The sequence below is a fragment of the Vibrio nereis NBRC 15637 genome, from assembly GCF_001591105.1.
Taxonomy (GTDB): Bacteria; Pseudomonadota; Gammaproteobacteria; order Enterobacterales; family Vibrionaceae; genus Vibrio; species Vibrio nereis.
In genome coordinates this window covers 113,941-170,547 of the sequence record NZ_BCUD01000002.1, presented here as the reverse complement: position 1 = coordinate 170,547, position 56,607 = coordinate 113,941, and the positions used below count along the sequence as shown (strand labels likewise).

The window sequence follows — 56,607 nt, the reverse complement described above, 5'->3', positions numbered from 1 at the left end:
GGCTCATATTGTTACATTCATTCTGAATATTTTGCGAGTTCCTTTGGACTCGCTTTTTTTTGCCTAAAATTCAGTACTCTAGCCCTAAAGAGTGGTTCGTAAGTACCATGATCATTCTTCCGTGATTTGTAACAAATACGTTCAGTGCAGCGATCTGTGGCCTTGATCATTGTTCTGGGGTTCATTCCACGAATGGGCGGCCATAAAGTTCACATGGGCTTCGATCAACTGGTGCGATTTGGTTTGCCATGCGGTGTGAGTTTGCTGATTACAAAACTCAAGGCTTAACACTGCTAAATGCTGTAAGCGTTTCATACACCAGTCTTTGAGTGTCAGTTCACTTCTGGGCTCACACACCACTTGCTGCAGCTTGCTGTACGCCAGTTGCAGAAATTGATACGCTTTTTCAGGATCTTGGTAGCGTGAATAGAGGTAGATACGTAGGCAACCATCAAGCCAACAGGCGATGGCTTTGCTTTGTAGATCAGTGATCTCTGGTCCCCAAACGGATTCAGGAGCATTGAGGATCAATAATTCCATCGTACTCGCTTGATCATGCTTTCGGTTTTCGTAACAGATCTCTATCTCTGCTACCCACGTATCTAGTCGCATCATGCTGCCTTAATCCATTGTTTTACAAAATGGTTCGGACCCACTTGTTCATAACCTTCGGTGACAACGGCGCTGTCAGCACGAATTTGTTCGGCGTCCTGTAAGTAGTTTGGTTCACTTTCCACTAGTTTGCCAAATGGCAGATCCGGATCGGGCACCGCAGAGATGAGCAATCGCGTGTAGGGGTGTTGCGGATCCGTTAAGATCGCGTGGGTGTCACCCCACTCAACGATCTGCCCTTTGTACATTACGGCTGTTTCTTCTGCGATGTAATGCGCAGTAGCAAGATCGTGGGTAATGTACAAAAAGCCAATCCCCAGCTCTTTTTTCATCCGCTGCATCAGGTTCAGTACGCCCAAGCGGATAGAGACATCCAGCATTGAGGTCGGTTCGTCGGCGAGGATCACTTCAGCCCCGACAGCAAGCGCCCGAGCCAGGTTTACCCTTTGACGTTGCCCACCACTTAACTCATGGGGGAATTTACCTAACGTATCTGGCGCAAGCTCAACCAAATCGATCAACTCTCTTAGGCGGGATGGGATGTCTTGCTTACTGGAGACTTGCTTATGAATTTTCAAAGGGCGAGTCAGGTGGTGCGCGATAGTATGGGTTGGGTTTAGAGACCCAAAGGGATCTTGAAACACCATCTGCACTTTACTGCGGTAATCTTGCAGATCGGAGCGGCTTTTGATGTGGTCGATGTTGTGGCCGTTAAACAAAATTTCCCCTGATGTCGCAGGGTAGACCTTAGTGATCAGTCGTGCGCAGGTGCTTTTGCCACAGCCTGATTCTCCTACCAAAGCTAGGGTACGCCCTTTGTACAAATCAAAGCTGACCCCTTGCAATGCCTTAAATCGCTCCTCTGCGGCAAATCCGCCGCCAATCGTGAACTCTTTGACCACATTGTTGAGTGAAATAATCGGATTACTCATAATGCTGCTCCTTGTGCGCGGTGTTTTCCTTCGTGAATGTTCGGGAAGGATGCCCAAAGCTTTTGTGTGTAGGCATGTTGGGGCGTGTTGCGAATGCTCTTAGACTGGTTGACTTCGACAATCTCACCGTGCCTCATTATGGCAATTCGGTCACACAGTTGGCTCATTAGCGCCAAGTCGTGGGTGATAAATAAGATCGAAAAACCAAACTCTTCACGCAGTTGGTAAATTTGCTGCAGAATTTCTCGCTGAACTACCACATCCAACGCGGTGGTGGGTTCATCCATAATGATCAGTTTCGGGTTGAGAGATAGGGCTATCGCGATCACCAAACGTTGTCGCATACCGCCACTAAACTGGTGCGGATATTCTGTGATGCGGTCGCGAGGGATATTGACCAGATCCAAGAGTTTCTCGGCCTTCTGTTTCGCAATTTCATCACTCAAACCTTGATGATGTCTCAACACGTCTGAAAACTGCTCTAGGACGGTCAATACAGGGTTTAACGAATTCATGGCACTTTGAAATACCATCGCAATCTCACTCCACCGAATGCTATTGATCTCCTGATCGGACAATTTTAATAGATCGTTCCCTTCGAACAGTATCTGCCCTCCAGAAATGAAAGCGGGTGGCTTGTGAAGACGATTAATCGCAAATGCGATGGTACTTTTTCCGCATCCCGATTCACCAGCTAGGCCAAATATCTCCCCTTTGCCTATGTCAAAACTCACCGAGTTTACCGCTCTGAAATCACCATTATCGGTAATGTAATCAACGCAGAGCTCTCTGATTTGAATGATGGGATTGGGGTGAAAGGCATGTTCAACATCTTGATGACTCATAATCTCACTTAACTCACAAACTAAAAGATAATGATTATCATTAACTCTTGTTTCGCGTGTGAAAAGAAGTGTGAGTAAAAATGGTGAACTGACTCGAAAACTATTCTGTCTGGTATGAAATTTTAGCAGAGTGTAAAGGAGGTGTAATTACGGCTGATGCTGCAAAAATGCGAGACGGATCGGGTTCGAAAATGCAGGGACAATTCTCTAAATGTACTGTTAGATTTTTGCCTTAGCAAAACCTATTTATAGGAAAATAGTTAAGAGTTTCTAATCTATTAGCAGTATCACATTCTAGAGCTAAAATTCTTAACAAGGGTATCGTGCTTTTGCTACAGATTAGCTGTCCCTTGCATGGTTTGTTCGGAGGTTACAATGTCCATTAATTCTATTGACCATGATGAAATGACTAAAATTGCAGAAACGTGGGACTTCACGGAAGAAGTAGAGTCACAAAAGCCTGACAGAAGCGTTAAATCATCGGAAGCTCGTCGTCGTATTGAAGCAATGAGAGAGATCCGCGAAAGTGGTTTAACGATTGAAGAGGCCAAGGAACTAGGTCTTATTCACTAGTTCAGTGCTCACTATTGCAAATACGTAAGGGTGGTGAAGGAAGTTAGCCACCCTTTGTTTTTCAGTATTTTTTGATCTGATCCAATCCTCAAGCTCCGATTCCCTCTCAACTTTCTGCTCTGGTGTGTTATATTTCCACTCCATATTTTTACAGAGACAGAGCTGTCCTATGTCGATTAACCTTTCAAACCTTCCTCCAGAAGAGAAGAACAAGGTTGAACTAGATAAACAAGCGTCATTTTTGGTGTGGAAGCTTCGTGAAGCGAAAGCGGGCCCTGATGAAATTACTCAGGAAGCGGAGAAAATCAGAGATGAAAACGAAAGGTCGTTCTTCTTAGAATCTGTGGCTAAATACAAGCGAGTAATGGGCGTAGTTTGAGCACCCATTTCTTTGCAAAGGGTGAAAAATTGAAAAGATGACGCTTTTTGCTAAAATCCTTCGCGTTAAATTGAATTAGAGAGAACATCCCGATGGGAAGAAGTTTTGAAGTGCGCAAAGCCTCAATGGCGAAAACAGCGGGCGCAAAAATTAAAGTTTATTCCAAATACGGTAAAGAAATTTACATGTGCGCGAAAAATGGCGGTGCAGACCCAGACATGAACTTGTCTCTTAAGCACCTGATCGCGAAAGCGAAAAAAGACCAAGTTCCAGCACACGTTATCGACAAAGCGATTGATAAAGCCAACGGCGGCGGCGGTGAAGATTACGCTCCTGCGCGTTACGAAGGCTTTGGCCCTGGCGGTACAAGTGTTATCGTTGACTGCTTAACAGATAACGGTAACCGTACTTTCCAAGATGTTCGCCAGTGTTTTGTAAAATCAGGCGCGAAAATTGGTGTTGAAGGTTCTGTGTCTCACATGTTCGATCACCAAGCGGTATTCCAGTTCAAAGGCGATGACGACGAAGTCATCCTAGAAACGCTAATGATGGAAGACGTGGATGTGACTGACGTTGAGCTTGAAGACGGCGTGATCACTGTATTTGCACCGCACACTGAATTCTTTAAAACAAAGACAGCGCTAAACGGTGCTTTCCCAGATTTGACTATTGATGTCGAAGAGATCACCTTCGTTCCTCAGACTCACACGCCAGTCGCGGGTGAAGATGCTGAGAAATTCCAGAAATTCCTGGATATGCTTGATGATTGTGATGACGTTCAGCAGGTTTACCATAACGCTGAGCTATAATGCGCAACGGAAACTGCAAAAAACCGAGCCTAGCTCGGTTTTTTTATATCTAAATATAGCCGTTGTAAGTATTTCTTGTGATCTAAATAAGCAACCATTTTAATATCTGTCTATTTTGGTCATACTGGGAGTAGACAGTTTACACTGTAAAACTGTTCAATTTTTAACTTACCCAACACTAATGACATAGGATGTTCAAATGGAAAAAGTGGTGATTGTCACTGGTGGTAGCCGCGGTATTGGCGCTGCGACATCAAAACTGCTCGCTCACCAAGGTTACGCAGTTTGTGTGAATTACTTAAACAATAAAGAATGCGCCGAGCAAGTAGTGAGTGACATTAGAACAGCGGGTGGGGATGCCTTCGCCTTCCAAGCCGATATGACGATGGAAGATCAAGTTCAAGCGATGTTCATTGCAACGCGTCAGCGGTATGGCACGGTGACTCACTTAGTTAACAACGTCGGTATTTTGTTCAGCCAGTCTACGCTCAGCGACATCTCGGTAGAGCGATTTAAACAAGTTCTCGACACCAACGTCATCAGTTGCTTTGTCTGCTGTAAAACTTACATTAATCAATTGGGTGAAGAGACGAAAGGAGCGATTGTGAATGTTTCTTCGGCCGCATCACGCACGGGTGCACCGTTTGAATATGTCGACTATGCGGCTTCAAAAGGCGCCATGGATTCGCTCACTAAAGGGCTATCGTTGGAATTGGCGGAAAGAGGGATTCGCGTCAATGGTGTCAGACCGGGATGCATCTATACTGAAATGCACGCCGACGGTGGTGAGCCAAGGCGCGTTGATAGGTTGGCTCCGAAAATCCCGCTTAAGCGAGGTGGGACAGCGGAAGAAGTGGCAGAATCTATAGCTTGGCTACTTTCAGAGAAGGCTTCGTTTGTGACTGGAAGCTTTATTGATATTGCTGGTGGGAATTAGCCGAAAATGCCTTGCTGCGCACCTAGAGAGCGCTGTAAGGCCTGTTGTAGAAGCATGCGTCATTGTGGGTTAAACTTAACCACGTTATTTAAAGCAGGGGTATTTATGTCCAATCCATCTTCTGATTCAACAGCGCAAAAGAAAAAAATATTTTCGCCAAAACCTGAAAACTACAAAGTTAGTCTAAAATATGAGGGCATGTTGCTGAAGGAAGAGAATGAGCATCGCTCGATAGCTGAGTTAAAAAGGAAGTATGCGAGATAAATATGGCGCTTATCATGATAGATACTGTTACCCAGATAGCGATGTTCTGATTAATCTGCTGAATCTGAAAGACGGTGATGAACTTGCCGAGGCTGAAATAGCGTTTACGGCAGAGCGCTATCGCACTTATCAAAGTAAACTGACATCCATCGAAGAATTTACCTTTTCCCATCTAAAATTCCTCCATTTTTACCTTTTTCAGGACTTATTCCGCTGGGCGGGCCAACTACGTGAAGTCGATATTTCCAAGGGTGAAACGCGCTTTTGTACCGTTCCCCGTATCGAAATTGAAGGCGAGAAATTATTCAAACTGATTCCGGCACTAAGTCAGATTGACGAGCAGGAAAAGCTCATTGAAGAAGTTGCGTCACTGTTTTGTGAAATCAATTTGCTCCACCCCTTCAGAGAGGGGAACGGGCGAGTACAGCGTTTTTTCTTTGAGGAGATGCTGTTCGTGCTTGGCTACGATCTTACTTGGCCAGAATTGACCAAAGAGCAGTGGGTTGAGGCAAATATCGCTGGTGTTTATTTAGACCTGGAGCCTTTGAAAACGATTTTCCGTAGGGCGATTACCAAGTTATAGTCGTCAGATGTAAAAACGCCAAGGCAGTTAACCCTGGCGTCGGAGAGTTTAAATACGACTTCTGTTAAGCGTTATTGCTGATTATTGTGGATTTGGCTCTGTTTTGTTTTATCGCGACAAGCACTTGCGGTAGCAACGACATTAAAATCATCCCCGCCATGAGTGTGTATTGCATCAGCGTAAAGTTTTCACCCAGCAAGATCAGTCCTGAAACAATGCCTGCCACGGGGTTGGCAATACCACCAAAAGTAAAATCCACTACCGTCATACGTTGCAGTAACCAAACATACAAACCATAACCCAATGCGGTATTTAGCACCGCGACCCAGCTTAACCCGAGCAGATTGCGGATAGAGAAGTGTTGCAGCGCATCCGCGTATTTTACAGGTTCAATGAAAGCGTGAAAGCTAGCCACAACCGATAAAATCACGCCGCCTAAAATCAGCTGCCATGTCAGGATCTTCCACCAATGCATCCGCGTTCCAAGTGATTTGGTGATGGCGCTGCCAACGACAATGCATGAGATGGCAGCCAGCATTGCCATTAATCCGATTGGGTTAAGGCTGATTGAGCTTGGATCAAATAACATCCACGCCAGCAGTATCAATGCACCTCCACATATGCCTTGAATAAAGCTCGGCCGATGCTTGTTTTTTATCCAGTGAAAGAGCATCGCAAACACAGGAACAGACACCATGCCTACTCCAGAGATAGCCGACGGCAACGTCAGTGCCATAACAAAAATGAGGGCAAAGAAGGTGGCGATATTAATCGCGCCTAGAGTCAACAGTACTTTCCATTCTCCTTTGCTAGGCAGCGTTGGTTTGATCATTAGCAGCAATAGTCCCGCTGGTAATGCTCTTAAGGCTCCGAGCAGCAATGGCGGCCAATCTGTCAGGGTAAATTGAGTCACCGCGTACGTTGTCCCCCAAAAGAATGACGGGATCATGGCAAGCAATATGTTCATGTCATTTATCTTTACGTTGAGATAAGTAGCTCAAAAGGTACGCGCTATAAGATGAGTTGTAAAGTATCTTTATGTTAAGATACTTAGAATGACCGTTTATCCCGGAGAGCTTTTATGGACGCAATTGAGCGCTTAACTCAGCAGTGGGCGGAAGAGAAACCTGAGCTAGATACTGAGCCTATGGCCATCATGGGACGTATTTTGCGGATTGCAAAGTACATGGAAACCGAAGTGGCCAAATTGCACAAACGTTACGATCTAAAACTGGGCGAGTTTGATGTGTTAGCCACGTTAAGACGTAGTGGATCACCTTATTGCTTAACGCCCTCAGAATTGATGGGATCGATGTTATTAACGTCAGGCGCGATGACGAATCGTTTAGACAAATTAGAATCGAAAGGGCTGATCGCACGCGCGCACAGCAAAGAAGATCGGCGCAGTGTTAGCGTGCAGCTTACACCGAAAGGCATCGATTTGATCGACGAGTTGATGCAGGTGCATGTGGATTTACAGCACGAATTGATCAAGGGGATGGATGATCCAGCTAAACAACAGTTGAATCAGGCATTAAAGCTTTGCCTAGCGGAGTTTGAACAGCCACCAGCCACAAACGAAAAGGAACTCTAATGAAGGTTGTTATTGCCCCTGATTCGTACAAAGAAAGCCTAACGGCGATGGAAGTGGCCTCTGCGATAGAGCGCGGCTTCAAGCAGGTTATGCCGGATGCGTGTTATGTGAAGCTGCCAATGGCAGATGGTGGGGAAGGGACCGTCCAAGCGTTAGTAGAGGCGACGGGCGGAAAGGTTGTGTCTGCCTCTGTTATGGACCCTTTAGGCCGTGCCACAGACGGGTTTTATGGTTTGCTGGGAGATGATGAGACAGCCGTGATCGAAATGGCGGCCGCTTCTGGTCTTCATTTGGTTGATGAAGGTGAGCGTAATCCACTCATCACCACGACGTACGGCACCGGACAGCTTATCAAGGCTGCGCTGGATGCGGGCTCAACCCATATCATCATTGGCATTGGCGGAAGCGCGACCAACGACGGCGGGCTAGGGATGGTTCAGGCGTTGGGCGCGAAGTGCCTTGATAAGCAAGGCGTTGAACTGCCGTTTGGCGGTGGAGCGCTAAGTGAACTTGCCTCAATCGATCTCAGTAATTTAGATCCGAGATTACGCCATGTGACGCTAGAAATCGCGTGCGATGTCGATAATCCGCTGTGTGGGCCTAAAGGCGCCTCACAGGTGTTTGGTCCGCAGAAAGGCGCGACACTCGACATGGTTGAAACCCTCGATGCCAATTTAGCGTACTACGCCGATGTGATTGAAAAAACCACTGGCCGCAAGGTTGTTGATTTACCGGGTGCGGGTGCTGCTGGTGGATTAGGCGCCGCATTCCTCGGGCTATTTGATGTTACGCTGAGGCCGGGGATTGAGATCGTGATCGATGCCGTTAATCTTCACGATGCAGTCAAAGATGCAGACTTAGTGATCACCGGCGAAGGAAAAATCGACAGCCAGACCATACATGGAAAAACACCCGTTGGCGTGGCTAGAGTCGCGAAGCAGCATCAAGTGCCGGTTATTGCGATTGCGGGCTGTGTTTCCGCAGATCACAAGGTGGTTCATCAACATGGTATCGATGCGGTTTTTAGTGTGGTTCCCGGTGCGGTAGACCTGGCTACTGCGCTACAAGATGCAAAGCGCAATGTGGAAATAGCATCACGCAATGTTGCTGCGGTATTTTCTTTGCGTCGTCATGGATAACGTTCTGCTTTTAACTGGCGTTGAAGGTGAAAAATGACACTGTAAATGGCGTGAGTATCGCCCCAGAATGTTGTAAACATAGTTTACCGTACGCGAACACGGTTTATGCACCACTTTGGTAAGGTTGGGTGTAATATTAAAAGACATTTCTATTCGATGAGATATCACCATGCAGCATATTTCTAATACTCAGCTACTTACGTTTATGGTTTCAGAGCAACAAAAAACTGGACTCGCGGTTGAAAACCCGGCAACGGGTGAATTGTTGGGTTATGCCCCTGTTTTATCGGCTGAAGAGATCAGCATTGCTATAGAGCGAGCTCATGCAGCGCAGAAAGAGTGGGCGTTGCTACCCGCAAAATCACGCTCGCAGTTATTGCAAAAGTGGTATCAACTACTGATTGAAAATCAGAGCGACTTGGCAAGATTGATGACGCTTGAGCAAGGTAAACCGCTCGCAGAGGCCAAAGGCGAAGTACTTTACGGCGCCAGCTTTGTTGAATGGTTTGCCGAAGAGGGCAAACGCACATATGGTGAATCGATTCCTGCGCCATCTAATGACAAGCGAATTGTGACCATCAAGCAGCCTGTCGGCGTCGCCTGCGCGATCACGCCGTGGAACTTCCCAATTGCGATGATCACGCGAAAAGCCGCGCCTGCGCTGGCAGCTGGCTGCAGTTTTATTGTTAAACCCGCAGAGTTAACGCCTCTGTGCGCCTTTGCCGTGGTGGAGTTGGCATACCAAGCCGGTATTCCACGTGATGTGTTGCAAGTCGTGCTAGGCCATGATGCGGCTAAAGTCGGGGCGATCTTCACTTCGCATCCAATGATTCGCAAGCTCTCGTTTACGGGCTCTACCCGCGTAGGCCGCATTTTGATGGAGCAGAGTGCGCACGACATCAAACGCACGTCTATGGAGCTGGGCGGTAACGCGCCATTTATTGTGTTTGACGATGCGGATATTGATGCCGCAGTAAAAGGCGCTGTTGCGTCTAAATTCCGCAATGCAGGGCAGACTTGTGTGTGTGCTAACCGTTTTTACGTGCACAGCAACGTGTATGATGAGTTTATCGAAAAGTTCGCGCAAGAAGTACAAAAGCTCAAGCTGGGGAACGGCTTGGAGAAAGGCATCAATGTTGGTCCGGTCATCAGCGACACCGCCAAACGTAATATCCTCGCGTTGGTAGAGGTAGCGATAGAGCAAGGGGCAGAGCCTGCAACGCCGCAAGTGGAACATGACGGTTTGTTTGTTGAACCGATTGTGCTGAAAAATGTAACCCATGACATGGAGATTGTTTCTCAGGAAATATTTGGTCCTGTTGCCCCTGTTATCGCATTTGATAGCGACGAAGCGTTAATCGCGATGGCAAACGACACCATTTATGGTCTCGCGTCGTATTTCTATAGTCAGAACATCCGCCGAGTGTGGAAAGTTGCAGAAGCGTTGGAATACGGCATGGTCGGGATCAATGAAGGCATTATTTCGACGGAAGTGGCTCCATTTGGCGGTGTGAAGCAGTCCGGCATTGGCCGTGAAGGAGCGAAACAAGGCATCGATGAATATATGAATATTAAATATCTCTGCTTCGGTGGCCTTTAATTAAACGCATAAAGCCCGGTTGGTTATCGCCGGGCTTTATTTTTCGCTATGGTTATTTAAATCTCGATGAGGACTAAGACTCAATCGGAACCACCAAAATATCGACAGGTGATTTATTGATAAGGTGTTGAGAGTAGGAAATGATGCGACTCCAAAAATCCTGGTGATGACCACAAATCAAAAGATCCACGCCATTACCTGCAATCACTTCATGCAGCTTCTCACTGAGTTCTCCGGTACCAACAATGATCTTCTTCACTGGGTAATCTGTGTTGGCGTCAAATTCCCTCAGTTGTTCCATCGTATGTTCATTGATGGGCCTCAGGTCGGGGTTGGCCTTGATATCTACCAGATCCGGATAAATCTCCCCATGAGTTCCGTCGATGTGAATAAAAGAAATTTCTGACCCAAGCTGGTTCGCTAGAAAAATTGCTCGATCAATTAGGACTTTGCTTTGTTCTGAAATCTCAATAGCGACCATGATGTGTTTGTATTGCATATTCAACCCCTATCTGAAATAGATAAAATAAGCATAGTCTTATTCATGGAAAAAGGGTGTTGGATTGATCGCGAATTACCACAATTTTTCATGTTCATCTTGTTGAGTATCTGAGTTTTTTTTCCTTTTTCATGTTTGCCGCAATACCACAAACTTGCCTCCTGATCTCTTGAGTCGAACAGACGCTTCCACCAAGGTTTTGTTAGGCTGACTTTTACTTCGTCTATTTTCTTATTATGTGAGAATCAGTTATCTAAATTGTTTATATATTCTTACTAATTGAGAATAAAATTTGTCGAATAATTGTTCTAACGATACAACATGAGCAGAACTTGATGAAACAGAGCAACGGACAAGTCAACGAAAAGGTATTGCAGCTTCTAATGCAAGTGGCGGTCAATGATGATCCGGTGAGCGCCAAACAGCTGAGCGAGCAAGTCGGTACACCCATCAGCAGTCTTTATCGACATCTGAAATTGCTGAAAGAGTGGAATCTAATTGAGGAAAGTCCAAGTGACAAAACCTTGATCATAGGTCCGGCAGCCTTGATGTTGATGCGCAGTTACAAAAACAGCCAGCACGATCTGGACGCAGTCGATTTGGTATTAAATCGACTGCAAAAACAGACGGGAGAAATGTCGGCTTATATGGTGCCAGTTGGTTACCGCGCGCTATGTGTGAGCAGGAAAGAGAGCATGCAGGCGCTTCGTTGCAGTTACGTCCAGGGTCAGAGTCAACCCCTGCTGCGAGGCGCCTCATCCAAAGTGATGTTGGCGTATATGCCGACTCAGCGGTGTGAAAAAATCCTGCGCTATTTTGGGGAAGGGGAAAATCTCGAAAAATGGCAGCAGGAGCTGGAACAGATCCGTCAACAGGGGTATTCGGTCAGCACGTCTGAAATTGACCCCGGCGTTTCGGGGATCAGCGCTCCGGTGATGAAAGGCACCAAGTTAGTTGGCGCAGTCTCAGTGATGGCGCCTGTACATCGAGTTCAACTTAACCAACAAAAAATCATTTTACACGTTCTACAGGCAGCAAGGGCTTTGCCCCCAGAAAGGTAACGGCGATGTTTGGGCTATTTCGACGCAATAAAGCACATGAAACCAGCAAGATTTCATCTCATCAACTCACTTTGATCAGTGTAAGTGAAGCACTTAAATCAATGAAGCGGGTGGATTTTGAAATGGCCGATCAAAGTTTAGAAGAGGTTTACGAGTGGCTGTCTCTACACGATAAGTATTGCTGGTTTAATGGCGGCCACTACAACCTGAATGAGCAGCCAATAGGCCAATATCAACTTCAGTTGAGCAGTTACCTTGGGGCCAAGTCCCTCCCTGTGGTATTGACGAATAATACAGAAACCTTGCTTTATAGTTTGCCCTTACTGGCTTCGCCAAGAAAAGAGTTGGGGATTGTGCACATCGGCAGACAGTTTGAATTAAAAGCCTGTTTAGAGCCTGACAAAGGATCGGCGTTTCATTTTGCGCTGTCACGCTACAGTGAATGTCGTTTGTTCTGCCTTGGTATTGATGGCACACAGCTAGACGAGAAAACAGCAGAGTATGCGGAAGACTTAGGTTGTGACTGGCTGACGCTGGAAGAGTGTGGTTTTGGTCATAGACTCTCGATTAAGCAGCAAGTTGCAAGTTACCTGTCGCATTGTGACGACATTGCGCTGAATATCGATCTGGATTGCCTTTACCCGTTGTCGCGAATAGAAACGGGCAGCGCGGTTGACTTGCAGGTGATGCACCGTATTGTTCGGCAGTTACTGCTGTCAGGAAAAGTACGTCAGATTCAGCTGGTAGGCTACAAAGATAAACATCTTTACTCAAAGCAGACATTGGGGTTGCTGCGTGAACTGGCTCAGGTGTATCCGATCAGTCATAGAGCCGCATGACGGCAATTACGGGTAATTTTGTCGGTGCTAGAAATGCGAAAGCTGGCATTAAAGCCAGCTTAGTTTTGGGTTGCACATTACGATGATTTATTTGCGCTTTTACTTGAATCTTTCCAGTACTGAATACGAACGCGATGTAATTGTGCTTTTCTCATTTTCTTCATGATATTCCCTCATAAGAACAAACTAGCTCGTCACTGAGCTCAATACGAATACAGTTCCTCATGAACAAGATTCAATGTAGCCAGCAATTTTGGTTCTGGCTAGGTTTTAGATCACATTTTTTTGCATAAGTTACTTACATTGCTGAGCAAAATTGAAGTGCTGCGCACTTTCATGAGTTTGTCATGTAAAGCCATGAAATCTGAAATCCTTAATTAATCTTTGTTAAACAATAGTTTAATAAATCTGTCACCTTGGTTACCTACTATCTGCTCGCTATATTTATAAATATTACTCAGCAAGGAGTCAGCAATGTGGAACCGTGATCAACAAGATTCACAGTTTAGCCAAATGATCGAAGCGAGATTATCTCGCCGTTCTTTTTTAGTCGGGACTGCCGCGGTAAGTGCAGGTGCTTTTCTTTCTTTAAATCCAATTGCGAAAGCCTTTGCAGCAGATAAAAAAAGCGCATTGTTAAACTTTGAGTCCATTCCGGTTTCAACATCCGATGAGATCGTGGTACCAAAAGGTTATAAAGCCAAGCCGTTGCTATCGTGGGGCGATCCTATTTTCCCAGGAGCGCCAGACTTTGATCAAAGTGGCAAACAAGACTCCAACGCTCAACAACGTCAGTTCGGTGACAATACCGATGGGATGAGCCTGTTCCCGATCAGTGAAGATCGCGCAGTGATCGCCGTAAATAACGAATACACTAACTACGAATACCTGTTTGATCATGGCGGCAACGCGATGACAGCAGACGATGTACTCAAAGCGCAAGCTGCGCACGGTGTGACGGTGTTTGAAATCGTCAAATCGGGCGGTGAATGGAAGCTAGATAAAGATGGTCAGCGTAACCGCCGCATCACGGCAAGTACAGAGATGATGCTAACAGGCCCAGCGGCAGGCCACGCGTTAATGAAGACGGAGCTAGACCCATCAGGCATGAAACCGTTGGGCACCTTCAACAACTGTGCAAACGGTCAAACACCTTGGGGGACTTACCTAACGTGTGAAGAGAACTTCCACGGTTACTTCGGCACCCGCGAAGACGGTGTGACCATTTCAGATGAACACCAACGCTATGGCGTAAAAGCGGTTCCAAGCAAGTACCAATGGCACGATACCGATGAGCGCTTTGATATTGCGAAACATCCAAACGAGCCACACCGCTTTGGTTGGGTGGTCGAAATTGACCCACATAACCCAGATGCGACACCGCTAAAACGCACGGCGTTAGGCCGTTTTAAGCACGAGAATGCGGCAGTGGTGGTCAATGATGACGGCCATGTGGTTGTTTACCTGGGTGATGATGAGCGCGGTGAGCACTTATACAAATTTGTATCTAAGAACAAATACCAAGCTGGCAACGACAAGGCTAACCGAGATCTGCTAGAAGAAGGCACTTTATATGTCGCTAAGTTCGACATGGAAGATAAAGATCTGAAAGGAAAAGGCGAGTGGATCGAGCTGACTTACGGTAAAAATGGCTTAACCAAAGAAAACGGCTTTAACGATCAAGCTGAAGTGATGATCTTTGCTCGTCAAGCGGCGACACAAGTGGGTGCAACCACGATGGATCGCCCAGAGTGGGTTGCGGTTCACCCTGATAATAAACATGTATTCTGTACATTGACCAACAATAAGCATCGTGGTGTGAAAGATAATCAACCAGTTGGTGGCCCGAACCCACGTGCACAAAACAACTACGGTCAGATTGTTCGCTGGCTACCACATGGTGGTGACCACACCAACAACAGCTTTGAGTGGGATCTTTACCTGATTGCGGGTAACCCAGTTGTTCATAAAGGCACGGCTTATGCGGGCAGTGAAAACATCACCGCAGAGAACATGTTTAACAGCCCAGACGGTATTGGTTTTGATAAAGCTGGCCGTTTGTGGATTCAAACCGATGGCAAGTACTCGAACAAAGGTGACTTCGAAGGTCAGGGCAATAACCAAATGTTGTGTGGTGACCCAATGACAGGTGAAGTACGTCGATTCTTAACCGGTCCGATTGCGTGTGAGATCACCGGCCTTACTTTCTCTGCGGACTACAAAACCATGTTTGTGGGTGTTCAGCATCCGGGTGAAGGTGGTGCGCCATCGCACTTCCCGGATGGTGGCAATACTAAGCCACGTTCTACCATTGTTGCGATTACTCGTGAAGATGGTGGTGTGATTGGTGCGTAACCAATAGCAGCGAGGATATTGTATTCAGGGGCCTCTGTGCCCCTTTTTTTCATTCTATAGCCCCTAGCCTGTATAATTATGCATTTAAAGGCATAAACTTTGTGAGCTGGTATCTATTTACCACTAAATGTAGTTGTTTATTACGTACGGTATAACTATATTCAAATAGTACCTCAATAATCTTAAGGTGTAGAGACCGAACAAACTTAGCAAGTTAATACAAATAAACTGAGCGCAATAGAGACACAGCACTTATCGATTTTTCGTTAAGAGTGAATCCAAAACGTAAAAGAATAAAGTATTGCAAACCGGCCTTTGACTTCAAATGAAGCTGCATCTTGGGTTAGCCAGGTACTGGTGTTGTTAACCACAGGAGGAGGTTAGGTTATGGTTATGATGATCATATTCGCGTTAGCTATTGCAGTGTTTCTCTGCTGTTGGAGTGCGCAGCACGGTTTACCCGTCTTAGGGATGAAGCTGGATGAAACGGATCAGTTATTACTCGCCGAAGTGCTCGGGGAAGAAGTACTCGAAGCTTGAGTGTGCACAGAACGCAAACATGACAAAAGGAGCGAAATCGCTCCTTTTGTTGTTTTTAGCCATGTTTACAATGTAAATATGGCGTCTAAAACTTAGCAAAGTGTTAGAAAATCGATAAGCACAGAATGCCTGACAGGGCGCAAATTCTAGTGCCATACTCTGAACAATACTGTTATCATCTATCGAAAATAGTCGGGGAGCCAATAGGCTGAGATCGCACCGCGAGACCCGTAGAACCTGATTCAGTTAGCACTGACGTAGGGAACTATTCGCACTGGCATCCATCCTTTCTAAGGCTCAGTGCGCTCAATTCAAATGGAATCGCATTGACGTTCCACTTTTTGGTTGAGTCAGTTCTTATACGTCTTGTAGTAGGAGCGACCATGCCACATTCACAAGACATCACACCCATCGTATTAACCATTGCTGGCTCAGACAGCGGCGGCGGTGCAGGCATTCAAGCTGATATTAAAGCTATCTCGGCAACTGGCAGCTATGCGTGTTCTGTCATTACGGCCATTACTTCACAAAATACGTTAGGCGTGTCAGCCATTCACCCGATTCCACTTGCGCACATTGAAAGTCAACTCGATGCGGTATTCAGCGATCTTAACGTTGTCGCGGTTAAAATTGGCATGCTTGCTGACGAGGCAATCATTACCCTAGTTGCCCGTAAAATACAGCAATATGCGCCTAAGTTTTTAGTAATAGATCCAGTGATGGTGGCGTCCAGTGGTGATCTGTTACTTGCGCAAGACGCGATAAGTACCCTAAAGAAAGAGCTAATCCCAATGGCTGATTTATTGACGCCGAACCTTCCTGAAGGCGCGGCACTTGTCGGTAAAGCTGTTCCTCAAAATGAAGATGACATGGGGGGCATGATAGAGGATTTGCGTGCGTTGGGCGCAAAAGCCGTATTGCTGAAAGGCGGGCATTTGGAGCACGACGTAAACAGTAACGATCTTCTCATTCAGCAGCAAAGTAGCGAGTTGTTAAGAGCGAAACGCTACAATACGCCGAACACGCATGGAACAGGGTGTACTCTCTCGTCTGCAATTGCTTCTTATCTTGCGCAAGGGAACAGACTGCACAAAGCCGTTTATCTTGGCAAACAGTACATATCACAAGCGATTTCGTACTCGGATGAGTTAGAAGTAGGTCAAGGACATGGCCCGGTACATCACTTTTTTCCCGGCCATGTAAACGTGCGCTAACGAATGGTTGAGAATATGTCGGCACTTTTGCCCATTGCTAGCTGGTAGACAGTATCGCCTCCGTTGATTTGTGTTTCTTATCAGCGGAGTGTAAACCATAGGACGTATTACAAATCACGCATTAGCGTTTCGTACTCTTCATTGGCTTCAACAATCAAAGTGCTAAGCTCATTGGCATCTTTGTCATCCAACTCCAGCATCCACTGAGCTTGCTCGTTTTTACAGCGCAAGCATGTTTTACCTGCGAGTTTTTGAAACTCAATATCACACAACTCGGCTTGATGGTGTTTATTGAGCTCGACAATTTCTACATCCAAAACCCCTGTGGGGTTCACTTCAATATTGGCGTGACAGTGTTTTGTGTCCTTAAGCTCATAGTGCCTTTGTACTAAGATCATGTGCCTCTCCTTGCCCTGCATTGCCTTCGTCTGGTTTAAGTGTAGGACAGGGTCAAGCAAGTGAATTATTAAATTATTACTAAACTTGACTCAGGTTAAGCTAGCCGTAATTTTAACTTTGTAACCGCGCTATACCTAATGCGAGCCGCCCGTTTTTTGCGTATGAAAATTTGGTCTGGAGCCCGTTATTATGCGCAGTTCGTGGTCTGACAGTCATTTAAGTTGTTACCAGTCAAAAAATCTTACGTTGGTAACGTTGCAATGTGCGAATACTTCCATTATTTTGGAAATATTGCCAATACAGGAATTACTGATGGAACTGGAAATCGTCGCTAAAGCATTAAAAGAGTTGGGGCATCCGACTCGACTAGCTATTTACAAAACCATAGTGAAGGCTGGTTATAAAGGCGTGGCAGTGGGGGTTATTCAGGAAAAGCTTAATGTACCTGGTTCCACCTTATCACATCACATATCTAGCCTTGCATCCGCGGGTTTGCTTAGCCAACGTCGAGAAGGGCGCACACTTTACTGTGTCGCAGAATACCAATGCCTAGACCGAGTAATTGGATTTTTGAAAGCAGAATGCTGCTGTGAGGATGAAGAATACGCGCAAACGTCGTGTCAGGGCATAGCCTCGTCTCAAAAGCAGCAACATAAATAGATTTTGCGTATATACAGAAACGATAAAGGCGGTGGATGCGATCCACCGCCTTTTTGTTTTTACCTGAGTTAACGGAATAGCCAATGATAGATTGGTGTTTTCTCCGTGCCTTTCATCAGCAGGAACGTGAGAAGAACTGTACCAAAGAAGACCACCAAATCTTTCCCCGCCCCGTAAAGGCCGTTAAAGCCAGCAAAATTCATCATCAAAATACTGATCGGTAAATGTGCGACATAGATAGGCAGTACGTATTTCGAGAGCGAAGTAAGCCAAGAGCCAGCCCCCAAATCTGGTTTAGCGAGTAGCCACAAAAATAGGCCACTGCCCCACAAGAAGGTACCAAACACGTAGTCGTTCTCGTTGAACCCTTGTCCATAGCCGTAAAGGAAAAACACCTCGGCGAAATGGCATGCCATGCCGAAGATTGCAATCGTGAGTGCTTGTAAACTGCTGAGGCGAATAGCTCGCTGACGGATGGTAAAACCGATAGCGAACAACAGCGTACTAAAGAACGGCCCGTTGCGGGTAAAGAAAGGAGACCATAAGTCGGTCACAACGTGATAGCTTCCCGCAAGTGCGCCATACACATACAGAACCACCCCCAGCGGTAGCAGTAGATGCAACGCTTTAAACTTGGCCAGCAAAGCGCAGATCGCGACTGCGAGCAACAGAGCTGGAATAAACCAAAGATGGACCAAACCACCCTCTAGCAGCGAGTTGACGGGAGTCTCAGCTAAGTAGCCCCAGTAGTACTGGCGCTCTGCGAGATAACCGTGTTCAAACAGGGCTTGAAAGTTAAAAGGCATCAATAGACAGATGATGCTCCAGACGACAAACACGCGAATCAGCGGCAGGCTGTAGCTACGTAAAGTCGCAATGGGGTGAGCCGTGATTTTGGGTTGAATCAGATAGCCAGCGACAAGAAAGAACAGAGGTACGGCAAACCGCGTCGCTTGGTTAAAAAGATAACCAAACCAAGGTACTTCTTCGTGCTGCCAGTAGGACAAAAATAGCCCGCAGTGCATAGCCACAATAGCAAATATTGCGATCACTCGGCCGAACTCGATACTTTGTATCATTTTGGTTTCCATAACGACACTCAACATAGTCAAAATTTCGCCAGGTATATCAAGATCGGGGGCGCGATGGTTCGCCATGGTTCAACTTGTTGCACTATAAGAATGAATGCTGGAAAAATTTGCGAGTGAAATCAACAAGCTAAATACTTGGTTTTCATTGATACACATCTAATTAAACGTGAAATATTGCAAAAAAGTACGAACGTGCTAAAACTAAAAGTTAGAACTTAAGAGAGTGTCTGATGAGCAAAGGAAAAAATACCAAAGAAAATATTCTGAGCAAGGCATTTGAATTGGCCAGTGAAAATGGTTTAGAGAGCTTAACGATCGGTGAACTCGCTAAGCGTTGTGGAATGTCGAAAAGTGGCTTATTTGCCCATTTCAACTCCAAAGATAATTTGCAGGTAGAAGTACTTAATTATGCGAATCAAACCTTCACTCAGCGAGTGATCAGCCCTGCTAGAGATCTAGCTACAATCACCGTGGAAGCCAAGCTTAATGCGCTGCTCGATAACTGGTTGGGCTGGAATCATTCTTTTCAGGGGAGTTGTATGTTTTTGGACGCTTGGAAAGAAGCGGGTGTGGAACCAACGCCAACTCAGCAGGCACTGAAAAAAACTATCTCGACTTGGATCGAGTACTTACGCATCCAGATCGCTAAAGGTGTTGAAACAAAAGAGTTTCGGGCGGATTTGGATCCCAAGCAAGCTGTGTTTGAGTTGTATGGCTTGTACTTAAGTGCCCATTTGTTTTACTCCCTTCATGGAAAGGAAGCAAGCTACGAGCATTTTTGGTACGGGGTAAACAAGCTTATTAGAAGCTGGAAGTAATATTTACATAAGCTGAGCATGGCCTCAGCTTATTGTTTAAATAAAAATAGTACGACCGTTCGATTTTAAAGCGTGCGGCCAAAGGAAGATAATTATGAGTGACAAGATTTACTTTAATACATCCAACAAATTCAACCTTAAAAAGAGCCTGATCAATATCAGTACGAGGTTGCATCATACGTTGACCCCCAAGCACGCAGAAAAAACGGCGCGAGACCTGCTGTTAACCCCCGCCAGAGCGAAACCGAAAAACGCTGAGCCGAATGGCCTAATAAAAGGCGAAGTGTTATCGAAAGAAGGTGTTTTGAAAACCTATCAACTTGGCAGTGGCCCTGTGTGGGTACTCACTCATGGTTGGTCTGGCAGTGCAAGCCAGTTTTATCCTCTGATGGAACATATTGCGAGCAAAGGGTTTACGGCTCTGGCGTATGATCACCCTGCTCATGGCCAAAGTGAGGGAGTGTATGGTCACATACCCGCGTTTGTGCTGGGGCTCGAGGCCATTTTAGACAGTGTCGACGACGTCGCCGGTCTTGTTGGTCACAGCATGGGAACTGCCTCTGCGGTTGAATGCCACCATCAAAAGCTGGTGGGCAAACCTATGTTGCTGATCGCGCCAGTATTGGATTACCTGGATAACCTATTTGGCAGCGTGGCTCGCTCGGGTTATTCAATGCGATTGTTTAACGCCGTTGTGGAGAAAGTGGAAGAGCAGTATCACTACCCGCTTCAATCGATTGATCCTTTTAATAAACTGAAACTCCGTGAAGGAGAGACTATTATTGTCCATGACCAAGACGATAAATTTACTCGTTTTTCGGTGTCGGAAAAAGCCGCGCAGGAGATGGAAAATGTCAGCTTGGTTGCAACGCAAGGGCAAGGTCATGGACGGGTGATGAAGTGCCAGCAAGTAATGGATAGTTTTGATAGGTTGGTGATTAACTAATCACTTTTTATATACCTTAGTGAGAGTTCTATTCATGTTGTTAACAACCATATCCATGAACTTGATACGGTTAACAAATTCGCAATGAAAAAATATTTCTCTATGAGGTTGTGTGGGATCATTTGCTATGCCACAAGGCCCTCTTAAGGAAATATAATAATGAATAGAAATGATAGTGTCCCTCTACCTACTAATACCCGAGAATGGTTTTTGAACCGCAACAGTATGATTATTTTAGCTGATGTCATTCTGTTTGCGGTACTGTACTTTACGTTACCGTTTGAGCCTGAAGTTGTACTAGGCTTAAGCATGTTAGCGTTTGTTGCCATCCTTTGGTTAACGGAAGCCCTGCATGTCACTGTAACCGCGATCATCGTGCCAATCATGGCCGTCTTATTTGGCGTGTTTAACACTCAAACCGCGTTGAATAACTTCGCGAACTCCATCATCTTCCTCTTCCTTGGTGGTTTTGCACTTGCTGCGGCAATGCATCGCCAAGGGTTAGACAAAGTGATCGCCGATAAAGTGCTCATTTTGGCAAAAGGGAAAATGAGTGTCGCCGTATTTATGCTATTTGGCGTAACGGCTGGCCTCTCAATGTGGATCAGTAACACCGCAACCACCGCGATGATGCTGCCGCTTGTACTTGGCGTGTTGAGCAAAGTGAACTCGGAAAGCGGCCATAAAACCTATGTGTTCGTTTTACTGGGTATTGCCTACAGTGCCAGTATTGGTGGTATTGCAACTGTGGTGGGTAGCCCACCTAACGCCATTGCTGCTGCTGAAGTTGGCTTAACCTTCATCGACTGGATGAGCTTTGGCTTACCGACAGCGCTTATCATGTTACCTATCATGATTGCGGTGCTTTACTTCGTACTTAAGCCTGAATTAGACGGTAAATTCGAGCTGAACCATGAACCTGTTCATTGGGATAAAGGCAAGGTGGTAACACTTGCCATTTTCTCTGCGACGGTTTTCTGTTGGATTTTCAGTAAGCCTATCAATGCGATGCTGGGTGGGTACGCTAAGTTCGATACCATTGTGGCATTAAGCGCAATTGTCGCGGTGAGCTTTGCACGAGTGGTTCACTGGAAAGATATCGAAAAAACAGCGGATTGGGGCGTATTGCTTCTGTTTGGTGGTGGTATTTGTCTGAGTAACGTACTTAAAGCCACGGGAACCAGCGTATTCTTAGCCAACGAGCTAAGCAGTATGATTTCTCACCTTGGCATTTTCTTCATCATTGCTGTGATTGCGGTCTTTGTCGTCTTCTTAACAGAGTTCGCAAGTAATACAGCCAGCGCTGCGCTTCTGATCCCGGTATTTGCAAGCGTCGCAGAAGCCTTTGGTATGTCGCCTATGGTTCTCTCAGTACTGATTGCCGTTGCAGCGTCGTGTGCATTCATGTTGCCAGTAGCAACGCCACCGAACGCGATTGTGTTTGGCTCTGGACACGTACAACAAAGTGAAATGATGCGAGTGGGCATCGTGTTAAACATTGTTTGTATTGCTGTTCTAACGTTTATCGCAATGACGTTTTGGGCGTAAATACTTAACATTTGAATAGTGAAATGAGGGAGCCATAAGTGGCTCCCTTTTCTGTATTTGGGGTAGGTATGTTTGCCCATATTTACATGTAAATATGAGGGATTTTTGATCTTCTTCACTTTGAAAAATGGCGAAATAATTAACCGATGACGATACTTATAGAGTGATGTGATAAGGAGAGCGCACAATGAGAAACGAACTTGATCCAACCAAAGTGCTGCAAGCTTATGAGACTGTGATGGAAAAAGGCACACCAACAGAACATGGTAAAATTTATGAGGGGGTTGAAGCTTTTTCTGATTACGATGGCTACAACGTCTATATGCGTGGTAACGGTGTGGAGCTAAAGGTCGGCTTTCACAACACTTATCACCTTGAGTACGACCAAGAGCACTTACGTGATAGCTTTTTGAAAAAAGTCGCGCTACTTGCCAAGTAAGCTCATAGCTTGACAGCCTGAACGGTTCCTTAGCGTTAAAAATTCTTAGATCCTAAAACAAAGCCCCTTTGCTTTCGCTCAGGGGCTTTGAGGCAAGATCAGTCTTCTTCAACCAATACTGCGTCTTCAGAAAAATCTTCAGATGCATCTGGCTTAGTTCGGCCGTTCAAAGTATGGAAGCGCTTACGTCCGCGTGCTAATTGAATGTACTTCAGCCAAACTCTTTCCAATTTAGTTTTGGCTTTACCTGGGTTTTCGATCACTTTTATGAAGTGCTTCTCTTCCGAGTTTTCTGGCATTAGTTCACCAGTTTCTAAGCCCTGCATAGTGTCGCCATAAAGCGTTAGGAGTTCTTCTTCTGCCAGCGTAAAATCACCAGACTTCGCAAAGCCTCTTGGAAATTTACTGTTGTCGTAAAAACGTTTTTTGCCGTGACGGAATTGAGTGTCAGACATTTTAGTAGCCTCTATAAACCTACATTAAGTAATTACCCTGAACGGTACAAAGCGAAAATTAGGCTTAAATTTAATAAAAGAAAAACAAAATCTTTTTATCGTGGCCATTAAACTTTTTTATCAAATCTAGGTAACAGATTGTTTAATCGGTGGTAAGTAATCTTGCTAGGTTTGTTACCCTTGGCAGATTGCACCCAGAGGAAAGTCAATGGACGTAAAAGTCTTTAGAACGTTTTTAGAACTGGCTAACGTTCGCCACTTCGGTCGAGCGGCCGAAAACCTTTACATCACACAAGCGGCGGTCAGTGCCAGAATCAAACAGCTTGAAAGCTATTTTGATACTCAGCTTTTTATTCGAGATAGAAACAACATTAAGCTTACCTCGGCAGGCGAGCGTTTGATTGGCTATGCAGAAGTTATGGTATCGACGCTGCAGCAAGCAAAACTCGAGCTTTCGCTAGAGAGTGGTAAAGCGCTGCAACTGACCTTAGGCGGCACTCCAAACGTTTGGGATGCGTACCTGCAAAACTGTTTAAGCCTAGTGACCGATGAGTTTGAAGGTTACGGCTTTATCGCGGAGATCTTAAGCCGTGAATCACTCAACAGAAATCTGCAAGAACGCACGTTGGACATGGCGTTTGCTTTTGACCCAATCAAAGCCGACGAGCTGAATTGTAAAAAAGTTGCGGAAGTGGTGTTGATCTTGGTGTCGACTCAAGAAAACGATTTAGAGAGTGTGTTCGCAGATAAATACGTCTACGTGGACTGGGGAACCAAATTCTCCTCTGAGCATGCAGAGCGACATCCTAAAATCCCTGCGCCATACTTGAGAACCTCGACCGCACGTATCGCGATGGATTTCATTCTAGAAAAAGGTGGAAGTGCTTACTTACCTGCATCGCTTGTCGAACCGTTCTTAGCCACTGGGCAGTTACACAAAGTGAAAGGTGTCGATGATTGGTGTCGCCCTATTTACCTTAGCTACCGCAAAGCGAGCACTTCGATAGATGCGATTACCCAGTTGGAAGAGTTAGTCAAACATATTGATCCGGTCACTGCCTACAGTTTGCAGCAAATGGCAGACTTACCAGTGGATGAGTAAGCGAACGCTATCCATAAAAAAACCTCGATACGTCGAGGTTTTTTTATCATTACGAATGAGTTGTCTTTGTCTCTGTCTAGACAATGGCAACCAAATGCTACTTATACCAATGCAGAGAGCTGCTCGCGCGCTTGGTCACGTGATGCTGCCGCGGGTTCATCGCCCATGCTTAGGGCTTCAGCGTAAACAAACTCAACGTCCGTAATACCAATAAAGCCAAGCATAGTCGTCAGGTAGCTTTCGATAGAGTTACGCGGTGAATCTTTATGTAAACCACCACGAGTCGTGACGATGATGACTTTCTTGTTTTCAATCAGGCCGATTGGACCGTTTTCTGTGTAAGAGAATGTCACGCCAGCACGCGCGATTAAGTCAAACCAGTTTTTCAGCTGAGTAGGCACCATGAAGTTATACATCGGTGCACCGATGATCACTTGGTCTGCGGTTTTTAGCTCTTCAATCATTTGGTTTGAAAGGTCTAATATCGCTTTGTGTTCATCTGAAAGTTCATCCGCTGAGCCGCGTAGTGCCGTTGCCACATCCATATCTAAAACGGGTACTGGGTTTGCCGCAAGGTCACGCTCAATGATGCCTGTTTTGCCTTCAAGTACGTGATTGATCAGTTGGTTCGATTGTGAATGTTCACCTAGGATGCTTGATTTTAGTACAAGTGTTGTTGCCATGACTCATCTCTCTTACGTTGCTAGGCTCAATCATCATGAACCTGCTTGTTTATGTTGTGGTGATTGTATGGTGAGAGAGAGACAGACTGAATGGGAGTATTTTGAGCAACGAATTCGAAAAATTTGAACATGATTAAGATTAAAAAAGCCAATTGAGCACTGACGAAGCTCAATTGGCTTTTGTTTTCGGCCTTACAGACTCATTAAGCTTTCTATTGAGTCTTCAATCGATAAGTTATGATAACTTTGGACTTTACTACCATCAAAGGCGTCAATCTTAATGTTTGAAATGTTGCTGACACCGTATTGATCAATGAGTCCAAGGCTTTGTTCAACATTATCAAACGTGATTGAATTTTTATTTTTAAGCACAATTGTGCAAGTGCACAGGTTCATAGCCAACGTCCTTTTTTATTATGTTGTATGAGCCTCATAATTTAGATGAGTTTTCACCTTTAGCCAACTCAATTCAGTGCCGAAAATGGCTAGTGTTTGAGCCAAACTGATTTAAACTTGCCTTAAGTCATCGAAATTGCAGGGAAATACACTTGGTTGAATTATCACCTCTGACATTGAAAGAGTTTAAAAGTGCGCGAATGGCAAGAGATGCTCGCTTTGATGGTCGCTTTTATATTGCGGTGAAAACCACGGGCATATTTTGTCGTCCCATTTGCCCTGCAAACTTACCCAAAGAAGAAAATGTCGAATACTTCTTAGATAAAGCGCAGGCGTTGCAAGCAGGCTACCGCCCATGTTTACGCTGCCGGCCAGACAGTGCACCGAGTTCGTGGGCTTGGAAAGGGGTAGAGACCACTTTTTTGAGAGCGCTAAAGCTGATAGAGCAAGGGGAGTTGCAATACTGTCGTTTGTCGGAGTTAGCCAGCCGATTAGGGATCAGCGATCGCTACCTCAGGCAGCTATTTCAAACCCATTTAGGGATGTCGCCAAAGCAGTACGCGTTATACCACCAACTGATGTTTGCAAAACAGCTACTCCATTCCAGCACGATGTCGATCACTGAGGTTGCGTTTGCCAGTGGTTTTCAGAGCGTCAGACGGTTTAACGATGCATTTAAACAGGTGATTAAGCTGACGCCGACACAAGTGCGTAAAGACGCGCATAGCCAAGTGGAAACCAACTATATTGATCTCGCTTTTAAAGGCCCGCTTGACTGGCAACACATGCTGGATTTTTATCGACTCAGGGCAATAGATGGCATTGAGTTGGTGGATGAGACCAGTTACCAGCGTTCGTTTATTCTGGAGCAAAGCAAGGGGTGGTTTAAGGTTTATCCGGTTAAAGCTGGGGTTATGAGAGTTGAGTTTCAGCTCGATGATACGCGTCAGTTAAAAGCTCTGGTGAACCAGCTAAGACGAATGTTCGATTTGGACACCGATATTGTGCATATTGAACAACAGCTGCAGCAACTTGACGCGAAGTTCGTTCAGCGTACTGGTATTCGTATCCCTGGTGTGTGGAATACGTGGGAGGCAGGTGTGCGGGCCATTTTAGGTCAGCAGGTATCTATTAAAGCGGCGATAGGACAACTGAACTTGCTGGTGAAAACCTTACAGCCAAATAGTGTCACTCATTTCCCTCTGCCTCATGAAGTCTGTCAATCGGACTTAAGCTTTCTGCGTATGCCGCAAAGTCGCAAAGATACTTTGGCCCGTTTTGCTCGCTTTTTAGTGGATAACCCTGATTCGTTGCCGGAGCAGTGGTTAGAACTGAAAGGGATTGGTCCTTGGACGGTTAATTACGCACGACTGCGAGGGGCGTCTGAGCCAAACTGTTTTCTGGAAGGTGATCTGGTGGTGAAAAAAGCCGTCGCTCAATTTCCGTCTATTCATACTCAAAGCGTTTCTCCATGGGGGAGTTACGCTACTTTTCACTGCTGGAGCCATGCATGAAGACTTACTACATCATCATTGATACCCCGCTTGGAAATATGACGATTCAAGCCAATGATCAAGGTTTACTCGGGGCATGGTTTGAAACACAGACGACGCAGCCAGACAGCTTAGGCCAACTCGCTGAACATCAGCCTATCTTGTTACATGCAGCCCAACAGCTACAAGAGTACTTTAGCGGGACAAGACAGGACTTTTCACTGCCTTTAGCGGCGCAAGGAACCACTTTCCAGATGCAAGTATGGCAAGCGCTTACTACCATTCCTTACGGCGAAACTTGGAGCTATCAAGATCTGGCTAATGCGATTGGCAACCCTAAAGCCGTTAGAGCGGTAGGTTTGGCGAATGGCAAAAACCCTATATCTGTGATTGTACCTTGCCATCGCGTGATCGGTAAAAATGGTAAATTGACCGGGTATGCGGGTGGTGTTGAAAGAAAAGAGAAGTTGCTGCGTCTTGAACGAGCGATATAAGCGACCAGAGAGGCGACGAGCGCCTCTCTGTTAAGCTAGGTTACCCAAATAACTGAGCATTGAGTAACATATGGACAGCAATACTCATGATGTAGCCAAGGGCAATAACAGGCATCCATTTTAAATGGCCGAAGAAGGTGTACTTACCGTGGGCAGCCCCCATAAGCGCGACGCCCGCGGCAGAACCAATGGAAAGCAAACTACCGCCAACCCCTGCCGTTAAAGTAACCAGCAGCCAGTTCCCCATTGACATCACTGGCTCCATGGTGAGCACGGCAAACATCACAGGAATGTTATCGACAATGGCTGACAAAACCCCAACCATCACGTTGGCCCACATAGGATCCCATTGGGAGTACATCACTTCTGAAATAACACTCAAATAACCCAGTAAACTCAGCCCTCCTACACACATCACGACGCCGTAGAAAAACAGTAAGGTGTCCCACTCGGCGTGGGAAACGCGTTTGAAAACATCAAAAGCAACCACAGAACCAAGGCGCTTCAATGCTTGTTCATCACGATTGGCAATAGCCTTGGTGGCTTTCTTATGCAATGACGCTTTAAGGGTTTTACGTAGGAAAAAGCCAAAAAATTGTAGGTATGCCAGCCCCATCATCATCCCCATCACAGGAGGGAAGTGAAGTACCGCGTGGAATGCAACGGCAGTAGCAATAGTCAAAATAAACAGTGCCACAATTCGACGCGCGCCTCGCTTCAACTCAACGTGCTGGTGGACCACATTCGGCTTCATTCTCGGCACGAACAGCGACATGATAAACGCCGGAACTAGGTAATTGACGACGGATGGCAAGAATAGCGGTTGAAACTCAGAGAAGGAGACATGACCCGCCTGCCAAACCATCAAGGTGGTGATATCACCAAACGGACTAAATGCGCCGCCCGCGTTCGCGGCAATAACAATATTGATACAAGCAAGGTTGATGAACTTTTGATTGTCTCCCGCGACCTTCATGATCACCGCACACATCAGTAGCGCGGTGGTTAAGTTATCTGCGATCGGAGAGATAAAGAAGGCGAGGAGGCCCGTTAACCAAAACAGTGTCTTAAAGTTAAACCCTTTGCTGACCATCCAAGCTTGCAGTGCATCAAACAGCCGCCGCTCTTCCATCGCACTTATGTAGGTCATCGCAACCAATAGGAACAACAATAGTTCAGCGTACTCGAGTAAGTTGTGTTCCAGAGCTGCTTGAGCAACTTCTATTTGACCGTGTTGCGAGTAAACATAACCGATCATGGCCCAAATTAGCCCCGCAGCCAGTAGCACAGGTTTGGACTTTTTAAGTTGTAGATACTCTTCGAGCATAACAAGGGTGTAAGCGCCACCAAAAATAAGTAGGGCGGCATAGCCAATCGTGGATTGAGTCAGTGGAAGCGCTTCATGAACTCCACTGGCAGCGAAACTAGGTAAAGGAAGCAACAGCAAGGTAAAGATGGCAAACCACTGCATTGGCATACTTACACTCCTTAAAAGAAGGTTCTTGTTATGATGAATTCATTCTAGTCAGGATTAAGCAAGGGATGTGTGAGGTAGATTGGATATGATTGAAATGTAGCCATTTTATTGTTGTTTGTTATAAATTGTGGTGGTTGTAAGCCCAGTCGAATAACTGGGCTATTAAAATCAAAAGTTGAATTAAAAATTGACGTTTACACGGTTTGAGCAGGTATCTCCATCTTGATTGCAAACCCAATAAATGTATGACGCGCCGCCTTTTTGATTGATGTCGTCTAAGTATCTTGTGCTTTCTACCGATTGCAGGATTTCTGAATCACGGTACACGTCCACGGTGCCGGTAGAACCTTTCCATTCTAGTAATGCTTTTTGTAGCCCCTTCTCTTTGTAACCATAAGCACTAAGTTCAATAGTGCTAGAAGGTGGAGGTGTTGATGTGTCTGAGTCGATGCTCACGCCAAAGTACTTCAGCACGGTGTCAATTGGTGTGGCTATGGTGTAGGACGAAGAGCCGGCAAAGAGCAATCCCACCGGAGAATTATCCATAGCGACGATCAAAGAGCCAGAGTCTCCACCCGCACTAAACGTTCCCGGAGTTATCACAAATTGGTCCACGAATGTGGCCGATTTAGTACAAATGAGCACGCCTTCATAACAGACACTGATGGTGGCATTGACCGAATCTACCACGCCTTGGGTAAACCCAGTGGTACGGCCATATTTTTTCACCTCTTGAGTCACGAAAGGGGAAACGGTGACACTATTAGGTGTTCCATAGCCTCCTTCTGGTGTGGAAGTGGTGAGGTCATTTTCAGTTGTTAGTGAAAGTGCCGCATCCATTTGGTTTGCTGTACCGCCAAAAACTATCTCGGCAAACTTAGTTAGGTGTGCAAAGGTGTCATTAGGTTCAGATCCACCATCTAAAGGACCAGGTTGCAAGATAGGATCGCCGATTACCGAGTCGTTTGAGTTAGCAAATACGTGATTATTACTCAATGCATACACGTTATCGCCGTCCGTTACTCGTGCGCCAATTGTGCCTGCGGTAATGTCGGGGTGGCCACTGGAAACACCAATGGGTACCGGGCGCATAAACCTGGCTTTAGGATCAATGACGGTTTCTGTGTTTTCTTCGTCACCCGAGCATTCAGGTGGTCGTTCAGACGGTGGTCCCCCGCACAAAGGTTTAGCTAAAGAATAGAAACGACCTGTAAAGACTGGTTTTACGGGTACTTGCTCTAGTACTTTAGGAATATTTTTGGCCATTGGCGTTTCAGTGAATACCACGATGACGCCTTTTCCATTTTGATCGAATGATAACCCGTGTCCTACAACCCCTTCAGATTGCATTAGGCTATCACCATATTTTTCTTGAACTTCTTGGGCGATGACAAGCCCGGGTGGTATATCAAATGGTGAAGCAGCAAGTGCTGTAAACGATAAGGTGACGCTGGTAACGAATGTGATCAACGTTTTTAACCAAAGCCTGTTCTGCATAATAAATCTCCCCCAAAAGTGCTATTAACTTTATTGTTAATTGTGGGTGAGATAGCAAAATCTGCACGCTAAATTTCGTCAAAAAATCGTGGCGCGTCGATACGGTATTGATATTAAGAGGAAATTGGTCAAAAGATTATTGGCGCTTAAATAAAAAGCCCTCGATATGAGTCGAGGGCTTTAACAGAATTGAATGGGCGCTTAAGCTTTCGCTTGGCTTAAATGCACTTCTTCCTCTTGCTCGCCAGCTTGCGGATCATTGAAACGCTCTTCGTTAAGCGCGCCTTCAGATTTCGCCACAATCACCGTGACTGCGCTGTCACCTGTGATGTTCACTGCCGTACGAATCATATCAAGCAGACGGTCAACACCCATGATCAGAGCAATACCTTCAAGCGGCAGACCTACTTGGTTGAGTACCATCGCCAGCATTACTAGACCAACACCCGGAACGCCCGCGGTACCGATTGACGCTAGTGTCGCCGTCATGATCACCATTAGGTAATCACCCATGGTCAGGTCAATGTTGAACGCCTGCGCGATAAACGCCGTTGCCACACCCTGCATGATTGCGGTGCCGTCCATGTTTACAGTTGCACCCAGCGGCACGGTAAACGAAGACACGCGGTTTTCTACACCCATGCGGTTCTTCACGGTTTCCATCGTTACAGGGATGGTTGCGTTGGAAGAAGCGGTAGAGAAAGCAAACATCACAGCGTCTTCCATTTTCTTCAGGAAGGTGATTGGGCTAAGGCCAGTCAGCCCTTTAAGCATCACACTGTAGGTGACAAGGCCGTGGATAAGCAAGGTACCGGCGAGAACAAGGAAGTACTCTGCCAGGTTAATGATTGCGCTTAAACCCAGTCCCGTAAACAGCTTCGCCATCAAGAAGAACACACCATAAGGTGCTAGATTCATCAAAATAGCCACCAACTTCATGATCACTTCGTTAAGATCAGAGAAGAAAGAAGCAATACGCTCACCCGGTTTACCCGCAGCACTGATCGCAATGCCGAACAACACGGCAAACACAATCACCTGAAGGGTTTTGCCTTCGGCCATCGCGCTGATCGGGTTGGTTGGGAACATATTGATGATCACCTGACCAAGTGACGGTGCTTCTGCTGATTTAAATGAGCTCGCAGCCGTGAGATCGGCTCCTGCACCTGGCTGGAAAAGGTGTCCCATCGTCAGTGCTAGCGTGATTGCAACCGCAGTCGTGGTGATGTAAAACGCCAGTGTTTTACCTCCCATGCGCCCTAGGGTAGACAAGTCTTTTAGCGAGCTTGTACCACAAACAAGGGAAACAAATACGAGAGGGACGACGAGCATTTTTAAGCTGGCAACAAAGATTTGCCCACCAACTTCAAATAGTCCATTAACAATGTATGTGTCGACAAATCCGTTGTCGGCAAAGAGGGTGCGAATTGCAAACCCCGTCAAGATACCCGCTACCATGCCCAGAATTACGCGACTGGTTAGCGACATCGGTTTCTTGGTATTCATTAGAACACTCCTTATAGTTATGCACCTTGAGTTCACTTCAAGGGGGGAAGGAGGGTAGCAGGCGTTTTTAATAATAAAAAAGCAAATAAGATGTTTAGGTGTGTAGATGTGAGTTTTGTCACTATAAAATCCTGTTATTTAACATTTATTAAACCAGTATGGTGAATGGTTTTTTCCGTTTCGATTTGTTTTTAACACCGAATCCTTGCCTTATTAAACATTCTAAATTTCCCATTACGTGAGAGATCACATGCATACTCGGATGAGCTTATACTCTAAAGTGCATATATAGTCACAGACTGTTCATTCCTAACCGTTTTTAGCCATTCACCGTGCTACAAGGATTGTGTTTGTTGAGTCTCATTGTTGGGAGGGCGTGTTACTCCTTTTTCGATTATTCTGCTTAAATTCCAGACAGAAACGAAGATTCAAATCATAAGGAGATAAACCATGATCAAAACAACAACGTCAGTCGTAGAAGGCAAACCTGTTCAAGACTATCTGGGTGTTGTGGTTGGCGAAGCGATACTCGGTGCCAACATTTTCAAAGATATGTTCGGTGCTATCCGCGATGTGGTTGGTGGACGTTCTGGCGCATACGAGCGAGAAATGGGTAACGCGAGACAAATCGCTTTTTCAGAAATGGAAGAACAAGCGCGTGCTCTTGGCGCAGACGGCATTGTCGGCATCGATATCGATTATGAAGTGATTGGTAGCGGCGGCAGTATGATGATGGTGAGTGTCAGTGGTACTGCGGTGAAATTTAAGGTCTAATACGCGCACTACCAGAATGAAGGAATGAGTGAATGAAAATTTGGGTTGATGCTGACGCGTGTCCCGTCGTAATTCGAGAGGTGTTGTTTCGTGCTTCGGAGCGTACTGGCGTAGAAGTGACCTTAGTGGCGAATCAGTTTATTCGAACTCCGGCATCACCTAAAGTGACCATGCTGCAAGTGCAACAAGGCTTTGACGTGGCAGACAATGAAATCGTTAAGCGTTGTGAGGCTGGCGATATGGTCATCACCAGTGATATTCCACTGGCGGACGAAGTGATCACCAAAGGCGCGCATGCCCTTAGCTCACGCGGTGAACTCTTCACTAAAGAGAATATAAAATCGCGTTTGAACATCCGTGATTTTATGGAAACCATGCGTAGCAGTGGTATTCAAACTGGTGGCCCAGCGCCATTAAATCAAGCCGACAGGCAGCAATTTGCTAATAATCTAGATAAGTGGTTAGTACAGTGGAAACGCGCTCAGTAGCCCAGTAATGACTGAACCCAGCCAATAATCAGCCCCAGCGCGGGCGCAAATAAACACAGGATCGCGACGACAGCCAGTATCGCGATCCTTTTCCATGATTTCGCGGCCTCTTGCGCGAAACGCACTTCCATCCAAGAATCCGAACCGACCAGCATGGCATCTTCTTGTTTGGTGTTGGTTTTTTGCTTTTCGTATTGTTGCATCAAAGGTCCAAAACACGTTCTTTGAAGTCAAACTACATCAAACCGTTCACGCAAAGTGGTGACTCACTCACACTTGAGAATCACCTTGTTCGATCAGTTGCTTTTTGCGATCGCGATAATACGTTTAATCAGCTCGTCAGGCTTCATATTCGGATTGCGGTAAAAACGGAATATTTCCGAGTTTATCGCTTGCTGAGCAACCGGATTGACCGCCATCGAATCAATCATACTCGGCACAGCAAGGTTATGTTTAACGCCGTAGTGAAAGTCTTGATATGACTGGACCTGACACGGATTAAAATCGCTGATGTCGATATCGGTGCGTACCGGAATCGAGCCTTTTACCTTATTGAACTTAGCTTGAAACTCGACGTCTGCCAACGCGCTTGCGGTTTGCAGAGCCGCCTCGGAAGAAAACGACTTGCTCGACATAAACACCAAACTGTCCATGTTGTAGAGGAATACACCATCGCTGTCAGGCGTTGGGTAACAGCCGACCTCTTGCGGAACTGAGACTTGATTGGCGAGCAGCTCACCCAAAATCCAATCACCGCCGATTTGAAACAGCGCCTGACCGTCGGCTAGTGCTTGGGTCGCCGTATCCCACTTACTGTCGGGTAATTGGTTGTCGATCAACAAACTCAGGCGGCGAAATTGCTTCAACGCTTGGCGCAGTGTATCGCTGTCGATGCTGTCTCGCTCAAGCTTAACCATTGCATTGGTGTAGAACTCAACGCCGCCAGTGGAGATCACTAAGTTCTCGAAAAGTTGGGCGACTTGCCACGGCTGCTCACCGACCGCGATCGGTACGATACCGTTTTGCTGAGCAAGCTCCATGGCAGCGAACATCTCTTGCCAGTTTTTCGGCGCGGACAGATTCAGTTGTTTAAGCAGCTTGTGGTTGACCCATAACCAGTTCAAACGGTGCAGCGTAAGTGGCAGGGCGATATAGCCGTTTTGTGTTTTATTGATTTCGATAGACAGCGGGTAGAGCACCTCGTCCCAGCGCTGCTCATCCGCTACCGCGTTGACGTTGTGCAAAATACCGATGGCATCCCACGCTTTAATACTTGGCCCTTCGATTTGCGCGAAGCTCGGTGGATTGCCCGCCAGCGCGCGAGCTTGCAGTACCGTCATCGCGCTGTCACCACCACCGCCTAACACCGGGCTTTGTAGCAGTTCAATATCGTGCCGTTTTAGCTGAGCTTTAAGTGTTTGCAGCGCTTGCTGCTCGCCGTCAGAAGTCCACCAATGTAAAAACTCTACCCCTTGTGGCGATTCAGCGTGAGCGACGCAAGGGGCGAGCAACAGTGGGAACAAGAATGCCAGTTTGTTCATAGTCAGTCTCTCGGGAAAGTCAGTGTGGCGCAGAGGCCGCCAAACTGAGAATGGCTCAGCAACAAGTTGCCGCCATGAGCCTTTGCAATACTCTGTGAAATGGTTAACCCCAGCCCACTGCCTTCTTTATCGTTGCTAGCGCGAAAATATGGCTGGCAGAGCTTTTCAAGTAATAAATCGTCAACACCGTCACCGTGATCTTCAATTTCAATCTGGATCGACTCTGGGCTTTCACTCAGCGTAATGTCCGCTTGATGGCCGTATTTGAGCGCGTTATCGACCAGATTCTGAATGCAGCGTTTAATCGCTAACGGTTTACCAGCAAAGTGGGTGCGGATTTCACCGTGGATGCGAATTGTGTCCGGCGCATCGGCGATATTGGCGGAAATGTGCTGAATCAGTTGGGTGAAATTGATCGGCTCGATTTCCTCGTGGATATCTGTCTCTTTAATGCATTGCAATGCTCCTTTGACCATCAAATCTAGGTCGTTACTCAGGCGGATAAAGCGTTCTCGGTCGGCGTCGTCATCCAGCATTTCCGCCCGCAGTTTTAGGCAGGCTATCGGCGTTTTCAGATCGTGGGAGATGGCGCTGAACAGCATTTCGCGGTCTTTAATGTGGCTGTCGATGCGTCGATTCATTTTGTTAAACGCACGTACCGCCGCTTTCAGTTCGTTACTGCCTCGCTCAGAGACTTCGGGCACGTCTAATCGACTCGACATCAGGGTCGCGGCTTTTGCCAGCTCGCGAATCGGTTGAATTTCTTTGCGAACGATAAACCAGGTACACAGCAACAGCATTAGCGCGGACAGCAATAGCGTCAGCCATTGGCGCAGCTCAAAATAGTTAGTCTCTAGGTTGATGTAAGGCGCGGGTAGCACCGCCGCGAGATAAAACCATTCGTTCTGCGCGACTTCGACCTGCATCACCAGAATGGGTGGATTGAGGTCACCAAACGAAAGCGAATAATGCGCCCACAATAGTGGCAGTTCATCGATAGGTAGCTCGTTGTTGAACACTTTGAGTTTGTCGCGCTGGGTGAACTCCACCTCGATATTAGGAATGCCGCTCAGCTCGCTTTCTAATACCTCGCGAACTTGGTTGATGACCAACGTTTTGCGTTCGCTCTCCGGCAGCGGGTCGACCTCAATCTGGTGATTGTTGAGTGAGACGAAAAAGCGCGTGCCACCCATGTTGCGCAGTTGATTGAGCACTAAGTGGCGATATTCAGGAGGGAGGGTTTGAAAGAAAGCGATGGTGGAAGAAGCGCTCAGTGCTAAGCTTTTGACTGTGGTGGTCAGGCCCTCTTTATCGCGTTCGCTGGCGTGTTGATACCAGATAATCCCGGATAATACCTGCGCCAGAATGATCACCAGCAACAGGAACACACTGGTGCGAACGACCAGTGATCCCGTCCAGCGTTTAATTCTCATAATGCACGTCCGTGGTCAGCATGTAGCCTTTGTTGCGCACCGTTAGGATCAGCGAGCGGTCTTTATCTTCAAGGTGATGACGCAAGCGGCTGATCTGCACGTCGATGCCGCGTTCAAACGGGTCGGCATCGCGTCCCCAGATCTCGCGCGCAATGTCATCGCGCGACAATATTGATTGTGCGTGGTTGACGAACAAACCGAGCAGCGACAAATCCGCGCCACTCAGTTGCTTAACCTCGCGGCTAGCAACGTGGGTCAGTTGCCGGGTTACGGTATCTAACAACCAATCGTCAAAACGCACTTTACGCGTCAGTTTGCTATTGGCGGTCGTTTGGCTGCGTCTCAGAATCGTTTTGATGCGCGCGAGCAGTTCACGCGGACTGAATGATTTGGTGATGTAGTCGTCAGCGCCCATTTCTAGCCCTGCGACTCGATCGGCTTCTTCGGTGACGGCGGTCAGCATGATGATCGGAACATCGGAGTTTTTGCGCAGTTTCTGGCACAGGGTAAAGCCGTCTTCTCCGGGCATCATAATATCGAGGATGATCAAATCAGGATGGTGATCGTTGAGCAGTTGCCACATCACGCTACCGTTTTCTGCACAAAGTACATCAAACCCGGCTCGACCAAGATAATCCGACAGCGCTTCACGAAGGTCGAGGTTATCATCGACGACCAGTATCTGCTTGTTTTCCATCCTTCTCTCTCCCACCTCTCGTTGGTTAATATGATGCATTTTTAAGCGCGCACCTACAATCGAGCTGACAGCAATTCTCACTTCTTAGTACGAAAGATTTGTAAGTAGCCTCTTACAAACTGGTTGCCTTTTGTAACCTTAAGCATTGCCTTGCTCGCTATGATCATCCTGACCTTACGTGAAACAACATGACCTGACGGAATCAGGTCCTACAACACTGGCATTCGTCAGGAGGAAACCATGTTTGCAAGTATATTTGGACAACTACAAAAAATAGGGCGGTCATTGATGCTGCCTGTGGCGGTGTTACCTGTGGCCGGCTTGATGCTGGGTATTGGTAACGCGGGTTTTGCGTTTATTCCGGAGGCAGTCAACAAAGTGATGCTCGCCGCCGGTGAAGGCGTGTTCGGCAACATGCAGTTGATGTTTGCGGTCGGTGTGGCGCTCGGGCTATCAAAAGGCAATGACGGTGCCGCTGCGCTCGCTGGCTTAGTTGGCCTAATTATTATGAACGCATCGCTCGGTATCGTGACTGGCCTGCGCGGCCTAGAAACTGACGCCACCATCATGGGCGTTGAGACGCTGCAAACCGGGGTGTTTGGCGGCATCTTTATCGGTGCGGTCGCGGCAATCATGTACAACCGCTTCTACAACATTAAACTGCCGGAGTACTTGGGCTTTTTCGCGGGTAAGCGATTTGTGCCCATTGTCACTGGTTTATCGGCGATCGCCGTGGGTGCGATTCTCGCGTTTGCATGGCCACCTGTCGGACAACTTCTTGATGCATTCTCTCATTGGGCAGCGTACCAAAACCCTGTACTCGCGTGGGCGGTTTACGGCGCGGGCGAACGTTCATTGCTCCCTGTTGGTTTGCACCACATCTGGAATGCGCCGTTCTTCTTCGAAGTCGGCAGTTACATAGACCCAGAAACAGGTAAAGAGTTTACCGGTGAGCTCACTCGCTTCTTCGCGGGCGATAAAACCGCGGGTTATCTGTCTGGTGGCTTTATGTACTCCATGTGGGCGCTACCAGCAGCGGCATTGGCAATCTACCACTGCGCCTCTCCAGAGCGTAAGAAAATCGTCGGCGGTTTGATGCTATCCGCTGCTTTTACCTCTTGGTTAACTGGTATCACAGAGCCAATCGAATTTACCTTCCTATTCGTCGCGCCAGTGCTGTACGTGATCCATATTTTCCTCACCGGTATTGCGTTTGCGATCACCGCGTTTTTGGAAATCAAACACAGTACCGACTTTGCTCACGGCGCGATCCAGTTCTTCCTTTACTACCCAATGTCGAGCAACGCATGGCTGTTCATCATCATTGGTCCAATCTGGGCGATGCTGTACTACGGCTTGTTCCGCTTCCTCATCGTGAAGCTGGATCTCAAAACGCCGGGCCGTGAAACCGACATTGCAGAAGTGAAGATTGCCGGACAACCTGATGAAATTGCGGTGGATGTAGTGGCTGCATTGGGCGGTAAAGCCAATATCAAGTCAGTCGATGCGTGTATCACCCGTCTGCGTGTCTCGGTGAAAGACATTGCTAACGTTGATGTTGCTAAGCTAAAAGCACTTGGCGCGCGAGATGTGTTAGTGATTGGCGACAGTTTACAAGCGATTTTCGGCACGCAGTCTGACTCAATTAAGTCAGAGGTGCACAGCGTACTCGCCACCTCCTGATCTTACCTTCCCCCAATCTAGGTAAGATTTGCCAACCTCCCAGTGAGGTTGGCTTTTTCGTTGTTGTAAGGATAAAAAATGCGGCTGAGGTAGCCGCATCATGATAACTCGAATTTATTGACCTTCGGAGCGATTGCTTACAGTCAACTTATCCCAGTCGATAGTAAACCGAACTTGCGCCTGAGTATGGTGTGTTTCTGTACCGTAGTCGTACCAAGTACACGCATTGCGAGAGAAACCTTCCTCTACCTCTTTCATTCCTGCACGAGCGATCATGTCTGTTTTTGTTTCGCTGCCGCGATCAAGCTCAGGCGTGAATACGTACTGGAATTTTGGTTTAAAGCCATAAATCAGTCGAGGTAAGTTTTCTTCCGGCAATAGGTTTTCGTTGTAGCAGTCGGTGTAGTGGTACACGCCCGCCCATTTTCCGTAGTATTGGTAGTCATTGGTATAAATTTGGCTCAGGGATGTGGTCCATTTTACCCCCGTACCGCGTTCGAACGCTGCCTTTGGCTTAGCCGCAGTTACATAGTCTTGGCTCGCGTAGCGTGATGTGTAAGCGACGCCGAGTTGGCTGGTCAGCGAACCAGAAAAGCTTGGTGCGGAACCGGGTGTTACTGTGGCACTGAGCCCGATAGACGGCGCAACAGTCGTGGTTGAAACCGAAACATCGTTAGCTTCATTCTGTGGCGAGTAGTCTTCACTAAAAATTGGCGCACCACCCGCTTGGTAAATACTGTAATCAAAAGTCACCGGATAGTTTTGCGTAAAACGAGCGAGCAAAGGCGCGTCGTAAGTCTGCCTTACGCCAGCTTCACCTGGAACGTATCCGTTACCTAATGTGATAATGCGCGCAGCCTTTTTACCGTTATTCGAATTATGAAATAGCTCGACCAACAACTTCATTTGTACTCGGCTGCCAATGAAAGCAGGTTGATACGGCTTGTATTCACTTTGCAGTACGACTTCGTAGCTCTTTTTTACGTATCCGTCTAAAGCAATATCATCAATGAGAACGCTTTCAACAACATCATTCGCTGAGACGGAGGCAGCGGCAGAAATACCCATGATTACGGGTAGCAACATCTTATTTTTCATTATATTATCCACTTGTATGGGAACAGTCCCAAGAATTAGCCGTTAGACTATAGCGCAACAGTGAGGATTAAACAGGTCACACCAGATCATAAAGGGTCGGGCTTGTCTCTGTCGCTTATAAAGCAGCCAGTATTTGCGACTCATTGTCGGCAGAAAATCGCGCAGTAAGGATACTGCTCTGCTCGTTGACTGCGTGGTCGTTTTGTAACGGTTCAACGTAGATCGCTTGCATCACTTTTCCTTTGGCTAAGGTAATAAATCGATATCGCTCGCCCGCTTCATGGCTGACTACTTTGTCGCTACGTGTTGAAAGTCGCGATTTCAAATAGCTTGCGAGCTCACCGGTGCTGAGAGTCGACTCGATATGGTACAAATAACCTTCTGCAATTTTTTGTCTTGCCCAATAATCTAGCGAGTCGAAGGTTAACGCTGCTCTTGACGCAAATGTCGCTCGGCTTTGATGTTTACAAACCGACAGTGCAACGGGGGTGTGTTTGAATTCAGGCTGCCCAGAATGGCTGTCTGTGTGCGGGGCGATTAGGTTACACGGCTTACTGTTTTTCGCCGTTGCGTTGTTCCAATGGATAGGCAAAAACAGCTGGTTCGGTTGGATTTGTTCGCTGATCTCTGCCCGTGCCAAACACTCTCCCTGTGCATTATGGAGTTTGACTAGTTGATGTGCCTTGACGCCGCGTTCTTTAGCCGTCGTCGGATGAATTTGCACATAAGGTTCAGGTTTGTGCTCTGCCAGACGAGCAGACAATCCGGTGCGCGACATGGTGTGCCACTGGTCGCGAGTGCGGCCGCTGTTAAGCAGTAGAGGGAAGTTATCGTTACATGTGGTGTGCGGCTCACGGTGGTGGACCGCAACAAAGTTGGCCTTTCGGTTCGCGGTATAGAATTCCCCGTTACTGAATAATCTCTGGTTGGTTATTTCTGTTTGAAGCTGAGTCACAGGCCATTGCTGCGGAGTTAGTAGGTTGTAACCCTGTTCATCTAGTTGGGTTAAGCCCGAAAGGGTGAAATCGCGCTCTCCGTTGTTATTCCCTAACGTCGATAACTGAGCGTACTCAGCAAATATTTGCCCTTCGTGACGATAGCGAAAAGCGTCGTGATATCCCATCTTGCGGGCAACTTGGCTGATGATCCACCAATCGGGTTTAGCCATCCCCGGGCTTGGCATGATTCTACGTTGGCGTGATATCCGCCTTTCGGAGTTCGTCACCGTGCCGGACTTCTCACTCCAACCTTGCGCTGGAAGTAACAGGTCAGCCATACGCGCCGTCTCGGTATCTGCAATGCAATCGGAAACTACAACAAACGGGCAAGCTTCTAGGGCTGCTTTGACTTTGGCTGAATCAGGCAGGCTGACCATGGGGTTCGTCGCCATGATCCATACCGCTTTGATTTTTCCTTCTGCCATCGCATCAAACAAATCAACCGCTTTTAAACCCGGCTTGGTAGCCAGTCTGTCCGTCTGCCAAAACTCACGGATCAGCGCATGGTGTTCTGAATTGTCAAACTCCATATGGGAGGCAAGGGTGTTCGCCAGTGCGCCGACTTCGCGCCCACCCATTGCATTGGGTTGACCTGTAACAGAAAAGGGGCCGCTGCCCACTTGGCCGATTTTACCTGTCGCGAGATGGCAGTTGAGAATGCTGTTCACTTTGTCTGAGCCAATGCTAGATTGGTTAACGCCTTGCGAGTAAACGGTGATCACTTTGTCTGAGCTAGCGAAGTCTTGGTAAAAGCGGTTTAGCTGTTTACGCGTTAAGCCTGTGGCTGACTCTAAAAGATCGTCGTCTGACTCTGCCGCCGATAACGCGTGGTTGATTTGATTGGTGCTTGATTGGATGAAGTCATGGTCGAGGTGGTCGTTTTTATTCAAGAAGTGGAGCAGGCCATTAAACAACGCCACATCGGAGCCAGAATTCAGCGCTAGGTGATAGTCTGCAATGGTGCTGTTTTCTGTTTCTCGTGGGTCAATCACGACGATTTTTACATCGGGATTGATCTGTTTAGCAGTGCGTAAACGCTGGAACAGTACAGGGTGACACCATGCGAGGTTGGACCCGACCAGAACGACCATGTCGGCGTGTTCTAAGTCTTCATAACAGATTGGCACGGTATCAGAACCAAATGCGCGCTTGTGACCGACTACCGACGATGCCATGCATAAGCGAGAGTTGCTGTCGATGTTACTCGCGCCGATAAAGCCCTTCATCAACTTATTGGCTACGTAATAGTCTTCAGTGAGCAACTGACCAGACACATAAAATGCGACGGAATCTGGCCCATAACGTTCAATCGCATGAGAAAACTTATCCGCAACTAACTGTGTTGCGCTATCCCAATCGAGCACGTTGTCACCGCTTTGTGACTTCTCGATTGGAGTTAATAAGCGTCCATCGTGGATAACGGTATCACCCAAAGCAATGCCTTTGGTGCACAACTTACCGTAGTTAGATGGGTGGCTTTTGTCTCCTCTGATTTCAAGATCACCGCTTAATTTAGGACGAGCTTCAACACCACAACCCACTCCACAATAGGCGCAAGTCGTTTTAATCCATCCATCGTTCACTAATGACATATTGCTCGCTCCTTAGAATTACCGTTAAAACAATTGAGTTTGTATTAAGTGGTTGAAGCAACATGTAAGCCAAGTGCTTATCTTTTGAGTTTTGTTATTTAAAGGTATTTAAAAACAAGCGTTTAAAATTAAATATACCTCTAAAGTGGTAGGTGTTTTTTGATAGTAAATAGAGGGATTTGCATGTGTTTTTGCACTGAATTGATCTTGTTTGCACCATAAGTGCTCATATTTTGGTGTTTTATTGTTTTTTGCTCTGTTCCTTTTGTGTGGTGATAGTGATGATTTTGTTTTTAATTTATTGAATTTAAAGCATATAAAAAATAACCCTTTCTTGTTTTATAGGCGTGGCACTCTAGTTGCTTAGACGGTTTTATGAACATTCTTTGCATCGCAGGAAACACGCTATGAAGACAAAGTTAATCCAACCGGGTGTCGTCACATTAGTCGGAGCGGGTCCCGGAGACCCAGACCTACTAACGGTGAAAGCGGCTAGAGCTATTCAGCAAGCCACGCTGATTGTTTTCGACAATTTAGTGAGTGAAGAGATCAGGGCGTTATTTCCAGACACCGCAATCCAACTCTATGTCGGCAAAGCCAAAGGCAACCACTGCCTCACTCAGGACGAAATCAATCAATTGCTTATCGACTATGCGAAGTCAGGTGTGGATGTTTGCCGTGTCAAAGGAGGCGACGCGTTTGTCTTTGGTCGTGGTGGGGAAGAGATGTTGCTGCTGGCTAAGAAAGGCATCCAAGTCGAGGTGATTCCGGGTATCACCGCCGCGTCAGGTTGTTCTACATACGCCAATATTCCTCTGACTCATCGTGGCCTAGCGCAGGGCTGCACTTTTATCACCGCGCACGCCGATAAAGAACTAACCGCAAACTGGTCAGCGCTTGCGACCCTCAATCAAACCCTAGTGATTTACATGGGGCTGAGCAAGACCGAGATGATCAGTGATGCGCTGATTCACCACGGTATGGATAGTAATACACCTGTCGCGTTTATCGAAAATGGCTGTACCCACAAACAACGGGTTTTCACTGGCAGGTTGACTGAACTGACGCAATTGAAAAATCAAAACCAAATTCAGTCTCCCGCGTTGATTGTGATTGGTGAGGTCGTGACGGTCGCCAATCAAATGCATTGGCTAGAACAACTGAGTGAACGTTCAAGCAGTACGGATGCTGCGCAGCAACAGATGAAGCTCTCTGCCTAGTCGGTTGTGACCAACTAGCAAGCTTCGAAAATTTTTACGAATAGGGAACAAAAGCATGAGCAAACAAAGAGTCGTCGTTGTGGGTAACGGGATGGTTGGCCATAAGTTTATTGAGGCATTAATTCAAAGCGGGCGTGAAGATATCGAGGTGATCACTTTCTCTGAAGAGTCTCGTCTGGCTTACGACCGCGTGCAGCTAACCTCTTACTTTAGCGGCAAAACCGCAGACGATTTAGCCCTGACAGACGAAGCGTACTATCAGCAGAATGGCGTTAAGTACGTGGTGAACGAGAAAGTCGTTGAACTGGACACCGAAGGGAAAAACGTCATTACCACAAGCGGGCGTATTGAAGCGTATGACCAATTAGTCTTGGCAACTGGCTCGTACCCATTTGTGCCACCCATCCCAGGCAACGACCAAGAGCACTGCTTTGTTTATCGCACGATTGAAGATTTGGATGCGATTGAGCTATCAAGCAAACAGAGTCAACGCGGCGTCGTTATTGGCGGTGGATTATTAGGCTTAGAGGCCGCCAATGCGATTAAGAACCTCGGGTTAGAAACCCATGTGGTTGAATTTGCGCCGCGCCTGATGGCAGTGCAGCTCGAAGAGGGTGGCGGTGCACTACTGCGCCGTAAAATTGAAGACATGGGGGTTGCGGTTCATACCGAAAAGGCGACCACAGAAATCGTCGCTGGCGAAAGTGCTCGCTATCGAATGAACTTTGCCGATGGCTCTCATTTAGAAACCGATATGGTTGTTTTCTCTGCGGGAATTCGACCGCAGGATGAATTAGCGCGCAGCAGTAATATAGAGATTGGTGAGCGCGGCGGTATCGTCATCAACAATTATTGCCAGACCAGTCAACCTGATGTGTACGCAATTGGTGAGTGTGCGTTATGGCAGAACCAAGTCTTTGGTTTGGTCGCGCCGGGTTATCAAATGGCGAAAGTCGCGGCGAGTCACTTGCTTGGTGAACACGCGCCAGCGGAGTTTACGGGTGCCGATATGAGCACCAAGCTTAAGTTGCTTGGGGTTGATGTTGCAAGTATTGGTGAAGTGCATGGTCGTACTGAAGGTGCCCAATCATACACCTACAGCGATGAGATTGAACAGGTCTACAAGCGCCTGATTGTATCGGCGGATGGCAGCAAAATTGTTGGCGCAGTGCTGGTCGGTGATGCCGACGCTTACGGCACTTTGTTGCAATTGAAGCAAAACGATATGCCGTTGCCATCCAACCCTTCGGTGTTGATTCTGCCTAATGCGGTCGAAGATGACTCGGCAGCAATGGGTATCGATGCTCTGCCGGATAGCGCCATGATCTGTTCTTGTTTTGATGTCAGCAAAGGGGACATCAAACAAGCGGTCGCGTCAGGATGCACCACGATGGCAGAACTGAAAGCGAGCACCAATGCGTCAACGGGGTGCGGCGGTTGTTCTGCGTTGGCAAAACAGGTATTGGATAACGAGCTATTAAGCCTTGGTGTTGAAGTCAATAACGACCTGTGTGAACACTTTGCGTATTCGCGCCAAGAGCTGAGCGACATTATTCGCGTCAATCAAATCAAGACCTTTGACGAGTTGCTCCACAGCCACGGTTCCGGTTTGGGCTGTAGTGTGTGTAAGCCTACGGTGGGTTCAATCCTAGCATCTTACTGGAACGACTATATCCTCGATGATAAACACGTTGAACTGCAAGACAGTAACGATATTTACCTCGGCAATATTCAGAAAGATGGCACGTATTCGGTTGTACCGCGTGTGGCGGGTGGGGAAATTACGCCTGAAAAACTGATTATTTTGGGTGAAGTGGCGAAGGAGTTTGACCTCTATACCAAGATCACGGGCGGCCAGCGTATTGACTTATTTGGCGCACAACTGAATGACTTACCGCTTATCTGGAAAAAGCTGGTGGATGCTGGCTTTGAGACGGGCCACGCCTACGGAAAGTCCGTACGTACTGTTAAGTCTTGTGTCGGTAGCACTTGGTGTCGTTTTGGTGTCGGAGACAGCGTGGGCTTCGCGATAGATATTGAAAATCGCTACAAAGGCTTGCGTTCCCCACACAAGATTAAGTTTGCGGTTTCTGGCTGTACGCGTGAATGTGCAGAAGCGCAATCGAAAGACATCGGCGTGATCGCGACTGAAAACGGCTGGAACCTTTACGTGTGTGGCAATGGCGGGATGCGCCCTCGTCACGCCGATCTATTCGCCTCTGATCTAGATGACACCACCCTGATCCAATACATCGACCGTATTTTGATGTTTTACATCCGCACGGCTGACCGCCTGCAGCGCACCTCTGTTTGGCTTGAAAACCTCGAAGGTGGACTGGAATACCTAAAGAGCGTTGTGATTGAAGACAAGTTGGGTGTGTGCGCAGAACTCGAAAAAGAGATGGCGGCTAACATCGCTAAGTACCAGTGCGAATGGAAAACCACGCTCGAATCACCAGAGAAACTCAAACGCTTCAACCACTTCATCAATAGCGATAAACGCGATGAGCGCCTGAAGTTTATCTCCATGCGTGATCAACGCTTCCCACAGCCATCAGAGCGCAAGAAAAAACAACAGAACATCGACGTGGTGGAAGTGCAGTAACGCCACCACTCAAGATTAAGTTATACGAATTCGCTTCAAAGGAGACTTGCTATGGAAAACTGGATAACTATCTGCCAAACCACTGATTTAGTGCCAAATGCTGGGGTATGCGCGTTGGTGGTTGATGAACAAGTCGCGGTATTTAACTGCACTAGAACAGGAGAGCTGTATGCGGTGTCAAACTACGACCCGATCAGCGATGCCAACGTACTTTCACGTGGTATTATCGGCTCGCTCGATGGTCAACCTTATGTTGCTTCACCACTCTATAAACAGCACTTCCACTTAGAAACTGGTGTGTGTTTAGAGGAGCCACATCATCAAATCAAAACCTATCCGATCCGCGAGCACAATGGCGCGGTTCAGGTTCTCGCTGCGGTTTCTCAGGCGGCTTAACACACCACGTAGGTGCACCAGCCTAGGACTCGTTGGCGCACCTAGTAATGGATTACTAGAAAGGACTGATTCATGGAAAGCAGCAAATTCTCGATATTCTCATTTAAAGGCAAGATGAAAATCTTACACCTGAGTTGGATGGCGTTTTTTATCACCTTTGTTGTGTGGTTTAACTTCGCGCCGTTATTGCAAATGGTGAAGGAAACTCTGGGACTGACCACTCAGGAAATCAAAACACTGTTGATCCTCAACGTCGCGTTAACCATTCCGGCGCGAGTCGTGATAGGTATGCTGACCGACAAGTATGGACCTCGGGTCGTCTATTCGGCGTTGCTGGCGGTATGTTCTATCCCTTGTTTTATGTTCGCCTTTGCCGATTCGTTTCTACAAGCCGCGATTGCGCGCTTCTTACTTGGCTTTATCGGTGCGGGCTTCGTGATTGGTATCCGCCTTGTATCTGAGTGGTTTCCACACCACGAACTGGGTACTGCGGAGGGCATTTACGGCGGTTGGGGTAACTTTGGCTCCGCAGCCGCAGCATTTACCTTGCCTACGGCGGCTCTGCTGTTTGGTGGTGAAGACGGTTGGCGTTATGCGATTGCCGTCACAGGCTTGATGAGTTTGGCTTTCTCGGTGGTGTTTTATCGCAGCGTATCAGATACGCCGAAAGGCTCGACGTATTTCAAACCTAAGCATTTAACCGCTATGGAAGTGACGTCAAAAGGGGATTTTTTCTTCCTGTTGTTAATGAAAGTCCCGATGTATGCGGTATTAGCGTTGCTGGCCTGGAAACTCTCTGGCGCTGGAATCGGTATGCTGTCAGATGTTGCGGTGAACTCAATTTATGCAGGCTTGATCGCTTTGTACTTAGTCGAGGCCACACAGGTTTGGAAGGTAAACAAAACCGTATTTGAGAAGCCAGTTGAAGAGGTGCACCAATATAAGTTTAAGCAGGTTGCAGTGTTAAACGTGCTTTACTTTGCCACTTTTGGTTCTGAACTAGCGGTGGTGTCGATGTTGCCGCTGTTCTTTTCCGAAACGTTTGAATTGTCACCAGTATTGGCCGGTATGGTGGCGTCTGCCTACGCCTTTATGAATTTGATGTCGAGACCGGGCGGTGGCTGGATCTCAGACCGCTTTGGACGTAAACCTACGCTACTGATTCTGACCGCTGGTCTTGCAGTGGGCTACTTCGTGATGGGGCAAGTAGGGAGTGAATGGCCGATCTGGTTGGCGGTGGTTGCTGCCATGGTGTGTTCATTCTTTGTTCAAGCAGGCGAGGGCGCGGTGTTTGCCACTGTACCACTTATCAAACGTCGTATGACGGGGCAAATTGCAGGCATGACAGGCGCTTACGGTAATGTCGGCGCGGTGACTTACCTGACGATACTTTCGTTTGTTGACTATCAAACCTTCTTCTTTGTGATTGCGGGTACGGCAGTGGTAGGTTTCGTTGCTCTGATGTTCATGGAAGAACCAAGCGGCAAAATTGCCGAAGTGAATGAAGACGGTAGCGTGACGCTGATAGACGTTTCGCATTAACAGATTATGAAGTCGGAGGATGCGTGGGTCGTAAAGCTTAATCATTAGTTTACTGCGACTCACGCATCGTTCAAAAGCTCAGTATCTGTATTGGGCTTTTGTTCTTCGCCAAATACCTTGAAGAGTGTTTATGAATCTGAACAACGCAAATTCTTCATCAACGATCGAAGTGGAACATGCTGGTGTTTCATTAACCGGAACACGTGCAGAGAACCAAGACGCGATTCTGGTCAAGGTACCCACGCAGTCAAATCTATTGGCACATAAGGGTATTGTCGCCTGTATTGCGGACGGCGTCAGCTGCAGCGAGCAAAGCCAAAAGGCCAGCCACACTGCGGTAGTGCAGTTCATCAACGATTATTACGCCACACCAAAGAGCTGGAGTGTAAAACGCTCGGCGAATCAAATTTTAACCGCTCTCAACGCTTGGTTGTATCAAGAGGGAAGCAAACAAGAGCTATCACATAACGGCTTTGTGACCACTTTTAGCTCGCTTATCCTAAAATCCAACACTGCCCATTTGTTCCACGTCGGCGATACGCGTATTTATCTATTGCGAGACAATAAACTGCGTTTGCTCACACACGATCATCAGCGAATAAATTTTGGTAAGAGTGCGTATCTGACGCGCGCTTTAGGCATGGACAGTAAATTGGATGTGGATTATCAGACGTTGTCATTGCAGCAAGGCGACAGGTTTATTCTCTCCTCTGATGGCTTGCATGATTATTTGGAGCAAAACGAGTTACTGGAGGTGACGAGCGATGATCGGCTGGATGTTTCAGAGATTTGCCAGACACTCTGCCATCGAGCATTAACCAATAGCAGCCAGGACAATGTCAGTTGTTTGCTTGTCGATGTGCAGCACTTGCCCGAACATTCTTTGCTTGAGCACCAGCAAGCCGTCTTAACCCGCACCATTGCCCCCGCTTTAGAAGTGGGAAATCGATTGGACGGTTACCGAGTTGAGAGAATCCTCTATGAAGGCTCGCGCAGCCATGTCTACCAAGTGATGGAAGAGCATAGTGGTCGCCAGTTGGTAATGAAAGTGCCTTCTATGCAGTACAGTGAAGACCGCGAATATTTGCTTAATTTCGCCAATGAGTATTGGGTTGGATCGCAGCTAAATAGCGACAGAGTGATGAAAGTGTTCCCGACGCCAAAAGACTCGAAGTTCATTTATCAACTTTGCGAGCTAGTGGAAGGCACAACGTTGCGCCAATGGATGTACGATAACCCTAAGCCAAGCTTGCAAAAGGTCCGGGAGCTCTTAGGTGAGCTAGTCAAAGCGACTCGGGTATTTCAGCGTGCGGATATGGTGCACCGAGACCTTAAACCGGAAAACATCATGATCACGCCAGCTGGTGGGGTAAAAATCATCGATTTTGGTGCGGTAAAAGTACAAGGATTGCAAGAGATCGCGCAAGAAGCTCAAGAAGTGATGCCGCTGGGGGCGGTCAATTACATCGCACCGGAATACATCATTGGCGATAACGCGACCACTAGGTCCGATTTGTTCTCTATTGCTGTGATGGGTTATGAAATGCTGACCGGACAGCTACCCTATAAACCGACAACTAACCAAAATCTTCAATCGGCGAGGCATACCAAGTGGGTGTATCGCTCAATATGTTCTTTTCGTGAAGATCTTCCAGTATGGATTGATTTGACCTTTCGTAAAGCTGTCCATCATTTACCTGCAAGGCGTTACGAAGCGTTAAGTGAGTTTGTTGCTGACCTACACACTCCGAATAAAACACTACAAGCAGAGTTTAAAGAGCGCCCACTGTTGCAGCGCAATCCAGTTATGTTTTGGAAGATGACAGCCTTGATTGCCACTTCCATTGCGGTTATTGAACTACTGGTATTGCTCTGAATCAGTGAAATCTTGGGCTCATCTTCTCGGTTCAATGGTTGTTGTTTTTCCTTTAGTGCATTGACAATGTTTGATAATCAAAATAAATTGATATTCAAATAATTTGACTATCAAACTAATGGTGCCATTTTGAACTCTTCTCAACAGCACAGCCACAACTTCTCTGGACACAACCAACAAGGTGAGAAACGAACTTTTTACGTTCTGTTGCTGACCCTCACTACGATGGTGGTTGAAATTACCGCTGGAACACTTTTTGGGTCAATGGCGCTGCTCGCTGACGGTTGGCATATGGGAACGCACGCGGCGGCGTTTTGTATTACTTTGTTCGCCTATCGTTATGCGCGTAAACACGCCAACAATGAGCGATTTTCTTTCGGCACGGGAAAGGTAAGCGTACTGGGAGGCTATACCAGCGCGATTGCATTGGGGATTGTGGCATTGCTGATGTTTGCTGAATCGGTGCACCGCTTATTTAACCCTGAAAGCATTCAGTTTAACGAGGCTATCATCGTCGCTGTTATCGGTTTGGCGGTTAACGTCGCGAGCATGTTCCTGCTTGGCGATCACCACCATGATCATTCTCACGGACATGATCACGCTCATCACCATGGGCACGATCACCATCATCACGACCACAATTTAAGAGCGGCTTATCTGCATGTTTTGGCGGATGCGCTCACGTCCGTGCTTGCCATTGCTGCGCTGATCCTAGGCAAACTCTATGGTTGGAACTGGCTTGATGCCGCTATGGGGATAGTTGGTGCTGTGGTTATCAGCAAATGGACCATGAACCTTATCAAGCAAACCAGCCCAATTTTGCTCGATGAAAACATTGAACAAAAATACAGAAGTGCGATTAAAGAAGAGCTTGCACCTTATGGTACGGTGACGGACTTGCATGTGTGGAAGGTGAGTGGTCACCATTATTCGGCTGCAATTACTCTGCACGCATCGGCGGGACTAGCCGTTGAGGAATATAAACAAAAGCTAAGTAAGTTTGATAAGATTAGCCATCTGACGTTAGAAGTACATTCATCATAATCATGCAAAACATTGAACAGCTAAACCAATTACTTACTGAGTTCTACGACAAGATGTCGTCGTGGGAGCAGTCTGTCGTTAAAGAGACTGGCTACTCTTTAGCTCAGGTCCACACCATTGAAGTATTGGGTGTGCATGGTGCGCTGCGCATGAAAGAACTGGCCGAGAAGTTAGGTATTACGACCGGTACGTTAACGGTGCAAATTGAGAAGCTGGTGGCAGCAAATCTCATTGAGCGTCAAGCCCATCCTGATGATCGCCGCGCGATTGTTGTGACGCTGACACAAGAGGGCCAAGCGATTCATCGTCAGCATAACCAGCTGCATTTAGATTTAGTGAAAGACCTGACTCGTAATATCGACTCCGAGCAAGAGTCAGTGCTCTTGGCTTGCCTAGAAAAGATGAATCGCGAGTTTTAAGTTCCTGAGAGGGGGCATTTCTATGTTCCCTCGCTTGGCTGGTATCCATTATCGGCTCTCTCACCAGATCTGACCGACATAAGGATTTGTCATTGTTAGAAGAACACCAACAAATATGGCGTGATTACTACGCTAAAGCTCTGCAACGTCGTCATTTACCGCGGACTGAGTTGGCAGCCAAACTGAATGAATCTCGCACGCGAGTAGCGATAGACTGCGGCTGTGGAACGGGAAGTGATATTCACTATTTGGCTGAACTTGGTTATCAAGTGCACGGGTTTGATATCAACTCTGATTCTATCTCAATTTGTCGCGAACGCTTTGCGAACCAGGCCTTGGTTGAACTTTATCAAACCAGTTTTGAGAGTTTTGATTATCCCAAGAGTGGACTTATCATCGCCAACAACAGTCTCTTCTTTGCTAATCCTGATAGTTTTTTTGATACCTGGCAACGCATCACAGTCAGCTTGGAAATCGGCGGCGTGTTTGCAGGTGACTTTATGGGGATAAATGATAGTTGGGCGTCAGGGTATCGTTCTCCGACTACTCCACTTAACGAAACTCAAGTGAGAGAACTATTTAGACAGTTTGAGATTGTCCGTTTTGTCGAGCGTGACGAACAAGGACAAACTGCACTGGGTCGAACTAAACATTGGCATACGTTTTCGGTCGTAGCGATTAAACGCAGTGAGCAAAGTTGGTAAGAGTGTCTTAGATTTTTTGGTTACATCTATGGATTAGACTCTGAAACGGTGGGAAGCAACGCAATGACTTGTTCGGGTTTGTGCTAATACAAGCGGATTAACACAAGCTCATTATTGATTAAGCAAGCCATGCGTTGCGAATCATTTGAAAGTTCGGTTTGCACAATCCACTCTAGGCTTCAGCGGATTCTTTGAAGCTTTCTACGACGAAGTTTTCTAGATCTTCACCAAAGACGCTAGAGTAGCTGTACTCTTCAATTTCGTAGGTATAGTTTGTTCTAAACGCTTCGATCGCTTTTTCCAATGTTTCGGCGTGAATAGATTTACCTTCTATCTCAAATCCGAGTTTTAAAAGTTGCTCTTTTTCTGCAAGATAGCGCTCACTGCCAACGATCAGGTAAATAAAGCTTCCTTTTTTCTCATCGGGCTTTGCAAAGAACTGATATTCAAACATTTTGTCACATCCTTAGTTTTATTTATAAAGTAAATTAACGTTATCAATGGGTTACAAAGAAATAACTATCCTTTGACGATAGATCTTTAAATCAGTACAAATTGCGACGAACAACAAATCTAACAATATTTTCCTATGAAAAATTCAAATTATTTGAGTGCGAACACCTATTTGCTCGTCTTAATTTAGCAATACATATTGTTAGTGTGAGGGCCGTCAGTTAATCGAGCTGATCTGACGAGGGGTCAAATTTGCACTTTCCTTGCTGACGTATCACTTTTCTCAGAGGTGCGAAATCTAAGCTCTTTGGTTATTAATTAATTGCATCTGATATTAATAATAATTACCATTTACATTTGTGTGTGGGTAGTCATTATACAAGGACGTCAGGTTTGCAAATTTCTTTTCTTAGGCAGAAACAAGGCATTAGGTTTCTTCTCTATTCTCTCTGTTTAACATTAAGTGCGGCTTCAAGTGCTTCTACGGACAGTTCTCGCGCCATTACGCATGCTATGGGCCAAAGTGTTGTTCCAAATAAAGCGCAGCGAGTGGTCACTTTGTTTCAAGGGGCAACAGACAGTGCAGTCGCATTGGGTATAAAGCCAGTAGGGGTGGTTGAATCTTGGGCTGAAAAGCCGATGTATCAATACCTTCGACAGGATCTTGCAGGCGCAAAATATGTCGGTCTAGAAACTCAGCCTAATTTAGAAGAAATTGCTGCGCTGAAACCTGATCTGATCATCGGCACAAAAGCACGCCATGAGAAAATTTATCCTCAGTTGCAAAAAATAGCGCCGACAGTCCTCGCTAACACCGTTTATGACTTTCAGTATTCACTCGAATTAACCGGTGAAGCGACAGGGCGAAAAGCCCAAGCCGAGCAGGTTTGGCAGCAGTGGCAAAAACGCACTCAACAATTTCGCGCGCAGTTAGCACAAAAACAACCAAACTGGCCGTTGTCTGCATCCATTTTAAATGTCCGAGCAGATCACCTGCGATTGTATCTACAAGAGAGCTTTCCTGGAGCAGTATTGAAAGATATTGGATTCCACTTTCCTATAGAAGGCAATGGGCGCTCTGGTTGGGGCATGAAATTGAAAACCAAAGAAGCGTTGCCGAGTGTTAACGCCGATGTTTTTTTCGTTCTTCTTCACTCGCAACAGCCCGTGGTTGAGAAAAACTATCAATCTTGGGCAGCGCATCCGCTATGGAAAATTTTAGATGCGCCGAGAAATCAACAGGTTCACCAAGTCGATAGCGTCACTTGGATTCTCTCTGGCGGGGTATTGGGTGCAAACCGCATACTCGATCAATTGAGTGATATTTACCAGTTACCAACTCTAAAAGATGAGTAACCCATGTTACTGCCCCAACAAAGTCACCTAGCGCGATGGGGGATCATCCTGATCTCCCTCTTTACTCTCAGTATTGCATTTACCTCCAGCATGACATTTGGTCAGTACCCCATTTCATTTAGCCAAGTAATGACGGCCTTTTGGAATTATGACCCCACATCAATCGAGCACGTGATCCTCACCACCACGAGGCTCTCACGAAGTCTCGTAGCCATCGCTGTTGGTGCCGCTTTGGCCGTTGCGGGTGTGTTAATGCAAACACTCACTCGTAATCCTCTTGCCTCTCCAGCCATCTTTGGTGTCAATGCTGGCGCTATATTTTTTATCGTTCTGTTTTCGCAGTTTGTTGTCATCGACTCTATGAACTTGTTTTTCTGGAGTGCGTTTTTTGGCGCAGCTGTCGCGGGTGGATTGGTTTATGGCTTGGGCAACATGGGTAGAGACGGTGTTTCTCCGGTACGCATTGTACTAGCTGGCGCTGCGATTTCTGCGCTGTTTATCTCTTTTACCCAAGGCATATTAGTGCTCGGCCAGGAAGGTTTGGATAGTGTCCTTTTTTGGGTGGCAGGATCGGTATCAGGGCGTGAGCTAGACGTTGTATTACCAGTATTGCCTTACCTTTGTGGTGCGATTGCTGGGGCTATTTTACTTGCCCCACACATCAATATCCTGCTTTCCGGGGACGATATCGCAACGGGGCTAGGACAAAATACATTGGTGCTAAAAATAGCGCTCAGTGTGCTAATCATTGGTTTGGCAGGCGTGTCTGTCGCGTTGGCGGGCAATATCGGATTTATCGGTTTGATTGTCCCGCATATGGCACGAGCAATGGTTGGGAATGACCACCGATGGTTGATTCCGATAAGTGCACTGTGGGGAGCAGCGTTATTACTATTAGCGGATGTGCTGGGTCGTTCCTTGTTGGATCCAGAAGAGATCCCTATTGGTGTGATGACGGCTTTGCTGGGTGCGCCTTTCTTTGTTTACTTAGCACGTAGAGGAAGCCGATATGAATAAACAGTGGGTAGTTCGTTCACGTTATCTTTCTTTCTCTGTATCGCCCGTGACGGTCACGGCGGGGGCATTTATTACTTTAGTGACTGCCTTGGTGATACTTCTAGCACTTGCCTCTGGGTCGCAATGGCTGAGTCCAAAGGCCATCGTGTACGAGATTTTTACCGATACAAGCTCTGACAACATCATCTTAGAGACGCTTCGTTTGCCACGCACGTTGATGGCTGTGCTGGTAGGGGCTGGTCTTGCAACGTCTGGTTTAATTCTTCAGTCGGTGATCCGTAATCCATTGGCTTCACCCGATGTGGTCGGTATGACCAGTGGCGCGTCAGCCGCTGCGGTCGCTTTTCTGTCTTTTTTTCAACTGAGCTACGGTATCGAGTGGCTACCTGTCTTTGCGATTGTCGGAGCTTTGTCGGCTTCAACCCTTGTGTATCTGCTGGCGTGGCGTAACGGTGTGAGTCCCATGAGAATGATCTTAGTGGGGATCGGCATCTCTGCCATTATGGGGGCACTGATCACGTTCATTATTTCTATTAGCCCAACCTCTACCAGTATCTCTGCCTACATCTGGTTAACAGGGAGTGTATATGGTTCCAACTGGGACGATGTGCGAGCTCTATTACCATGGATTTGTGTCGGTTTGGCTATCGCGTTCGCTTTCTCTCGTCGTATCAACACCTTGGAGTTGGGAGATAACTTAGCGACAGGACTGGGTGTCTCTGTACAGAAAGTGCGGCTGATGCTGGTCTTGTTGAGTGTTGTTCTTGCAGCGCCAGCGGTGGCTTACGCAGGGGCTGTTGGGTTTGTTGGCTTGATTGCGCCGCACATTGCTCGTCGTTTGGTCGTCAGAAGCTTTGCTGTGCTGCTCCCTGTGACAGCTTTAGTCGGTGCCTGTTTGGTCGTATTGGCTGATTTTTGTGGGCGGATGTTTTTCCAGCCACTGGATATCCCGGCAGGGGTGTTTGTTTCTGCCATCGGCGCTCCGTTTTTTATTTACTTACTTTTCCGACAACGCTTTTAATACACTCTACGATTGGGAATTACACCATGTCTATTAGTCGCTGCTCTAGCCCTTTAATAACTCACAACCTAGAGCTGGGTTATCACAATGACACCATCATCAAATCGCTTGATTTAAAGATTGAACCGAACCAGATCACCGTATTGGTTGGCGGTAACGGGTGTGGAAAGTCGACACTGCTAAAATCGATGGCTAGGTTGCTAACGCCTAGGTCGGGGGAAGTAGCGTTGTACGGAAAAGACATTAACCGTTTGTCGGGTAAAGAGGTGGCTCGCAGCTTGGCGATTTTGCCGCAAGGGCCAACCGCACCAGAGGGCTTAACGGTAGAGCAACTCGTTAGGCAAGGCCGTTATCCGCACCAGAATTGGCTGCAGAGCTGGACAGAAAAGGATGAGGAGTTAGTTACTCAGGCACTAAGCGCGACAAATATGCTAGAGCTCGCTAATCGACCAATCGAGGCGTTATCTGGAGGGCAGAGGCAGCGCGCGTGGATCGCGATGGCGTTGGCGCAAGATACCGATATCTTGTTGTTGGATGAACCGACGACCTATTTGGACCTGACCCATCAAATCGAAGTGTTGGACTTACTGTTCGAGCTCAATCAAACCCATAAGACAACTATTCTGATGGTGTTGCACGATCTTAATTTAGCCTGCCGCTATGCGCATCAGATGATTGCGGTAAAAGAAGGTACGGTTTTCCGACAGGGACCGCCGGAAGACATATTAGACGTTGCGATGATAGAAGCCGTCTTTGGTATGCAATGCCATCTTGATCGCGACCCACTGTTTGGCACGCCCATGTGTGTGCCTAAAGGTAAAGGACGAAAGGTACTAGAACTTTCATGATTGAGTATGAAACAGGTGCTTTA

The 56,607-nt window shown here is 46.9% G+C and carries 56 protein-coding genes and 1 riboswitch (1 of these 57 only partly in view); of the genes, 37 read left to right on the top strand and 19 right to left on the bottom strand.

Going from position 1 to position 56,607, the window contains the following annotated elements; genetic code table 11:
* Window positions 1-141 precede the first annotated feature (141 nt).
* The 3 genes from VNE01S_RS03690 to VNE01S_RS03680 are packed head-to-tail and all read right to left on the bottom strand — an operon-like array spanning window position 142 to window position 2,389.
* Entirely contained in the window at window positions 142-615 is a 474-nt protein-coding gene (locus VNE01S_RS03690; RefSeq protein ID WP_053396020.1) for a hypothetical protein, read from the bottom strand.
* Complete coding sequence (locus tag VNE01S_RS03685) at window positions 612-1,544, bottom strand: ATP-binding cassette domain-containing protein (protein ID WP_053396019.1); 933 nt, start codon at window positions 1,542-1,544, stop codon at window positions 612-614. Before VNE01S_RS03685 ends, VNE01S_RS03690 begins: the two co-directional genes overlap by 4 nt.
* On the bottom strand, window positions 1,541-2,389 hold the full coding sequence (locus VNE01S_RS03680) for an ABC transporter ATP-binding protein (protein WP_053396018.1): 849 nt from the start codon (window positions 2,387-2,389) through the stop codon (window positions 1,541-1,543). The genes VNE01S_RS03685 and VNE01S_RS03680 overlap by 4 nt, the downstream gene beginning before the upstream one ends.
* A gap of 375 nt (window positions 2,390-2,764) precedes the next feature.
* Between VNE01S_RS03680 and VNE01S_RS03675 the strand changes: the two genes are divergently transcribed.
* From VNE01S_RS03675 to VNE01S_RS03650, 5 genes are all read left to right on the top strand, one after another.
* Window positions 2,765-2,962: a PA3496 family putative envelope integrity protein gene (locus VNE01S_RS03675; protein ID WP_053396017.1), complete on the top strand. Its 198-nt coding sequence runs from the start codon at window positions 2,765-2,767 to the stop codon at window positions 2,960-2,962.
* A 169-nt stretch (window positions 2,963-3,131) separates the two neighbouring features.
* Complete coding sequence (locus VNE01S_RS03670) at window positions 3,132-3,341, top strand: DUF3283 family protein (protein WP_053396016.1); 210 nt, start codon at window positions 3,132-3,134, stop codon at window positions 3,339-3,341.
* Between the two features lie 92 nt (window positions 3,342-3,433).
* Window positions 3,434-4,150 carry a YebC/PmpR family DNA-binding transcriptional regulator gene (locus tag VNE01S_RS03665; protein WP_053396015.1) on the top strand — a complete coding sequence of 239 codons (717 nt, stop codon included), beginning with the start codon at window positions 3,434-3,436 and terminating at the stop codon, window positions 4,148-4,150.
* 199 nt (window positions 4,151-4,349) lie between these two features.
* On the top strand, window positions 4,350-5,087 hold the full coding sequence (locus VNE01S_RS03660) for an SDR family oxidoreductase (RefSeq protein ID WP_053396014.1): 738 nt from the start codon (window positions 4,350-4,352) through the stop codon (window positions 5,085-5,087).
* A 253-nt stretch (window positions 5,088-5,340) separates the two neighbouring features.
* Window positions 5,341-5,934, top strand: a complete 594-nt coding sequence (locus VNE01S_RS03650; protein ID WP_053396013.1) for a Fic/DOC family protein — start codon at window positions 5,341-5,343, stop codon at window positions 5,932-5,934.
* A 64-nt stretch (window positions 5,935-5,998) separates the two neighbouring features.
* Here the strand turns inward: VNE01S_RS03650 and VNE01S_RS03645 are convergent, their stop codons facing one another.
* Complete coding sequence (locus VNE01S_RS03645) at window positions 5,999-6,901, bottom strand: DMT family transporter (RefSeq protein WP_053396012.1); 903 nt, start codon at window positions 6,899-6,901, stop codon at window positions 5,999-6,001.
* A gap of 114 nt (window positions 6,902-7,015) precedes the next feature.
* Between VNE01S_RS03645 and VNE01S_RS03640 the strand changes: the two genes are divergently transcribed.
* The 3 genes from VNE01S_RS03640 to VNE01S_RS03630 all read left to right on the top strand — a co-directional run bounded on the left by VNE01S_RS03640 (window position 7,016) and on the right by VNE01S_RS03630 (window position 10,267).
* Window positions 7,016-7,528 carry a MarR family winged helix-turn-helix transcriptional regulator gene (locus tag VNE01S_RS03640; RefSeq protein WP_053396011.1) on the top strand — a complete coding sequence of 171 codons (513 nt, stop codon included), beginning with the start codon at window positions 7,016-7,018 and terminating at the stop codon, window positions 7,526-7,528.
* Window positions 7,528-8,667 (top strand): glycerate kinase, encoded by a 1,140-nt coding sequence (locus tag VNE01S_RS03635; RefSeq protein ID WP_053396010.1) that lies wholly within the window; start codon window positions 7,528-7,530, stop codon window positions 8,665-8,667. The genes VNE01S_RS03640 and VNE01S_RS03635 overlap by 1 nt, the downstream gene beginning before the upstream one ends.
* A gap of 169 nt (window positions 8,668-8,836) precedes the next feature.
* Window positions 8,837-10,267: an NAD-dependent succinate-semialdehyde dehydrogenase gene (locus VNE01S_RS03630; protein ID WP_053396009.1), complete on the top strand. Its 1,431-nt coding sequence runs from the start codon at window positions 8,837-8,839 to the stop codon at window positions 10,265-10,267.
* A 73-nt stretch (window positions 10,268-10,340) separates the two neighbouring features.
* On the opposite strand, the gene VNE01S_RS03625 is transcribed toward VNE01S_RS03630, so the two are convergent.
* Complete coding sequence (locus VNE01S_RS03625) at window positions 10,341-10,766, bottom strand: universal stress protein (RefSeq protein WP_053396008.1); 426 nt, start codon at window positions 10,764-10,766, stop codon at window positions 10,341-10,343.
* Between the two features lie 335 nt (window positions 10,767-11,101).
* Between VNE01S_RS03625 and VNE01S_RS03620 the strand changes: the two genes are divergently transcribed.
* The 5 genes from VNE01S_RS03620 (at window position 11,102) to thiD (ending at window position 16,775) form a co-directional block, all read left to right on the top strand.
* Window positions 11,102-11,827, top strand: coding sequence for an IclR family transcriptional regulator (locus tag VNE01S_RS03620; RefSeq protein ID WP_053396007.1), 726 nt, complete (start codon window positions 11,102-11,104; stop codon window positions 11,825-11,827).
* Window positions 11,828-11,832: 5 nt separating this feature from the next.
* Window positions 11,833-12,666, top strand: a complete 834-nt coding sequence (locus VNE01S_RS03615) for an arginase family protein (RefSeq protein ID WP_053396006.1) — start codon at window positions 11,833-11,835, stop codon at window positions 12,664-12,666.
* Between the two features lie 474 nt (window positions 12,667-13,140).
* The gene (locus VNE01S_RS03610; RefSeq protein WP_053396005.1) at window positions 13,141-15,021 is read left to right on the top strand and encodes a PhoX family protein; all 1,881 of its coding nucleotides are present in this window, start codon (window positions 13,141-13,143) and stop codon (window positions 15,019-15,021) included.
* Between the two features lie 393 nt (window positions 15,022-15,414).
* Window positions 15,415-15,561 carry a hypothetical protein gene (locus tag VNE01S_RS19425; RefSeq protein ID WP_162208410.1) on the top strand — a complete coding sequence of 49 codons (147 nt, stop codon included), beginning with the start codon at window positions 15,415-15,417 and terminating at the stop codon, window positions 15,559-15,561.
* A gap of 183 nt (window positions 15,562-15,744) precedes the next feature.
* Window positions 15,745-15,842, top strand: a riboswitch (TPP riboswitch).
* Window positions 15,843-15,944: 102 nt separating this feature from the next.
* Window positions 15,945-16,775, top strand: a complete 831-nt coding sequence (thiD, locus tag VNE01S_RS03605) for a bifunctional hydroxymethylpyrimidine kinase/phosphomethylpyrimidine kinase (RefSeq protein WP_053396004.1) — start codon at window positions 15,945-15,947, stop codon at window positions 16,773-16,775.
* Window positions 16,776-16,882: 107 nt separating this feature from the next.
* On the opposite strand, the gene VNE01S_RS03600 is transcribed toward thiD, so the two are convergent.
* Window positions 16,883-17,173 carry a hypothetical protein gene (locus VNE01S_RS03600; protein WP_053396003.1) on the bottom strand — a complete coding sequence of 97 codons (291 nt, stop codon included), beginning with the start codon at window positions 17,171-17,173 and terminating at the stop codon, window positions 16,883-16,885.
* Between the two features lie 313 nt (window positions 17,174-17,486).
* On the opposite strand from VNE01S_RS03600, the gene VNE01S_RS03595 reads away from it, so the two are divergent.
* On the top strand, window positions 17,487-17,834 hold the full coding sequence (locus VNE01S_RS03595; protein ID WP_053396002.1) for an ArsR/SmtB family transcription factor: 348 nt from the start codon (window positions 17,487-17,489) through the stop codon (window positions 17,832-17,834).
* Between the two features lie 68 nt (window positions 17,835-17,902).
* Here VNE01S_RS03595 and VNE01S_RS03590 read toward each other — a convergent pair whose 3' ends face one another.
* Window positions 17,903-18,925, bottom strand: a complete 1,023-nt coding sequence (locus VNE01S_RS03590) for an acyltransferase (RefSeq protein ID WP_053396146.1) — start codon at window positions 18,923-18,925, stop codon at window positions 17,903-17,905.
* Between the two features lie 230 nt (window positions 18,926-19,155).
* On the opposite strand from VNE01S_RS03590, the gene VNE01S_RS03585 reads away from it, so the two are divergent.
* The 4 genes from VNE01S_RS03585 (at window position 19,156) to VNE01S_RS03570 (ending at window position 22,676) form a co-directional block, all read left to right on the top strand.
* Window positions 19,156-19,743, top strand: a complete 588-nt coding sequence (locus tag VNE01S_RS03585) for a TetR/AcrR family transcriptional regulator (RefSeq protein WP_053396001.1) — start codon at window positions 19,156-19,158, stop codon at window positions 19,741-19,743.
* A gap of 94 nt (window positions 19,744-19,837) precedes the next feature.
* Window positions 19,838-20,689, top strand: coding sequence for an alpha/beta fold hydrolase (locus VNE01S_RS03580; protein ID WP_053396000.1), 852 nt, complete (start codon window positions 19,838-19,840; stop codon window positions 20,687-20,689).
* A gap of 159 nt (window positions 20,690-20,848) precedes the next feature.
* Entirely contained in the window at window positions 20,849-22,237 is a 1,389-nt protein-coding gene (locus tag VNE01S_RS03575; protein ID WP_053395999.1) for an SLC13 family permease, read from the top strand.
* Window positions 22,238-22,424: 187 nt separating this feature from the next.
* Window positions 22,425-22,676: a DUF3081 domain-containing protein gene (locus VNE01S_RS03570; RefSeq protein WP_053395998.1), complete on the top strand. Its 252-nt coding sequence runs from the start codon at window positions 22,425-22,427 to the stop codon at window positions 22,674-22,676.
* 98 nt (window positions 22,677-22,774) lie between these two features.
* Here the strand turns inward: VNE01S_RS03570 and VNE01S_RS03565 are convergent, their stop codons facing one another.
* Window positions 22,775-23,131, bottom strand: a complete 357-nt coding sequence (locus VNE01S_RS03565; RefSeq protein ID WP_053395997.1) for a MaoP family protein — start codon at window positions 23,129-23,131, stop codon at window positions 22,775-22,777.
* A 208-nt stretch (window positions 23,132-23,339) separates the two neighbouring features.
* On the opposite strand from VNE01S_RS03565, the gene VNE01S_RS03560 reads away from it, so the two are divergent.
* Window positions 23,340-24,233 (top strand): LysR family transcriptional regulator, encoded by an 894-nt coding sequence (locus tag VNE01S_RS03560; protein ID WP_053395996.1) that lies wholly within the window; start codon window positions 23,340-23,342, stop codon window positions 24,231-24,233.
* A 101-nt stretch (window positions 24,234-24,334) separates the two neighbouring features.
* Here VNE01S_RS03560 and VNE01S_RS03555 read toward each other — a convergent pair whose 3' ends face one another.
* Window positions 24,335-24,916: an FMN-dependent NADH-azoreductase gene (locus tag VNE01S_RS03555; RefSeq protein WP_053395995.1), complete on the bottom strand. Its 582-nt coding sequence runs from the start codon at window positions 24,914-24,916 to the stop codon at window positions 24,335-24,337.
* Between the two features lie 596 nt (window positions 24,917-25,512).
* Between VNE01S_RS03555 and VNE01S_RS03545 the strand changes: the two genes are divergently transcribed.
* Window positions 25,513-26,826, top strand: a complete 1,314-nt coding sequence (locus tag VNE01S_RS03545; protein WP_053396145.1) for a DNA-3-methyladenine glycosylase 2 family protein — start codon at window positions 25,513-25,515, stop codon at window positions 26,824-26,826.
* Window positions 26,823-27,299: a methylated-DNA--[protein]-cysteine S-methyltransferase gene (locus VNE01S_RS03540; RefSeq protein WP_053395993.1), complete on the top strand. Its 477-nt coding sequence runs from the start codon at window positions 26,823-26,825 to the stop codon at window positions 27,297-27,299. The genes VNE01S_RS03545 and VNE01S_RS03540 overlap by 4 nt, the downstream gene beginning before the upstream one ends.
* Before the next feature lie 40 nt (window positions 27,300-27,339).
* Here the strand turns inward: VNE01S_RS03540 and nhaD are convergent, their stop codons facing one another.
* From nhaD to VNE01S_RS03525, 3 genes are all read right to left on the bottom strand, one after another.
* Complete coding sequence (gene nhaD / locus VNE01S_RS03535; protein ID WP_053395992.1) at window positions 27,340-28,776, bottom strand: sodium:proton antiporter NhaD; 1,437 nt, start codon at window positions 28,774-28,776, stop codon at window positions 27,340-27,342.
* Window positions 28,777-28,956: 180 nt separating this feature from the next.
* Window positions 28,957-30,273 (bottom strand): chymotrypsin family serine protease, encoded by a 1,317-nt coding sequence (locus VNE01S_RS03530; protein WP_053395991.1) that lies wholly within the window; start codon window positions 30,271-30,273, stop codon window positions 28,957-28,959.
* Between the two features lie 201 nt (window positions 30,274-30,474).
* Window positions 30,475-31,779 (bottom strand): dicarboxylate/amino acid:cation symporter, encoded by a 1,305-nt coding sequence (locus VNE01S_RS03525; RefSeq protein ID WP_053395990.1) that lies wholly within the window; start codon window positions 31,777-31,779, stop codon window positions 30,475-30,477.
* A gap of 450 nt (window positions 31,780-32,229) precedes the next feature.
* On the opposite strand from VNE01S_RS03525, the gene VNE01S_RS03520 reads away from it, so the two are divergent.
* Together VNE01S_RS03520 and VNE01S_RS03515 are read left to right on the top strand one after the other, a co-directional pair.
* Window positions 32,230-32,553, top strand: a complete 324-nt coding sequence (locus VNE01S_RS03520; RefSeq protein ID WP_053395989.1) for a heavy metal-binding domain-containing protein — start codon at window positions 32,230-32,232, stop codon at window positions 32,551-32,553.
* Window positions 32,554-32,585: 32 nt separating this feature from the next.
* Complete coding sequence (locus VNE01S_RS03515) at window positions 32,586-33,041, top strand: YaiI/YqxD family protein (protein WP_053395988.1); 456 nt, start codon at window positions 32,586-32,588, stop codon at window positions 33,039-33,041.
* On the opposite strand, the gene VNE01S_RS03510 is transcribed toward VNE01S_RS03515, so the two are convergent.
* The 4 genes from VNE01S_RS03510 to VNE01S_RS03495 all read right to left on the bottom strand — a co-directional run bounded on the left by VNE01S_RS03510 (window position 33,035) and on the right by VNE01S_RS03495 (window position 36,712).
* Entirely contained in the window at window positions 33,035-33,244 is a 210-nt protein-coding gene (locus VNE01S_RS03510; RefSeq protein ID WP_053395987.1) for a hypothetical protein, read from the bottom strand. The two genes, VNE01S_RS03515 and VNE01S_RS03510, sit on opposite strands and share 7 nt — an antisense overlap.
* Before the next feature lie 93 nt (window positions 33,245-33,337).
* Window positions 33,338-34,582 (bottom strand): ABC transporter substrate-binding protein, encoded by a 1,245-nt coding sequence (locus VNE01S_RS03505; RefSeq protein ID WP_053395986.1) that lies wholly within the window; start codon window positions 34,580-34,582, stop codon window positions 33,338-33,340.
* Window positions 34,583-34,584: 2 nt separating this feature from the next.
* Complete coding sequence (locus VNE01S_RS03500; RefSeq protein WP_053395985.1) at window positions 34,585-36,015, bottom strand: ATP-binding protein; 1,431 nt, start codon at window positions 36,013-36,015, stop codon at window positions 34,585-34,587.
* Window positions 36,005-36,712, bottom strand: coding sequence for a response regulator (locus VNE01S_RS03495; RefSeq protein WP_053395984.1), 708 nt, complete (start codon window positions 36,710-36,712; stop codon window positions 36,005-36,007). The genes VNE01S_RS03500 and VNE01S_RS03495 overlap by 11 nt, the downstream gene beginning before the upstream one ends.
* A gap of 240 nt (window positions 36,713-36,952) precedes the next feature.
* On the opposite strand from VNE01S_RS03495, the gene ptsG reads away from it, so the two are divergent.
* Window positions 36,953-38,395 carry a glucose-specific PTS transporter subunit IIBC gene (gene ptsG / locus VNE01S_RS03490; protein WP_082331703.1) on the top strand — a complete coding sequence of 481 codons (1,443 nt, stop codon included), beginning with the start codon at window positions 36,953-36,955 and terminating at the stop codon, window positions 38,393-38,395.
* Window positions 38,396-38,509: 114 nt separating this feature from the next.
* On the opposite strand, the gene VNE01S_RS03485 is transcribed toward ptsG, so the two are convergent.
* Entirely contained in the window at window positions 38,510-39,493 is a 984-nt protein-coding gene (locus VNE01S_RS03485) for a leukocidin family pore-forming toxin (RefSeq protein WP_053395982.1), read from the bottom strand.
* A 115-nt stretch (window positions 39,494-39,608) separates the two neighbouring features.
* The gene (locus VNE01S_RS03480; RefSeq protein WP_053395981.1) at window positions 39,609-42,083 is read right to left on the bottom strand and encodes a molybdopterin oxidoreductase family protein; all 2,475 of its coding nucleotides are present in this window, start codon (window positions 42,081-42,083) and stop codon (window positions 39,609-39,611) included.
* Between the two features lie 407 nt (window positions 42,084-42,490).
* Between VNE01S_RS03480 and cobA the strand changes: the two genes are divergently transcribed.
* From cobA to VNE01S_RS03440, 8 genes are all read left to right on the top strand, one after another.
* Window positions 42,491-43,303: a uroporphyrinogen-III C-methyltransferase gene (gene cobA / locus VNE01S_RS03475; protein ID WP_053395980.1), complete on the top strand. Its 813-nt coding sequence runs from the start codon at window positions 42,491-42,493 to the stop codon at window positions 43,301-43,303.
* Between the two features lie 55 nt (window positions 43,304-43,358).
* Complete coding sequence (nirB, locus tag VNE01S_RS03470; RefSeq protein ID WP_053395979.1) at window positions 43,359-45,908, top strand: nitrite reductase large subunit NirB; 2,550 nt, start codon at window positions 43,359-43,361, stop codon at window positions 45,906-45,908.
* A gap of 51 nt (window positions 45,909-45,959) precedes the next feature.
* Window positions 45,960-46,304 carry a nitrite reductase small subunit NirD gene (gene nirD, locus VNE01S_RS03465; protein ID WP_053395978.1) on the top strand — a complete coding sequence of 115 codons (345 nt, stop codon included), beginning with the start codon at window positions 45,960-45,962 and terminating at the stop codon, window positions 46,302-46,304.
* A 72-nt stretch (window positions 46,305-46,376) separates the two neighbouring features.
* Window positions 46,377-47,846: a NarK family nitrate/nitrite MFS transporter gene (locus VNE01S_RS03460; protein WP_053395977.1), complete on the top strand. Its 1,470-nt coding sequence runs from the start codon at window positions 46,377-46,379 to the stop codon at window positions 47,844-47,846.
* Window positions 47,847-47,976: 130 nt separating this feature from the next.
* A complete protein-coding gene (locus VNE01S_RS03455; protein ID WP_053395976.1) occupies window positions 47,977-49,722 on the top strand; it encodes a bifunctional protein-serine/threonine kinase/phosphatase in 1,746 nt (581 codons plus the stop codon).
* A 129-nt stretch (window positions 49,723-49,851) separates the two neighbouring features.
* Entirely contained in the window at window positions 49,852-50,766 is a 915-nt protein-coding gene (gene dmeF / locus VNE01S_RS03450) for a CDF family Co(II)/Ni(II) efflux transporter DmeF (protein WP_053395975.1), read from the top strand.
* A gap of 2 nt (window positions 50,767-50,768) precedes the next feature.
* Window positions 50,769-51,185 carry a MarR family winged helix-turn-helix transcriptional regulator gene (locus tag VNE01S_RS03445; protein ID WP_053395974.1) on the top strand — a complete coding sequence of 139 codons (417 nt, stop codon included), beginning with the start codon at window positions 50,769-50,771 and terminating at the stop codon, window positions 51,183-51,185.
* Between the two features lie 92 nt (window positions 51,186-51,277).
* The gene (locus VNE01S_RS03440) at window positions 51,278-51,889 is read left to right on the top strand and encodes a class I SAM-dependent methyltransferase (RefSeq protein WP_053395973.1); all 612 of its coding nucleotides are present in this window, start codon (window positions 51,278-51,280) and stop codon (window positions 51,887-51,889) included.
* A 172-nt stretch (window positions 51,890-52,061) separates the two neighbouring features.
* Here the strand turns inward: VNE01S_RS03440 and VNE01S_RS03435 are convergent, their stop codons facing one another.
* The gene (locus tag VNE01S_RS03435) at window positions 52,062-52,343 is read right to left on the bottom strand and encodes a hypothetical protein (RefSeq protein ID WP_053395972.1); all 282 of its coding nucleotides are present in this window, start codon (window positions 52,341-52,343) and stop codon (window positions 52,062-52,064) included.
* Window positions 52,344-52,735: 392 nt separating this feature from the next.
* Between VNE01S_RS03435 and VNE01S_RS03430 the strand changes: the two genes are divergently transcribed.
* The 5 genes in view from VNE01S_RS03430 to VNE01S_RS03410 are tightly spaced (at most 26 nt apart) and all read left to right on the top strand, a layout consistent with a single transcriptional unit that may run on beyond the window.
* Window positions 52,736-53,698: an ABC transporter substrate-binding protein gene (locus tag VNE01S_RS03430; protein ID WP_053395971.1), complete on the top strand. Its 963-nt coding sequence runs from the start codon at window positions 52,736-52,738 to the stop codon at window positions 53,696-53,698.
* A 3-nt stretch (window positions 53,699-53,701) separates the two neighbouring features.
* The gene (locus tag VNE01S_RS03425) at window positions 53,702-54,715 is read left to right on the top strand and encodes a FecCD family ABC transporter permease (protein ID WP_053395970.1); all 1,014 of its coding nucleotides are present in this window, start codon (window positions 53,702-53,704) and stop codon (window positions 54,713-54,715) included.
* Complete coding sequence (locus VNE01S_RS03420; RefSeq protein ID WP_053395969.1) at window positions 54,708-55,736, top strand: FecCD family ABC transporter permease; 1,029 nt, start codon at window positions 54,708-54,710, stop codon at window positions 55,734-55,736. Before VNE01S_RS03425 ends, VNE01S_RS03420 begins: the two co-directional genes overlap by 8 nt.
* 26 nt (window positions 55,737-55,762) lie before the next feature.
* Window positions 55,763-56,584 carry an ABC transporter ATP-binding protein gene (locus VNE01S_RS03415; protein WP_053395968.1) on the top strand — a complete coding sequence of 274 codons (822 nt, stop codon included), beginning with the start codon at window positions 55,763-55,765 and terminating at the stop codon, window positions 56,582-56,584.
* Window positions 56,581-56,607, top strand: partial view of an IucA/IucC family C-terminal-domain containing protein gene (locus VNE01S_RS03410; RefSeq protein WP_053395967.1) — the start only. It continues 753 nt past the right edge of the window; 27 of the gene's 780 nt are visible here — the first part of the coding sequence; its start codon is at window positions 56,581-56,583; its stop codon lies off the right edge, out of view. Before VNE01S_RS03415 ends, VNE01S_RS03410 begins: the two co-directional genes overlap by 4 nt.

Bases quoted from the DNA above. Each gene is read 5' to 3' on its own strand.
- VNE01S_RS03690 (WP_053396020.1), bottom strand. From the start codon at position 615: ATGATGCGACTAGATACGTGGGTAGCAGAGATAGAGATCTGTTACGAA.
- VNE01S_RS03685 (WP_053396019.1), bottom strand. From the start codon at position 1,544: ATGAGTAATCCGATTATTTCACTCAACAATGTGGTCAAAGAGTTCACG.
- VNE01S_RS03680 (WP_053396018.1), bottom strand. From the start codon at position 2,389: ATGAGTCATCAAGATGTTGAACATGCCTTTCACCCCAATCCCATCATT.
- VNE01S_RS03675 (WP_053396017.1), top strand. From the start codon at position 2,765: ATGTCCATTAATTCTATTGACCATGATGAAATGACTAAAATTGCAGAA.
- VNE01S_RS03670 (WP_053396016.1), top strand. From the start codon at position 3,132: ATGTCGATTAACCTTTCAAACCTTCCTCCAGAAGAGAAGAACAAGGTT.
- VNE01S_RS03665 (WP_053396015.1), top strand. From the start codon at position 3,434: ATGGGAAGAAGTTTTGAAGTGCGCAAAGCCTCAATGGCGAAAACAGCG.
- VNE01S_RS03660 (WP_053396014.1), top strand. From the start codon at position 4,350: ATGGAAAAAGTGGTGATTGTCACTGGTGGTAGCCGCGGTATTGGCGCT.
- VNE01S_RS03650 (WP_053396013.1), top strand. From the start codon at position 5,341: ATGCGAGATAAATATGGCGCTTATCATGATAGATACTGTTACCCAGAT.
- VNE01S_RS03645 (WP_053396012.1), bottom strand. From the start codon at position 6,901: ATGAACATATTGCTTGCCATGATCCCGTCATTCTTTTGGGGGACAACG.
- VNE01S_RS03640 (WP_053396011.1), top strand. From the start codon at position 7,016: ATGGACGCAATTGAGCGCTTAACTCAGCAGTGGGCGGAAGAGAAACCT.
- VNE01S_RS03635 (WP_053396010.1), top strand. From the start codon at position 7,528: ATGAAGGTTGTTATTGCCCCTGATTCGTACAAAGAAAGCCTAACGGCG.
- VNE01S_RS03630 (WP_053396009.1), top strand. From the start codon at position 8,837: ATGCAGCATATTTCTAATACTCAGCTACTTACGTTTATGGTTTCAGAG.
- VNE01S_RS03625 (WP_053396008.1), bottom strand. From the start codon at position 10,766: ATGCAATACAAACACATCATGGTCGCTATTGAGATTTCAGAACAAAGC.
- VNE01S_RS03620 (WP_053396007.1), top strand. From the start codon at position 11,102: ATGAAACAGAGCAACGGACAAGTCAACGAAAAGGTATTGCAGCTTCTA.
- VNE01S_RS03615 (WP_053396006.1), top strand. From the start codon at position 11,833: ATGTTTGGGCTATTTCGACGCAATAAAGCACATGAAACCAGCAAGATT.
- VNE01S_RS03610 (WP_053396005.1), top strand. From the start codon at position 13,141: ATGTGGAACCGTGATCAACAAGATTCACAGTTTAGCCAAATGATCGAA.
- VNE01S_RS19425 (WP_162208410.1), top strand. From the start codon at position 15,415: ATGATGATCATATTCGCGTTAGCTATTGCAGTGTTTCTCTGCTGTTGG.
- thiD (WP_053396004.1), top strand. From the start codon at position 15,945: ATGCCACATTCACAAGACATCACACCCATCGTATTAACCATTGCTGGC.
- VNE01S_RS03600 (WP_053396003.1), bottom strand. From the start codon at position 17,173: ATGATCTTAGTACAAAGGCACTATGAGCTTAAGGACACAAAACACTGT.
- VNE01S_RS03595 (WP_053396002.1), top strand. From the start codon at position 17,487: ATGGAACTGGAAATCGTCGCTAAAGCATTAAAAGAGTTGGGGCATCCG.
- VNE01S_RS03590 (WP_053396146.1), bottom strand. From the start codon at position 18,925: ATGGAAACCAAAATGATACAAAGTATCGAGTTCGGCCGAGTGATCGCA.
- VNE01S_RS03585 (WP_053396001.1), top strand. From the start codon at position 19,156: ATGAGCAAAGGAAAAAATACCAAAGAAAATATTCTGAGCAAGGCATTT.
- VNE01S_RS03580 (WP_053396000.1), top strand. From the start codon at position 19,838: ATGAGTGACAAGATTTACTTTAATACATCCAACAAATTCAACCTTAAA.
- VNE01S_RS03575 (WP_053395999.1), top strand. From the start codon at position 20,849: ATGAATAGAAATGATAGTGTCCCTCTACCTACTAATACCCGAGAATGG.
- VNE01S_RS03570 (WP_053395998.1), top strand. From the start codon at position 22,425: ATGAGAAACGAACTTGATCCAACCAAAGTGCTGCAAGCTTATGAGACT.
- VNE01S_RS03565 (WP_053395997.1), bottom strand. From the start codon at position 23,131: ATGTCTGACACTCAATTCCGTCACGGCAAAAAACGTTTTTACGACAAC.
- VNE01S_RS03560 (WP_053395996.1), top strand. From the start codon at position 23,340: ATGGACGTAAAAGTCTTTAGAACGTTTTTAGAACTGGCTAACGTTCGC.
- VNE01S_RS03555 (WP_053395995.1), bottom strand. From the start codon at position 24,916: ATGGCAACAACACTTGTACTAAAATCAAGCATCCTAGGTGAACATTCA.
- VNE01S_RS03545 (WP_053396145.1), top strand. From the start codon at position 25,513: ATGGCAAGAGATGCTCGCTTTGATGGTCGCTTTTATATTGCGGTGAAA.
- VNE01S_RS03540 (WP_053395993.1), top strand. From the start codon at position 26,823: ATGAAGACTTACTACATCATCATTGATACCCCGCTTGGAAATATGACG.
- nhaD (WP_053395992.1), bottom strand. From the start codon at position 28,776: ATGCCAATGCAGTGGTTTGCCATCTTTACCTTGCTGTTGCTTCCTTTA.
- VNE01S_RS03530 (WP_053395991.1), bottom strand. From the start codon at position 30,273: ATGCAGAACAGGCTTTGGTTAAAAACGTTGATCACATTCGTTACCAGC.
- VNE01S_RS03525 (WP_053395990.1), bottom strand. From the start codon at position 31,779: ATGAATACCAAGAAACCGATGTCGCTAACCAGTCGCGTAATTCTGGGC.
- VNE01S_RS03520 (WP_053395989.1), top strand. From the start codon at position 32,230: ATGATCAAAACAACAACGTCAGTCGTAGAAGGCAAACCTGTTCAAGAC.
- VNE01S_RS03515 (WP_053395988.1), top strand. From the start codon at position 32,586: ATGAAAATTTGGGTTGATGCTGACGCGTGTCCCGTCGTAATTCGAGAG.
- VNE01S_RS03510 (WP_053395987.1), bottom strand. From the start codon at position 33,244: ATGCAACAATACGAAAAGCAAAAAACCAACACCAAACAAGAAGATGCC.
- VNE01S_RS03505 (WP_053395986.1), bottom strand. From the start codon at position 34,582: ATGAACAAACTGGCATTCTTGTTCCCACTGTTGCTCGCCCCTTGCGTC.
- VNE01S_RS03500 (WP_053395985.1), bottom strand. From the start codon at position 36,015: ATGAGAATTAAACGCTGGACGGGATCACTGGTCGTTCGCACCAGTGTG.
- VNE01S_RS03495 (WP_053395984.1), bottom strand. From the start codon at position 36,712: ATGGAAAACAAGCAGATACTGGTCGTCGATGATAACCTCGACCTTCGT.
- ptsG (WP_082331703.1), top strand. From the start codon at position 36,953: ATGTTTGCAAGTATATTTGGACAACTACAAAAAATAGGGCGGTCATTG.
- VNE01S_RS03485 (WP_053395982.1), bottom strand. From the start codon at position 39,493: ATGAAAAATAAGATGTTGCTACCCGTAATCATGGGTATTTCTGCCGCT.
- VNE01S_RS03480 (WP_053395981.1), bottom strand. From the start codon at position 42,083: ATGTCATTAGTGAACGATGGATGGATTAAAACGACTTGCGCCTATTGT.
- cobA (WP_053395980.1), top strand. From the start codon at position 42,491: ATGAAGACAAAGTTAATCCAACCGGGTGTCGTCACATTAGTCGGAGCG.
- nirB (WP_053395979.1), top strand. From the start codon at position 43,359: ATGAGCAAACAAAGAGTCGTCGTTGTGGGTAACGGGATGGTTGGCCAT.
- nirD (WP_053395978.1), top strand. From the start codon at position 45,960: ATGGAAAACTGGATAACTATCTGCCAAACCACTGATTTAGTGCCAAAT.
- VNE01S_RS03460 (WP_053395977.1), top strand. From the start codon at position 46,377: ATGGAAAGCAGCAAATTCTCGATATTCTCATTTAAAGGCAAGATGAAA.
- VNE01S_RS03455 (WP_053395976.1), top strand. From the start codon at position 47,977: ATGAATCTGAACAACGCAAATTCTTCATCAACGATCGAAGTGGAACAT.
- VNE01S_RS03445 (WP_053395974.1), top strand. From the start codon at position 50,769: ATGCAAAACATTGAACAGCTAAACCAATTACTTACTGAGTTCTACGAC.
- VNE01S_RS03435 (WP_053395972.1), bottom strand. From the start codon at position 52,343: ATGTTTGAATATCAGTTCTTTGCAAAGCCCGATGAGAAAAAAGGAAGC.
- VNE01S_RS03425 (WP_053395970.1), top strand. From the start codon at position 53,702: ATGTTACTGCCCCAACAAAGTCACCTAGCGCGATGGGGGATCATCCTG.
- VNE01S_RS03420 (WP_053395969.1), top strand. From the start codon at position 54,708: ATGAATAAACAGTGGGTAGTTCGTTCACGTTATCTTTCTTTCTCTGTA.
- VNE01S_RS03415 (WP_053395968.1), top strand. From the start codon at position 55,763: ATGTCTATTAGTCGCTGCTCTAGCCCTTTAATAACTCACAACCTAGAG.